Origin of the sequence: Collinsella aerofaciens (assembly GCF_028209885.1) — a bacterium.
GTDB classification, from domain to species: domain Bacteria; phylum Actinomycetota; class Coriobacteriia; order Coriobacteriales; family Coriobacteriaceae; genus Collinsella; species Collinsella aerofaciens_BA.
In genome coordinates, this window is the sequence record NZ_JAQLEM010000003.1 from 1 (window position 1) to 57,671 (window position 57,671).

39 protein-coding genes and 1 pseudogene (1 of these 40 running past the window's edge) are annotated in these 57,671 nt (G+C 60.0%); 12 read left to right on the forward strand and 28 right to left on the reverse strand.

Translation table 11 applies throughout. The features are described 5' to 3' along the window. Positions 1-108: 108 nt before the first annotated feature. The 4 genes from queA to PMX21_RS01110 form a co-directional block, all read right to left on the reverse strand. Entirely contained in the window at positions 109-1,320 is a 1,212-nt protein-coding gene (gene queA, locus PMX21_RS01095) for a tRNA preQ1(34) S-adenosylmethionine ribosyltransferase-isomerase QueA (protein ID WP_271757340.1), read from the reverse strand. Positions 1,321-1,453: 133 nt separating this feature from the next. Continuing rightward, positions 1,454-2,464 (reverse strand): ornithine carbamoyltransferase, encoded by a 1,011-nt coding sequence (gene argF / locus PMX21_RS01100; protein WP_055285784.1) that lies wholly within the window; start codon positions 2,462-2,464, stop codon positions 1,454-1,456. A gap of 32 nt (positions 2,465-2,496) precedes the next feature. Continuing rightward, entirely contained in the window at positions 2,497-3,741 is a 1,245-nt protein-coding gene (locus tag PMX21_RS01105) for an arginine deiminase (protein ID WP_035137319.1), read from the reverse strand. Positions 3,742-3,769: 28 nt separating this feature from the next. After that, on the reverse strand, positions 3,770-5,212 hold the full coding sequence (locus tag PMX21_RS01110) for a YfcC family protein (protein ID WP_035137320.1): 1,443 nt from the start codon (positions 5,210-5,212) through the stop codon (positions 3,770-3,772). Positions 5,213-5,465: 253 nt separating this feature from the next. Between PMX21_RS01110 and PMX21_RS01115 the strand changes: the two genes are divergently transcribed. Beyond that, positions 5,466-6,716: an arginine deiminase gene (locus PMX21_RS01115; protein WP_035137321.1), complete on the forward strand. Its 1,251-nt coding sequence runs from the start codon at positions 5,466-5,468 to the stop codon at positions 6,714-6,716. 2 nt (positions 6,717-6,718) lie between these two features. Next, positions 6,719-7,375, forward strand: a complete 657-nt coding sequence (locus PMX21_RS01120) for an XRE family transcriptional regulator (RefSeq protein WP_052044062.1) — start codon at positions 6,719-6,721, stop codon at positions 7,373-7,375. Between the two features lie 60 nt (positions 7,376-7,435). Here the strand turns inward: PMX21_RS01120 and PMX21_RS01125 are convergent, their stop codons facing one another. Further along, on the reverse strand, positions 7,436-8,011 hold the full coding sequence (locus PMX21_RS01125) for an epoxyqueuosine reductase QueH (protein ID WP_271748825.1): 576 nt from the start codon (positions 8,009-8,011) through the stop codon (positions 7,436-7,438). 10 nt (positions 8,012-8,021) lie between these two features. Further along, positions 8,022-8,588: a DUF3267 domain-containing protein gene (locus PMX21_RS01130; protein WP_271748824.1), complete on the reverse strand. Its 567-nt coding sequence runs from the start codon at positions 8,586-8,588 to the stop codon at positions 8,022-8,024. Between the two features lie 132 nt (positions 8,589-8,720). Here PMX21_RS01130 and PMX21_RS01135 point away from each other — a divergent pair, with 132 nt between their 5' ends. Next, complete coding sequence (locus PMX21_RS01135; RefSeq protein WP_271757344.1) at positions 8,721-10,871, forward strand: class I tRNA ligase family protein; 2,151 nt, start codon at positions 8,721-8,723, stop codon at positions 10,869-10,871. Positions 10,872-10,930: 59 nt separating this feature from the next. After that, positions 10,931-12,034, forward strand: a complete 1,104-nt coding sequence (locus PMX21_RS01140; RefSeq protein ID WP_271757347.1) for an RsmB/NOP family class I SAM-dependent RNA methyltransferase — start codon at positions 10,931-10,933, stop codon at positions 12,032-12,034. A gap of 24 nt (positions 12,035-12,058) precedes the next feature. On the opposite strand, the gene PMX21_RS01145 is transcribed toward PMX21_RS01140, so the two are convergent. Next, positions 12,059-12,229, reverse strand: coding sequence for a hypothetical protein (locus PMX21_RS01145; protein WP_271757350.1), 171 nt, complete (start codon positions 12,227-12,229; stop codon positions 12,059-12,061). A 191-nt stretch (positions 12,230-12,420) separates the two neighbouring features. Between PMX21_RS01145 and PMX21_RS01150 the strand changes: the two genes are divergently transcribed. Next, positions 12,421-13,512 (forward strand): beta/alpha barrel domain-containing protein, encoded by a 1,092-nt coding sequence (locus tag PMX21_RS01150; protein ID WP_089572116.1) that lies wholly within the window; start codon positions 12,421-12,423, stop codon positions 13,510-13,512. Between the two features lie 81 nt (positions 13,513-13,593). Here the strand turns inward: PMX21_RS01150 and PMX21_RS01155 are convergent, their stop codons facing one another. Next, positions 13,594-14,484 carry a DegV family protein gene (locus tag PMX21_RS01155; protein ID WP_040359278.1) on the reverse strand — a complete coding sequence of 297 codons (891 nt, stop codon included), beginning with the start codon at positions 14,482-14,484 and terminating at the stop codon, positions 13,594-13,596. A 320-nt stretch (positions 14,485-14,804) separates the two neighbouring features. Here PMX21_RS01155 and PMX21_RS01160 point away from each other — a divergent pair, with 320 nt between their 5' ends. The 3 genes from PMX21_RS01160 to PMX21_RS01170 all read left to right on the forward strand — a co-directional run bounded on the left by PMX21_RS01160 (position 14,805) and on the right by PMX21_RS01170 (position 17,822). Continuing rightward, a complete protein-coding gene (locus PMX21_RS01160; RefSeq protein WP_271757353.1) occupies positions 14,805-16,721 on the forward strand; it encodes a fructose-1,6-bisphosphatase in 1,917 nt (638 codons plus the stop codon). Between the two features lie 78 nt (positions 16,722-16,799). Further along, positions 16,800-17,195 carry a GtrA family protein gene (locus PMX21_RS01165; RefSeq protein ID WP_022095122.1) on the forward strand — a complete coding sequence of 132 codons (396 nt, stop codon included), beginning with the start codon at positions 16,800-16,802 and terminating at the stop codon, positions 17,193-17,195. Positions 17,196-17,414: 219 nt separating this feature from the next. After that, positions 17,415-17,822 (forward strand): GtrA family protein, encoded by a 408-nt coding sequence (locus PMX21_RS01170; RefSeq protein ID WP_271757355.1) that lies wholly within the window; start codon positions 17,415-17,417, stop codon positions 17,820-17,822. 159 nt (positions 17,823-17,981) lie between these two features. On the opposite strand, the gene PMX21_RS01175 is transcribed toward PMX21_RS01170, so the two are convergent. The 7 genes from PMX21_RS01175 to PMX21_RS01205 all read right to left on the reverse strand — a co-directional run bounded on the left by PMX21_RS01175 (position 17,982) and on the right by PMX21_RS01205 (position 28,488). Then, the gene (locus PMX21_RS01175) at positions 17,982-18,884 is read right to left on the reverse strand and encodes a DUF4430 domain-containing protein (protein WP_271757357.1); all 903 of its coding nucleotides are present in this window, start codon (positions 18,882-18,884) and stop codon (positions 17,982-17,984) included. Positions 18,885-18,893: 9 nt separating this feature from the next. Next, positions 18,894-22,724: a DUF4430 domain-containing protein gene (locus tag PMX21_RS01180; protein ID WP_271757360.1), complete on the reverse strand. Its 3,831-nt coding sequence runs from the start codon at positions 22,722-22,724 to the stop codon at positions 18,894-18,896. Between the two features lie 350 nt (positions 22,725-23,074). Continuing rightward, positions 23,075-24,838 (reverse strand): ABC1 kinase family protein, encoded by a 1,764-nt coding sequence (locus PMX21_RS01185; RefSeq protein ID WP_271757363.1) that lies wholly within the window; start codon positions 24,836-24,838, stop codon positions 23,075-23,077. Positions 24,839-24,846: 8 nt separating this feature from the next. Beyond that, on the reverse strand, positions 24,847-25,263 hold the full coding sequence (locus PMX21_RS01190; protein WP_117583986.1) for a hypothetical protein: 417 nt from the start codon (positions 25,261-25,263) through the stop codon (positions 24,847-24,849). Between the two features lie 99 nt (positions 25,264-25,362). After that, on the reverse strand, positions 25,363-26,886 hold the full coding sequence (locus tag PMX21_RS01195; RefSeq protein WP_271757366.1) for a C69 family dipeptidase: 1,524 nt from the start codon (positions 26,884-26,886) through the stop codon (positions 25,363-25,365). A gap of 112 nt (positions 26,887-26,998) precedes the next feature. Further along, positions 26,999-27,853 carry a bifunctional 5,10-methylenetetrahydrofolate dehydrogenase/5,10-methenyltetrahydrofolate cyclohydrolase gene (locus PMX21_RS01200; protein ID WP_271757369.1) on the reverse strand — a complete coding sequence of 285 codons (855 nt, stop codon included), beginning with the start codon at positions 27,851-27,853 and terminating at the stop codon, positions 26,999-27,001. Positions 27,854-27,855: 2 nt separating this feature from the next. Then, positions 27,856-28,488 carry a cyclodeaminase/cyclohydrolase family protein gene (locus PMX21_RS01205; protein ID WP_117746351.1) on the reverse strand — a complete coding sequence of 211 codons (633 nt, stop codon included), beginning with the start codon at positions 28,486-28,488 and terminating at the stop codon, positions 27,856-27,858. A gap of 460 nt (positions 28,489-28,948) precedes the next feature. Here PMX21_RS01205 and PMX21_RS01210 point away from each other — a divergent pair, with 460 nt between their 5' ends. Both PMX21_RS01210 and PMX21_RS01215 read left to right on the forward strand, forming a co-directional pair. After that, complete coding sequence (locus PMX21_RS01210) at positions 28,949-29,542, forward strand: hypothetical protein (RefSeq protein WP_271757373.1); 594 nt, start codon at positions 28,949-28,951, stop codon at positions 29,540-29,542. Positions 29,543-29,847: 305 nt separating this feature from the next. Next, the gene (locus PMX21_RS01215) at positions 29,848-32,343 is read left to right on the forward strand and encodes a phosphatidylinositol-specific phospholipase C (RefSeq protein ID WP_271757377.1); all 2,496 of its coding nucleotides are present in this window, start codon (positions 29,848-29,850) and stop codon (positions 32,341-32,343) included. A gap of 95 nt (positions 32,344-32,438) precedes the next feature. Here PMX21_RS01215 and PMX21_RS01220 read toward each other — a convergent pair whose 3' ends face one another. Next, a complete protein-coding gene (locus tag PMX21_RS01220) occupies positions 32,439-32,708 on the reverse strand; it encodes a hypothetical protein (protein WP_138340451.1) in 270 nt (89 codons plus the stop codon). Positions 32,709-32,993: 285 nt separating this feature from the next. Here PMX21_RS01220 and PMX21_RS01225 point away from each other — a divergent pair. Further along, positions 32,994-33,925: pseudogene (locus PMX21_RS01225) on the forward strand (PDDEXK nuclease domain-containing protein). A gap of 425 nt (positions 33,926-34,350) precedes the next feature. On the opposite strand, the gene PMX21_RS01230 reads toward PMX21_RS01225, so the two are convergent. Then, complete coding sequence (locus PMX21_RS01230) at positions 34,351-35,688, reverse strand: TFIIB-type zinc ribbon-containing protein (RefSeq protein ID WP_195621077.1); 1,338 nt, start codon at positions 35,686-35,688, stop codon at positions 34,351-34,353. Between the two features lie 218 nt (positions 35,689-35,906). Between PMX21_RS01230 and PMX21_RS01235 the strand changes: the two genes are divergently transcribed. Then, the gene (locus PMX21_RS01235; protein ID WP_195621076.1) at positions 35,907-37,088 is read left to right on the forward strand and encodes a cation diffusion facilitator family transporter; all 1,182 of its coding nucleotides are present in this window, start codon (positions 35,907-35,909) and stop codon (positions 37,086-37,088) included. A 12-nt stretch (positions 37,089-37,100) separates the two neighbouring features. On the opposite strand, the gene PMX21_RS01240 is transcribed toward PMX21_RS01235, so the two are convergent. From PMX21_RS01240 to PMX21_RS01290, 11 genes are all read right to left on the reverse strand, one after another. Next, positions 37,101-38,090, reverse strand: coding sequence for a hypothetical protein (locus PMX21_RS01240; protein ID WP_271757380.1), 990 nt, complete (start codon positions 38,088-38,090; stop codon positions 37,101-37,103). 180 nt (positions 38,091-38,270) lie between these two features. Next, on the reverse strand, positions 38,271-39,938 hold the full coding sequence (locus PMX21_RS01245) for a formate--tetrahydrofolate ligase (protein ID WP_271757383.1): 1,668 nt from the start codon (positions 39,936-39,938) through the stop codon (positions 38,271-38,273). 144 nt (positions 39,939-40,082) lie between these two features. Beyond that, positions 40,083-41,150: a Holliday junction branch migration DNA helicase RuvB gene (gene ruvB / locus PMX21_RS01250; protein WP_022095140.1), complete on the reverse strand. Its 1,068-nt coding sequence runs from the start codon at positions 41,148-41,150 to the stop codon at positions 40,083-40,085. After that, positions 41,150-41,770, reverse strand: coding sequence for a Holliday junction branch migration protein RuvA (gene ruvA / locus PMX21_RS01255; protein WP_195444838.1), 621 nt, complete (start codon positions 41,768-41,770; stop codon positions 41,150-41,152). Before ruvA ends, ruvB begins: the two co-directional genes overlap by 1 nt. Next, positions 41,770-42,291: a crossover junction endodeoxyribonuclease RuvC gene (ruvC, locus tag PMX21_RS01260; protein ID WP_035137351.1), complete on the reverse strand. Its 522-nt coding sequence runs from the start codon at positions 42,289-42,291 to the stop codon at positions 41,770-41,772. Before ruvC ends, ruvA begins: the two co-directional genes overlap by 1 nt. A 137-nt stretch (positions 42,292-42,428) precedes the next feature. Next, positions 42,429-44,414: an NAD(+) synthetase gene (locus PMX21_RS01265; protein WP_271757386.1), complete on the reverse strand. Its 1,986-nt coding sequence runs from the start codon at positions 44,412-44,414 to the stop codon at positions 42,429-42,431. Between the two features lie 117 nt (positions 44,415-44,531). Next, a complete protein-coding gene (locus PMX21_RS01270) occupies positions 44,532-44,894 on the reverse strand; it encodes a desulfoferrodoxin family protein (protein WP_271757389.1) in 363 nt (120 codons plus the stop codon). A gap of 165 nt (positions 44,895-45,059) precedes the next feature. After that, positions 45,060-48,524, reverse strand: a complete 3,465-nt coding sequence (locus PMX21_RS01275) for a DEAD/DEAH box helicase (RefSeq protein ID WP_271757393.1) — start codon at positions 48,522-48,524, stop codon at positions 45,060-45,062. A gap of 163 nt (positions 48,525-48,687) precedes the next feature. Continuing rightward, complete coding sequence (dnaE, locus tag PMX21_RS01280; protein WP_271757395.1) at positions 48,688-52,491, reverse strand: DNA polymerase III subunit alpha; 3,804 nt, start codon at positions 52,489-52,491, stop codon at positions 48,688-48,690. Between the two features lie 176 nt (positions 52,492-52,667). Continuing rightward, positions 52,668-56,300, reverse strand: coding sequence for a UvrD-helicase domain-containing protein (locus tag PMX21_RS01285; RefSeq protein WP_271757398.1), 3,633 nt, complete (start codon positions 56,298-56,300; stop codon positions 52,668-52,670). Positions 56,301-56,303: 3 nt separating this feature from the next. Beyond that, positions 56,304-57,671, reverse strand: partial view of a PD-(D/E)XK nuclease family protein gene (locus tag PMX21_RS01290; RefSeq protein ID WP_271757400.1) — the 3' portion only. 1,722 nt of this gene lie beyond the right edge of the window; only the last 1,368 of its 3,090 coding nucleotides appear in the window; its start codon lies beyond the right edge, outside the window; it ends in the stop codon at positions 56,304-56,306.

Below are 57,671 nucleotides of genomic sequence, written 5' to 3' on the forward strand. Positions count from 1 at the left end.
ACGAAAGGGCGCTGACCTTTTGGTCGCGCCCTTGAAGTTGAACGTCAGATTGTCCAAATGCGGCCCGCGCAGCGTCGACTGGTTACGGCGTTTGTAAAACGCCGTAACCTACTGAATGAGCATGGCGTCGCCAAAGCTGAAGAAGCGGTAGCGCTCCTCGATGGCGGCGGCGTAGGCATCCATGATCTGGTCGCGGGTGGCAAGCGCGCTTACGAGCATCATGAGCGTGGAGCGAGGCACATGGAAGTTCGTGATCAGCGCGTCGACCACATGATAGGTCGAGCCGGGCATGAGGTAGAGCTGCGTTGTCGCGTTCTCGCGCACCACGATGTCACCGCGGCCAAGTGTATCGGCCCCGTCCTCGCGGCCCTCAAAATAGCGCGCCGTCACGGCCGGATCGGACACCGGCGCGTCCGCGTCAAAGGCGCTCTCGAGCGAGCGCACTGCGGTGGTACCGACAGCAATCACGCGATGCCCCTCGGCCTTAGCCTTATGCACGGCGTCGACAACCTCCTGCGACACGTGGTAGCGCTCGGTGTGCATCACGTGCTGCGTGGGGTCGTCCTCCTCCACCAGACGGAAGGTATCGATACCCACCTCGAGCTCGACGGCGGCAAACTTGGCACCCTTGGCCTCGATGGCAGCCATGAGCTCGGGAGTAAAATGCAGACCCGCCGTGGGAGCAGCGGCCGAATGCTCCTCCTTCATGGCGTAGACGGTCTGGTACTTCTCGGGATCGCCCTCGTAATCGGTAATGTAGGGCGGCAGCGGCACGTGGCCGGCAGCATGGATGGCCTCGTCGAGCGTGCGCGGCTCGCCGGCGGCATTGCAACCGGCCGGCTCAAAGCGTACCAGGCGGCCGCCGCGGCTATCGGTGACAAAGTCGACAACCTCGGCCGTCAGCACCATGGGAGCCCCCTCGGGCGCATGGGCGCCACCGGCGCGATACTCAATATGAGCACCGGGCTTCAGGCGCTTGCCCGGCTTGACCAAGCACTCCCAAACATGGCCCAGCGGATCCACGTCCTCGCGGCGCTTGAGCAGCAGAGTCTCGACCACGCCGCCCGAGCCGGCTTTGCGACCGATCAGGCGAGCCGGCATCACGCGCGTCTGATTGATGACGAGCACGTCGCCCGGCTCGATATAGTCGATGATGTCGCGGAAGATGCGGTGCTCAACGGTACCGCCGTGCTCCAGCGGCGTTCCCGCCTGGGAGCCCTTGCGATCCACCACCAGCAGGCGGCAGGAGTCGCGCGGCTCGGCAGGAGCCTGGGCAATGAGCTCTTCGGGCAGGTTATAGTCAAAATCATCGGTACGCATCTTTGCCTCTTTCACAAAGCGCGTCAGTCGAAAAAATCGACTGACGCGCACATCATTCTCCCCTGTATCCTATCAGCTTGTTGAGAGAAATATAGTATGGAAACAGATTTGCGACTGTTTTCTCAACGCCCTGCTACTTAAGCGTTGCGTACATCACCGCCTTAATCGTATGCATGCGATTCTCCGCTTCTTGGAAAACACGAGACTTATCGGACTCAAAAACCTCGTCCGTGACTTCCATTTCGGTAACTCCAAACTTCTCAGCAATTTCGGCACCAACAGTAGTATTAGTATCGTGGAAGCTCGGAAGGCAGTGGAGGAAAATCGCCTCGGGCTTTGCCATAGACATCACCTCAGCGGTCACACGATACGGCGACATGAGCTTAATGCGGCTTTCCCACAGCTCTGCGGGCTGACCCATGCCAACCCAAACATCCGTGTAAATTACATCGGCATCACGAGCGCCTTCCTCAATATCCTCTGTAATGGTAATCGTCGATCCATGCTCGGCCGCAATACGACTACATTCTGCAAGGAGTTCAGGATCATAGGATGTAGCCCCCTCCGAATTTCCCCCGATTGGGCCGCAAGAACAGTAGTTAATGCCGAGCTTAGCGCAAATGACCATGAGCGAATCAGCGACGTTTCCGGCCGCCTTACCAAAAAATGTAAGTTTCCTGCCCTTAATCTCTCCAAACTCTTCACGCATGGTCAGAATATCGGCAAGCACTTGAGTCGGGTGAAATTCAGTAGTCAGCCCATTCCAAACGGGAACCCCAGCTTTTGCAGCAAGCTCCTCAACCTTCGCCTGTTCAAAGCCGCGGTATTCAATTCCGTCATACATGCGGCCAAGGACGCGAGCCGTGTCCTCAATCGACTCCTTTTTACCCATCTGAGACGAGCCCGGATCCAAATAAGTTACACCCATGCCAAGGTCAAGTGCACCAACTTCGAAGGCGCAGCGAGTACGCGTGGAAGTCTTCTCAAATAGCAAAACAATATTCTTGCCTTCAAGGTATTTATGCGGAACACCGGCACGCTTCATGCTTTTGAAGTTAGCAGAAAGCTCAAGCAGATACTCAATCTCTTCCGTCGTGTAATCAAGCAGCTTCAGAAAACTGCGCCCAGCGATATTAACACCCATATTCGCCATCTCCCATCACAGTGGATTTGCAACTAAATATCTTCGCGCCAGAAGGGCATGCTCATGCAGCGCGGGCCACCACGACCGCGGGACAGTTCCTCGGAGGGAACGACCAAAAGTTCCAAACCGTTCTTGTAGAGCTCATCATTTGTGACAACATTGCGCTCGTAAACACAGACTTTACCAGGAGCAACGGCAAGAGTGTTCGACCCGTCGTTCCACTGCTCGCGAGATGCCTCAACCATATCGCCGGCACCGCACTCAATAAGCTGCACCTTCTCCACGCCAGTAGCCATTTCAAGAATATGTTCAAGCGTGTCATCAATCTCTTGAACAGCGACCATTCCCTCAGAGTCACCACGAGTCAGACGATAAACACGAAGGGTCTCAAAAATACCGGGATAAACTGTGAACTTATCGAAATCCACCATGGTGCAAACGGTGTCAAGATGCATGTAAGCATAGCCGTTGGGGATTTTAATAGCGTAAACGGTATCGATCTCAGAATTCCCAGATCCCCAGAACAAATTCTTTGCAAGCTCCTCAATCGCAGCCGCCTCAGTTCGCTGGCTAATTCCAATAGCCAAGGTATGAGCGTTAATGTTAAGCACATCACCGCCCTCGATATGCCAGGGATTCTTATGGTCGTACCAAATCGGAGTCCCTGCATAATCGGGATGGTATTTGAAAATCGCTTCGTAGAAGGGCACTTCACGATCTCGCTGTTTCCAATACATATGGTGAAGCAGAACGCCTTTGCCCACGGAAGCAAGAGGATCGCGAGAGAAATATGAACTCGGAAGAGGCTTCAACACCAAATCATCGGGCTTCGCATCCTCATTATCCATCATACTAAGCGTAGTCGAAACGCGAGGCAGCTCAAGGTCACGATAACGATACCCCCCCATAGCCTCAAGTACAAACTGATACGAATCTGAAATAGCGTCGAGCTTTTCACGAACAGCCTGCTCAAGCATAGGATTGACAATCCCGCTCTCAGCCATAAATGTATCGGTAAACTCAGCGCGAGCCGAGGGGCATGCATCCAGCGCTTCAGCAACGAGTTTCTCCATATAGAGAACCTCAACACCTTCGCTCCTCAGAAGATCCGCAAAGGCATCATGCTCCTTTTGAGCCACATCAAGATAGAAACAGTCGTGAATCCAGACATCCTCGAACTCTTCTGCCTTTACGTTCACAAGGTCACGACCGGGGCGGTGAAGCACAACTTTCTTGAGCTTACCAATCTCGCTGTGTACATTCAGTCCTTTAGACATTCCTGTTACTCCATTTCAGCCATGAAACCTACAGGGCAATAAGTCCCGAGATTGCTACGAATACGATATTGATGAGCGACACGACCAAGAAGAATTTCCAAACGGTCTTCCACCACTGGCCAAGCTTGATCTTGCACACGCCCAAACCCGCTACAAGAATGGCGCTAGTAGGACAGATCAAAGACATCGTCGCGCTACCCATGGAGAGAGCCCACACGGCGGCCTCGGGATTTAGGCCCATGAGTTCGGTCAAAGGTCCAAAAATGGGAGCGGTCAGTGCTGCAAGGCCAGATGAGCTGGGAACCAGAATCGCCAGGAGGTTCTCAACCGCATAAAGAAGCGTAGTAAAGAGAACCGCCGGGATGCCGCCCAGACCAGTGGCGAGCGCATTGAGGATGGTATCGATGATCATGCCGTCAGAGGCAATGACAAGGATGCCACGCGCAAGTCCAACGACAATTGCCGAGAAAGCAAAGTCAGCGATACCCGCAACAAATTCCTGAGCGATGACGTCCTGACTAAAGCCCGCAATAACACCAGCCAACAGGCCCATGGCCAAAAAGACCGCAGAAATCTCGTTCATATACCAGCCCTGGGTCACAAGTCCCCAGATGATAAGGCACATACCAGCGATAAATACCGCAAGCACGCCTTTTTGACGACCCGTAAATTCCGCGTCAAGGGCAGATTCATCGGCAGCGAACTCGACTTTCTTGGCGATATCATCCTCAAATGTGATCGATGACTCAGGGTTCTTCTTTACCCTTCGTGCATAGAGGACAACCCAAGTAATTGCAACGGCAGTCAAAACAACCCAGGCAATCATACGCAGCCACAGCTGGGGGTTGCCCTGAATACCAAGAATACCTTGCGCAATGAGAACATTAAACGGATTAATCGTTGAGGCGATGTAACCCGTGCGCGCTCCAACGAACACGACCATGAACGCCGTCATCGAGTCGAAGCCCATAGCCATCATAATTGGCATGAAGATCGCAAAGAACGGGAGAGTTTCTTCCGCCATGCCAAAGCTCGTTCCGCCCAATGCAAAGAGAACCATCGCAATAGGAATAATTAGAATGTCTTTGTTCTTAAAGCGGCGAACGACACGACCCATTCCGCTCGTGATAGCGCCCGTTTTAGTAATAACCTGAAACGAACCGCCCACAATCAAGATGAATGCAACGACCTCAATTGCCTCTTGTATACCGCGCGTTGGAGCCTGAAGAACATCGAAGACGCCTTGTCTGAGATCTACTTCATCCCCGGTTTCCTCGTCAATATATGTCTTTTCACTCTGCTCATACGTACCTGCGACAGTGACTTCACGACCGTTCACCTCCTGACGCTGATAGGACCCAGAGGGAACAATCCACGTGAGAACAGCGAAGATGACCATAAGTGCAAAGATGATCGCATATACGTGCGGGACCTTGAACTGCTTGATGCCTTTCGAACTTTCCGCTGCCATATCTCCTCCTTCATTCCTTTTCCCATCTATCCAGCTGGCACCATAAATGTATGAGGTTGCTCAGCGGTGGTCGGCCAACCATCGCCATCGTGTCGCTTTTCACCTATGAACGGCAGCTAAAGTGACGTTATTAATCAATCTGATATTTAAAATTGATGTTATTTATCAATTACATACGTCTTTTAACTTTTCCGCAACACAACAAGGAACCTGCCTTAGCCTTATATAAAAACCAGCAGGACAGGAGACAGACATGCAAGGCGTACACATAACAAATGAAATCGGTCATTTAAAAGCCGTACTTGTCCATCGACCAGGAACTGAAACACAAAACTACCCTGATGCCGACTTCAGCCAAGTTTTCTCCCTGCGAAAATGGAGTGGTCGTTTTGACCTCGACAAAGCAATATATGAGCACGATTCCATGGTTCAATTGCTTGAGAAGCATGGCGTAGAAACCATTGAAATTAGGGACCTTCTCGAAGACTCACTTGAAACTGAGCCCCAATCACTTAAATGTTTTATTGATGACTACCTCCGTTGCAGTGGGGCAACAGGCAGAGAGTTCCTCGAGACAATAACCCAGCTGTTTGAGAACGCTAAGAACACCCAGGAATTGGTGAATATAGTACTTAACGGCATTCGCTTTGGAGACACTGAGCTATGTTCAAACCAGTCGGAAACACTACGGGCGCTCGTGCACGAGCAATTTGACCCCGCCTCGCTCTTGGTCAATCCCCTCAACACGCTTTTTTTCACTCGTGATCCTGCTGTGGTAGTCGGAGACGGCATCATCCTAAATCATATGTATTGGCCTGAGCGTGATCGTGAGGTCGCCTTATACCGGCAGATATTCACCCACCACAAGATCATGGGAGAAACCCCGGTATGTGATTTGAACAGGAGTAGTTACCATATCGAAGGCGGAGACATTCTTGTTATCAGTGCTAAGACATTATTAGTTGGAATCTCTGACCGAACTGAACCCGCCGCCGTCGAGTCACTTGCCAAAGAGCTCCTGACCTCAAATAAATTCCAGACCACCGAGCTAATTGCGATTCGAGTCCCCTCTGACGGGCTGCGTATCCACCTCGATACGTTCATAAGTAGAATTGATCACGACGCGTTCCTCATCGATCGTGAGATATGCAATGCCGTTGATGCATACAGCATTCAACTAAAACGATCCGGAAAGGGCCTTACGATCACTCCTATCGATCGCACGATTCCGGAAATACTCTCTGCAGCCTGTTGCGAACCAATAAAAGTAATTGACTGCGGAGGCGGGAATCAAACCGCCTACGAAAGAGAGCGCCGGAACAACGCAACGTCTATCCTTGCGCTCTCGCCAGGAAAACTATGCGTATATGAAGAAAACGTTTGGACCAACGAAGCGCTTGAGAAAGCAGGAATGGAATTATTCCCGTTATCCATTGACGAGCTCACCAAAGGCTATGGTGGCACAAACTGTCTATGCCTCCCTCTGTGGCGAGAGGATCTATAGCCATGGGCTTCGGGGCAAATATTCGTAAACTCCGCACCATGGAGCACCTTGGTCAGGCGCAACTTGCAGAGATGTTGGGGGTATCTAAAGAGACCGTTTGTCGTTGGGAAAAAAGTCGGTATGCCCCCCGTGAGCGCCATATCGAAAAGTTACAAGCGCTCTTCGGTTGCACCCGCGATGAACTTGTTGGCGAGGAAAACGGTTTGGCCGTAAAGCTCGCAAATAAAAGAATCGTCACCGACGAAGACCCTGCTATCCACGAAATGGAGGGCGCATTTCCCGTCATCGATATCGAATCGCAAAAGCGCCGCATCACGCACAGCCAACAAAATGCTTGCGCGCCTGTAGACGTAGCCAAGCGTCACCCACATAGCGTTTTCGTTAAAATCAAAGGTGACGAAATGTCCCGCATTTACCCTCCCGGCAGCTTACTACTTGTCGATACCACCGCAAAGCCTTGGAACGGCTGTGCTGTATTGGCGCTCGCAGACGGTAAAACACCGGTAATTAGGCGATTTGCAGAAGGAAACGACATGATTGTGCTGTCGTCCCATTCATATGCAACAGCAAGTCCGGATCTGATGTTTAACAAACGGAGGATTAGAATCATAGGAGTCGTCGTTTGGTATCAAGCGAGCCACGATCACACGCTTAATTAAATCGACTTTCCCAAAAACGACCGTACCGCACAGACAGCTCAAAGCCCCAGCCCAAAAGAACTACTTTTTGGACGCTTTGCGCTCGTCGCGGATGCGGGCGCGGTCCATGGCCGCCTCGACAGCCGAGAAGCGGCAGCCACAGTAGTTCTGCCGATACATGCCCAGTTCGCGCGAACGACGCGTGGCCTCGGGGTAATACGGGCGAAAATCGCGAATCACCGGAGTGAGACCGCGGGCAGCAGCCAGACGCTCCAACACATCATTGCAGGTTTCGAACAACTGGTACGGCGAGACGGCGAGCGTCGTGCCCACAAACTCAAACCCGCGCTCCTGGGCCACACGGCACGCCTCGGCCAGACGCAGGGCATAGCATGCGCGACAGCGACGGGCTCGATCGGCGCCCAGCGGGGCCACGCCGGCCTCCCAGCGCCCCCGGTCCTCCCCCGCCTCGATAAGATCGATGTCGCCATCGGCACACCACCGGCGCAGCTCGTCCAAACGCCGCTGCCATTCATCGTGCGGCTGAATATTGGGGTTTGTCCAGCAGATTGTGGGCTCAAACCCTTCCTCGCGCAGCAGGCGGACCGGCTCAAGAGAGCACGGCGCACAGCACGCATGCAGCAACAACGGCTTCATCGACATCTCCTCACCCGAAAAAGCGCACGCCAAAGGACGTATCCTCGCAGGCGACAATGCGGCGGTCGCGCAAAATGGTCCGCACGTAATACCAGTCGCCCACACAGCCCGACAAATGCAAGCCGGCCGCCAGGTAGCACAGCAGCGGATAGCCCGAAAACGCAAACCCCAGGGCAAGCGCCGCCGTCACAACAACCGTCGGCGCCAGGCAAACCGCCATGTACCGCCGGCGCGAATACACAACGCCCTCTGCGCAGGCATAGATCATCGCCGTCTCGCGATTCGCCCCAAAGGTCACCTTCGCGCCCGCAGGCGCCAGCAGCTTAAAAAACACACCGTGCACCAGCTCGTGCACGGCGAACGACGCCATTGAGATCGCAGCCAAGCCGACTATCCAGCCCACGACAGCCATCCAGCCGCCCGCGTCAGCCGCATCCAAGTCTGCAGGCCCACCCAGCAACATAAACACCGGCACCAAGCACACGGCAAATGCGCCGAGCACGGTCATCCCCCACACAAAGCAGGCGTGCAGAAAATCCTCGTCTTCAAACGCATGTATGTTGGAAATCTCATTCATAGCATCTTAGGATAGCGCCCCTGCCACGTACCCGTCCGCATGTGCGATAATGTCGAACGATATGCACGAATTGACCACCGCGCCGCCGAGCCCCACGCCCGGCTGCGCTCTCACCATATGCGAAGGAGTCCCATGGCATCCAAATACTCCATGAACGACCGTCCCAGCTGGCCTCGCCGCGCCATCGTTACCGCCGGCGAGCCCTACGGCAACAAGGGCCTTCACTTTGGCCACGTTGGCGGCGTCTTTGTCCCTGCCGACTTCTTCGCCCGCTTCCTGCGCGACCGTCTGGGCCGCGAGAACGTCATCTTCACCTCGGGCACCGACTGCTACGGCTCGCCCATCATGGAGAGCTACCGCAAGCTCAAGGAGAACGAAGGCTACGATAAGTCCATCGGCGAGTATGTCGAGTCCAATCACTCCCGCCAGGCCGCGACCCTCAACAACTACAACATCAGCTGCGATATCTACGGCGGCTCGGGCCTTGAGCCGGCTGCGCAGATTCACAACGAGGTGACCGCCGAGATTATCGAGCGTCTGCACGAACAGGGCACCATCTCCAAGCGCTCCACGCTGCAGTTCTACGACGCCAAGGCCGGCACGTTCCTCAACGGCCGCCAGGTGATCGGCCGCTGTCCCATCCAGGGCTGCAAGTCCGAGAAAGCCTACGCCGACGAGTGCGACCTGGGTCACCAGTTTGAGCCCGAGGAGCTCATCGCGCCCAAGAGCCAGCTCACCGGCGAGGTGCCCGAGCTGCGCCCGGTCGACAACCTCTACTTCGACCTGCCGGCCTACCTCGACTTTATGAAGACCTACACCGCCAAGCTCGCCCAGAACCCGCAGGTTCGCTCCGTGGTCTCCAAGACCATGGATGAGTGGCTGCTGCCGGCTCAGCTCTACATTCAGAACAAATTCCGCGAGGCCTTCGACGCCGTCGAGGACCAGCTCCCCGAGCACACCGTGCTGGAGCCCGAGGGCAACAAGAGCAGCTTTACCGTCACCTTCCCCAGCTGGAAGGAGCGCGATGACGCCCACGCGGTGCTCGCCAACGGCGGCGTGCGCTTCCGCAGCGGCAAGGCACTCGTGCCCTTCCGCATCACCGGCAACATCGACTGGGGCGTTCCGGTGCCCGAGGTCGATGGCGTCTCCGACGTCACCTGCTGGTGCTGGCCCGAGAGCCTGTGGGCGCCCATCAGCTATACGCGTACCGTGCTCGCGCGCGATGCCAAGGCCGCCGGCGTGACCGAGGGCGTCGCCGCCCAGGATGCCGCCCTCATGGGCGAGCCCGCTGCCGACTCCACGCAGGTCCCCGCGCCCACCTACCAGCACAGCTCGCTCGACTGGCGCGACTGGTGGTGCTCAGACGACGCACAGATCTACCAGTTTATCGGTCAGGACAACATCTACTTCTACTGCATCGCGCAGACCGCCATGTGGGAGGCCCTGGGATGGGACCTCACGCAGAGCACCGTCAGCGCCTGCTACCACCTGCTCTACATGGGCAAAAAGGCCAGCTCGTCCTCGCAGACGCCGCCCCCGCCGGCAGACGACCTGCTCAACCACTACACCTGCGAGCAGATGCGTGCGCACTGGCTGTCGCTCGGCCTGTCCGAAAAGCCGGTGAGCTTTAGCCCCAAGGCATACGACACGCGTGTGACCGGCAAGGACAAGGACGGCAACGAGGTGCGCGCCTGCGACGACAAGCGCGTTATCGATCCGGCCCTTAAGGAGAGCGCCCTTTTGACCGGCGTATTCAACCGTCTGGCCCGCAGCTGCTTCTACGGCGTCGCCGTCAAGGAAGGCGACGAGAGCCCCTATCGCAACGGCTGCATCCCCGCCGGTGCCGCCTCTGCCGCCGTGGTCGAGGCTGCCGAGCAGGCAGCTCTTGCCTTTGAGCAGGCCATGTACAAGTTCGAGACGCACCGCGCGCTTGCCGTGTGCGACGACTACCTGCGCGCCGCCAACAAGCGCTGGAGCGACGCCTCCAAGGCCGCCAACAAGCTCGAGGGCGACGAAGCAAACGCAGCGATGACGCAGGCCCTGGTTGATGCCTTTACCGAGCTGCGCGTGGCGACCGTCCTGATGCACGGTATCGTCCCGGCCGGCTGCGAACTCATCTGCGAGTACTTCGACGTCGATCCGGTCGCCTTCTTTAGCTGGGATAACATCTTTGCCTCCACGGACGAGTTCGTAGAGAGCCTGGGCGAGAAGCCCGGCGACCACCGCGTGAAGCCGCTGCCCCCGCGCTTCGACTTCTTTAGCAAGCACGAGAGCCAGTACTAAAGCACGCCAGCAGCGGCGTGCCCGGAAAGTAGTCAATTTGGGACGGGAAGGAAAGACGGATGTCCAAGCCGCGTCGTCGTAAGCAGAAAAAGCAGGTCAAGCCCGAGCTCAAGCTCAGGCAATTTGCCGCCACCGAGCTTTCCGACCAGCTTGCCGCCCTTCCCTGCGCCGCCGACCTGCCGCGCTTTATGGTCGATACGGTCGCTGGCGCCTATGCCCTCACCGATGCCGAGCTCATGATCGAGGGCTTTGGCGCCGCAGCCGCACGCCCGGTCACGCTGCGCGCCAACACGCTCAAGGCAACCGCCGAGGACATCGCTGCGGCGCTCGATGCCGCCGGCATCGCGCACCAAACCGTTACCTGGTATCCGGACGCCTTTATCCTGCCCGAGGCCCAGGTTTCCGATCTGTGGGATCTCGACATCTACCGCGACGGCAAGATCTATCTGCAGAGCCTGTCGTCCATGATGCCGCCTTTGGTGTTGGATGCTCAGGCCGGCGAGGACATCCTGGACATGTGCGCAGCCCCTGGCGGCAAGACGACGCAGATCGCCGCCCTCACCCAGGGCCAGGCACACCTCACCGCCTGCGAGATGAGCATTCCCCGCGCCGAGAAGCTCGAAGCCAACCTCCACCGCCAAGGTGCCAAAAACGTGCCCGTCATGCGCATCGACGCACGCGAGCTCGACGAGTTCTTCCGCTTTGACCGCATCCTGCTCGACGCTCCCTGCACCGGCACGGGCACCGTCATCAGCGGCAACGAGAAAAGCCTGCGCGGCCTGACCGAGCAGCTGCTGAGCAAGTGTGCCCGCTCGCAGCGAGCACTTCTGGACCGCGCCATGGGAGCCCTTAAACCGGGCGGCACGCTCGTCTATTCGACCTGTTCAATCTTGCCGCAGGAAAACGAGGACGCCCTGCAAGAGGCCCTCGACAAGCATATGGACTGCGAGCTCATCCCCCTCGACGGCACGCCAAGCGAAAGTGAAGCACGCCGCGCCCAGGATGCCGGCGAGGAGCCGCATATCGAGAGCAACGCTCTCACCGAGGCCATCGCCGCGGGTCAGGTATCGGCCATCGCCAACGGCCTGCCCGGCACGCTCACCATTCCGCCTAGCCGCGACTTTGAGGGCTTCTACATTGCCCTGATCCGAAAACGCAGCTAGCGCACGGATTCAAAACTCAACAAGCTATCTCTGTGCGCGTTTGCCCTGCTGGTCACGATGTTGTTTAAGCGTCGCGCGCTCTTTGCGTTCGGCCCTTTTGCCCTTAATGGCCGTGACCACAAAGTAGATGACCGCGGCGGCTACGATTGCGCCCACGCATAGGCCAATCGAGCCCAACATTGCCGAAAATTCCATACCGCGTCACCTCTCTTTTAAACGGGACTTTCAAGATAGCACCTCGATACCCGCCACCACAGCTCCTTCACGTTCGCCGGCCCTTCGGTCTAACGGATGGCGCGGCGGGGAAAAATCAACTCGTCAAACGATTTAGCATTCGCAATTCCGGCTGCATAGCGCCGGCCGTTATCACATAGAATCGAGCCTCCATGGATACCCTCAACGATCTAAATGAGCGCGTCGACGCCTTCGTCGGCACCAGCTCCTTCGACACGCCTGCCGCGGCAAACGACCAAGCTCCCATCGATGTGCCCGCCGAGGTTCACGAGGACATCGTCGCCTCGGTCGATTTCTCCGAGGTCGAGCTCGCAGACGAGTTCACCGAGCCCCAGGTAGCCGTGACCCCCAACGGACTGCTCCCCATGGAGCCCCTGCCCATCGACGGACGTCTGCGCAAGGCTGCCCTTCGCATGCCCGACGAGATCGAGGAGGCCAGCGGCTTCACGCTCTTCGGCCGCCGCATCAAGTCGCTCATTTACACCACCGATGTCGCGGTTATCCGCAACTCCAACGCCGATGCCGTTTTTGCGGTCTACCCTTTCACGCCGCAGCCCGCCATTACGCAAGCGCTGCTGACCGTCGCCGAGTGCCCGGTCTTTGTAGGCGTGGGCGGCGGAACTACGACCGGTAAGCGCTCCGTGCAGATGGCAGCCGTCTCCGAGATGCAGGGCGCGGCGGGCTGCGTGGTCAACTCCCCCGCCACTGCCGAGATGGTCGAGCACATCACCAACATCGCCGACATCCCCGTCATCGCCACGGTCGTTCGCTGCGACGACGATGCTCACGCCAAGGTGCGCGCCGGAGCCAAGATTCTCAACATCGCCGCCGGCAAGAACACGCCCCAGGTCCTACGCGAGCTGCGCGAGCACTATCCCAACCTGCCGCTCATCGCACCGGGCGGCAAGACGCCCGAGAGCATCCGTGAAACCATCGCCGCCGGCGCCAACGCCATCATCTGGACGCCGCCTTCGGCCCAGCAGCTACAGACCGACATGATGCAGCGTTATCGCAAGATGAAGGAAGACGCCACACCTGTCATCTCGCGCGACGATGTGCCCATTATCGACCAGGTCGCCGCCGCCGAGGTCAGCCAAGTCGAGAATATGAATCCCGACGTGCCGATTCCCGACGAAGTCATCGAGCGCGTCGCTTCGATCCACGAGCGCGTCGAGGAGCATCGCGCCAATCGCGGCCTCAAGCCATCACTGCACGGCTTCTTCTTCCGCGGAAAGAAACGCTAGCCGCAACAGCAAGGCCCGCCCCACAAACGTGAGGCGGGCCGTTATCGTTTGAGCAATCATGCAGCGACGTGATGGAGCAAATTAATCCACGCGCTTGTCGCCCATAAAGAAGAGCGCCACCGTACCAGGTCCGGTATGCGAGCCAATCAGAGTACCGATGTCATTGATCTCAATCTTGCCTTTAAGCTGCGGAACCTGTTCCTCAATCAGCGCCGCAACTGCCTCGGCATCCTCGCGGCACGCCGAGTGCGACATGATGCACTTACCCGAATAATCCGCACCGTCCTGCACGTGTGCCATCATGGTCTTGGCCATCTCGGAAATCGCGCGCTTCTTAGTGCGAATCTTCTCACGTGGCGACAGCTTGCCGTCGCAATCGACCGTCATAAGCGGGCAAATCTTAAGCGCCGTGCCGATGATCGCACTCGCAGCCGAAATGCGACCGCCTCGTAGATAGCTCGACAGATCGGTCGAGAAGAACCAGTGGTGCAGGTTGAGTTTGTGCTCCTCGATCCAGGCAGCCGTCTCGTCGAGTGAAGCCCCGCTATCGCGCACGTCGGCGGCATATTCCAGCAACAGGCCAAAGCCCGAAGACGCCGCCAGCGAATCGATGACGCGCACCTTGCCGCCCTGGGGATAGCGATCCGCGAGCATCTGCGCCGCAACGCAGGCCGATCCATACGTGCCCGAAATACCCGACGACAACGCCAGGTGCAGCACGTCTTTACCCTCGGCAACAAACGGCTCCCAAAACTCCTTGTACTCACCCACGCTCACCTGAGACGTCTTGGGCATGGCGCCCGCGGCAATCTGGGCAAAAAACTTGTCCGGCGTAATCGACTGATACAGATCGTCCGTATGGACAACATCGTCGATCTCGTAATGAAAACACACGACAGGGATATTGCGCGACGCAAAGAACTCACGGGTTCGGTCGGCGGCGGATTCACAGGTCAGGACAAAATCACTCATATGAGGCTCCTTACTCATTGCTGCGCAAATTATCGCACAGTGAGCCTACATACGGTACATATGTCCACTATTTACCAAATCGAACCAAAAATAGCGAACATCTTTACCACCATCGTCTCCACCGGCCCCACGCATAAATATCTGAGAAAACACCTTCTGTCGTCTCCACTCAACCGCCATATCCACCTCAACTAAATCGATTTACCAAACCGTTCAGCCGACAATTCAGCCGCCGGCGCAAAATCGAAACAAAAGCGGCGCATACTGATAAACGTTTGACGCTGTTTATCAGTTTTACCAGCCCCATCGGAAGGTGTTTCATGGTCGCATTCGATCGCAACCCGCAAGACTTCAAGTATCTGCGCCTGCTGTCGAGACAGTTCCCCACCGAACAATCCGCGTTTACCGAAATTATCAACCTCTCGGCCATCCTCAACCTACCCAAGGGCACCGAGCATTTTATGAGCGACGTGCATGGCGAGTACGAAGCCTTTATGCACATCCTCAACAACTGCTCGGGCGTCGTGCGCGAGCATGTCGACGAGATTTTTGGCGACACGCTCTCCTTTGACGAAAAGGGCGAGCTGTGCACGCTCATCTACTACCCGCGCGAGAAGATCGACCTGGTCCGCAGCCAGCGCGAGGACTCGCCAACTTGGTACAAGACGATGCTTGACCAGCTCATCATGGTCGCTCGCTCGCTTTCAAGCCGCTACACGCGCTCCAAGGTGCGTAAGGCCATCCCGCGCGACTACGCCTATATCATCGACGAGTTGTTGCACACGCACCCGGACGAGAACAACTATCGCGTGCGCTATCACGAGCGCATCGTGGAGTCCATCCTGGAGACCGCCAGCGCCGACGACTTTATCGAGTCGCTCGCCTCGCTCATCAAGCGCCTGGCCGTCGACCACCTGCACCTGGTGGGCGACATCTTCGACCGCGGCGGCGGCGCGGCCAAGATTATGGACCGTCTGCTCACCTACCATTCACTCGACATCCAGTGGGGCAACCACGACCTACTGTGGATGGGCGCTGCGGCCGGTGAGCCCGCCTGCATCGCCACGGTGTTGCGCAACAACCTACGCTACGACAACTACGAGATCCTGGAGAACGACTACGACATCTCGCTGCGTGAGCTTGTCGCCTTTGCCGATGCCACCTACACCGCCGGTGAGTCCATCACCCCGCTGATCAAGGCCATCAACGTGCTGCTCTTTAAGCTCGAGGGCCAGATTATCCAGCGCCACCCCGAGTTCGATATGACCGACCGCCTGTTACTCGACAAGATCGACCACGACACCGGCACGGTCACGCTCGCCGACGGCAGCGTGTGGCCGCTCACGACCAACGACTTCCCCACCGTCGACCCGGCGGACCCCTACACGCTCACGTCTCAGGAGCAGCACATCATCGACAAGCTCGTGTCCGAGTTTGTCACCGCCGATCACCTGCATCGCCATATCGATTTCCTCTACACCCACGGCTCGATGTACAAGGTCGCCAACGGCAACCTGCTCTTCCACGGCTGCGTTCCACTCAACGAAGACGGCACCTTCAGCAGCATGAACTGCCTGGGCACCTGGCACGCTGGCCGCGATTATCTCGATTTTTGCGACCACATCGCCCGCCGCGCGTGGCGCGTGGGCGACCGCGATGCCCTCGACTGGATGTGGTACCTGTGGATTGGCTTCAATTCACCCGCCAGCGGACGCCTGGTGCGTACCTTTGAGCGCGCCTATATCGCCGATAAGAGCACCTGGGTCGAGCCGATGGACCCGTACTTTACGCTTACCAAGTCGCCCTCGGTCTGCGATGATATCATGCGCGAGTTTGGCGTCGCGGCCATGGCATGCTCGCCGACCGGCCACATCATCAACGGCCACACGCCCGTTAAAACCACCAAGGGTGAGCAGCCCATCCGCGCCGAGGGCAAGCTACTGGTCATCGATGGCGGCTTCTGCCGCGCTTACCATCCCAAGACGGGCATCGCCGGCTATACGCTCATCTCGAGCTCGCGCGGCTGCCGCCTCAAGTCGCACCGGGCCTTTACGACGGTTGCCGAGGCACTCACGCGCAACGTGGACATCGAGAGCGAGACCAACCGTTTTGACCAAGCAGACCGTCGCCGCATGGTGAGCGACACCGATACTGGCGCCAAGATTCGCAGCCAGATCCAGGACCTGCGCCAGCTGCTCGATGCATATAGAAACGGTGCTATCGAGGAGCGCGCCTAGCACCACCCGCGGGGATTGGCTAAACTTGCTAAGTTTGTCATCCCCGCGGCGCTTCGGCGCCAGCTTAAGGCAGGTACCATGCAAAAGCTCCTTGCGCAGATTATGAAATTTGGCGTCGTCGGTGTCATTGCCACGGTTATCGACTTTGGCATTATGAATCTGCTCCACTACGGTCTGGGCCTCAACATCCTAATCGCCAACACCAGCGGCTTTATCATCTCACTCATCTTTAACTACCTCGCAAGCATGAAATACGTGTTTGCGCACAAGGAAGGCATGAGCCGCCGCCGCGAGTTCATCATCTTTGTCGTGCTGTCCGTGATCGGTTTGGTGCTCAACGATGGCATCGTGCTGGCGCTCAACGCCGGCCTGGGACTCGAGGCCAATATCGCCAAGATCTGTGCCACCGCGCTTGTCATGGTCTACAACTTTGTGACCCGAAAAATCTTCCTGGAGGGCGACGAGACAAAATAGCTCGAAACCCCTGTAGCATTACGGCGCCCACGGACGACGCGCACTCAGCGCAGTATCGTCCGTGGGTGTCGCTCGTTTACGGGCAAATTTTCAACGTTTGCGGATTAGCTCTTGAAAATTTGGCGAGTTCATATAGTTCTTGGCAAAGACCTTACGTTTCCCTTGTAAAAGCTCTAAAGTATCCTCTGCTCGATTCATCAACGCATTGGATGTGATTACGTGCGCAAGGCGCTGGCACAACCTCATACCAAGCAGTTCCTCAAGTTTGCCGTCGTGGGTCTTATCTCCTTTGGCATCGACTGGGGCATGCTCATTGCGCTCGTCGAGCTGTTCCACCTCGACTTTTTGATGAGCACCACGGTTTCGTTTATCACATCCGTCGTGGTCAACTACTGGCTCAGCATGAAGTACGTGTTCGACCACCGCGAAGGCATGAGCCGCAAGCGCGAGTTCACGATCTTCACCATCCTGTCGGTGATCGGCCTGGGCCTCAACGACCTGTACATGTTTGTGGGCGTCACGTTTTTGAGCATCGGCTACGAGGCCATGAAGGCCATCGCCACATTCCTCGTCACCTGGTACAACTACTTCAGCCGCCGCTTCTTCCTCGAGGGCGCACGGTCGTAGTCGATTCACTATTTGCTTGAATGTATAACCGGTTGGAATTCCCGTTCCAACCGGTTTTTTGTTTGCCGAGAGACCCGGCGATCCAGTCCCATTCGCATGAAAAACGGGCGGCTCGGATGTTGGTCCGAACCGCCCGTCTGGCGCGCTATGTCGAGGCCTCTAGTCTGTAACGTAATACCAGACTACGTTGTCGCCGTTTGAGAGAACGTAGTTACTACAGGCCGTCATGGGCGTTGTGCCGTTGACGGAATACATCCAGCCGCTCGTGCCGCCGTACTGTTTCTCGGCCAAACCACCAATCGCAGAAACATACGTGCCGTACGATGAGCCGTGTGCGTTGACAGAGAGGCCCAGCGCGCACAGGGCATCGTAGACGGTAGCACCTTCGTTAAAGGTAAAGGTGCCACCAGAGGACACAGGATTGTCCACAGCGCTCGATGTGACCGAAACCGTCACCGTAACGTAGTTGGACTCCTGTGAGCCGCTCTGGCCGCCCGAGGAGGCGTTTCCACCATTAGAGGATGAGGCTCCATCAGACGACTGGCCACCGCCCGAAGAAGCACCGCCAGACGCATTGGAAGTATCACTGGCTCCCGTATTTTGGGCAGCGGATTTATCGCCAGACTTCTTGCCGCCCCGGTCCTCGGACTTCTTGCTATCCGAGTTTTTGTCCGATTCCTTGTTTGAAGACTCGGAATCGTCCTTGTCGTCGTTCGAACCCTTGGACTCGTCTTTTGCATCATTCGATGACTTGAAGCCCTCGGAACTGGCCTCGCCCGAAGCCGTAGTCGAGCCAGACGCCTTGGTGTCCTTGGTGACGACGCTCTCCCCCGTCACGGTCTGGACGATCCAATCAATGGACCAGGCGCCGCTTGTGGAAGGATGGACGAAACCCAGCGAGACGACGATCAGCGCAATGCACGCGGCGGTCAGGACGCCAGTAAGCGCCTTCCGTCGAGGGGCGGACGCCGCCGAAGCGGCGCCCTGTTGCTTTGCATCGTCGAGCTGAATGAACGAGGAATCTGGTTGCTTGGGGTCAGCGTCCTTGGATTTATTGGACACAGCCCTCACCTACCGACGTTTGGTGAACACGAACACGCCGACGATGGCGAGTCCGATGACGCCGGCGGCGATGCCAACGATGGCGAGCGGATTGGTGCCAGTCTCCTGCTCGGCAGCACTAGAGGACTTCTTAGCGGTGGTCGTGGAAGCAGCACCCGTATCGGACTTGGAATCGGACTTCTTGTCGGACTTGTTGTCCTTCTTGTCAGACTTCTTCTCATCCTTCTTGTCGGACTTGTTGTCCTTGGTCTCGGTCTTGGTCGACACCGTCGTCTTGGTCGTCGGCTTATGACCCGGGGCGACAGCGCCGCCCTTCGAGCCGGAGCCGGAACCCGTGCCAGTGCCAGCGCCAGTGCCGGAACCAGTACCGGTACCAGAACCGCCGCCGCCATTCGAACCAGCGCCGCCATTACCGCCAGGGTTAACGGCATTCTTGGTCCACTTGGCATACAGCGTCAGATCGGCCGTCACCGGCGTGCTAAAGTCATACGCCTGCGTGCAAGCCTCATCGGTATACCAACCGCCGAAAGTGTAGCCATCGCGCGTCGGATCGGCCGGCTTGACCAGCTTGCCATCGGCCGTGGCAACAAACTTAGTGTCGCAAGCAGACCCGCCGTTGGAATTAAAGGCAACCGTCCAAGACTCAACGGCCCCAAGCTTGAACAGCGTGCCCGAGTCATTGATGTAGTACAGGTTGCCAGATGCATCGGCAATGACCGGAGAGTCACAGTACTGGTAATGGCCAGCCGCATCATAAATCTGCGTCGCCTCTGCATCGCCGAGCGTATAGCGATACACGCCACCACCAGCAGAGTAGTTGACGTAATCCTTGCTATCCGCGCTATTAACGGTGAAGTACACATAGGTCTTGCCGCCCTGAACACTCACCAGCGGAGTAGCAGCAATACCGTTGAGGCCAGCCGGCAGCGCCTTGCCGTCGGCAGCAGCGACCATCGTGGTCTTACCCGTCTTCAGGTTATAGAGAACCAGAGCAGAGCCCGTAGCCGTCTGTCCGCCGACAATCAGATTGTCACCAGACACCGCAGGGGCGCTCAGATTATTCGTAAGGCCCAGATCAACCGTCTTCTGTTCACTCAGCACGCCCTTCGCCGAAAGCGAAATCACATGGAGCTTTCCGTCGTGCGTCATCTGATAGAAGGTCGAACCATTGGACGGATCGGCAATGCAATCGGCATTTGCGACAGCGCCGAGCTTCATGGTCGAAACGACATCGCCCGTCGTCTTATCAATGCACTTAAGCGTACCCGCGCTCGTAGGAACGATGGCATACTTATCCGTCAAAGCCGCACCAGTCCAGTAATAGCCCTCGGCAGGGTCGATGTTCTGCCAAGAAACTTCGCCCGTGGCAATCTTAATGCGCGCAAAGGAGCCGTTGCCGTAGGTCGCGTTGTAATTCTCGTCATACGAAATATCGACCGAGCCTACGTAGACGTACTCGCCGTCCGAAACGACGGTGCAGGAGCTCTGCGTCAAGTCCGTCAAACCAGGCGTCAGCCACTTGCAGATCAGCTTGTCTGCAGTAATCGCCTGGACCGCACCGCCGTTGAGCGGAACGATGATAAGGCCATTGGTATAGATCGGACGAGAGGTATAGCTCACCTTGGAGGCAAGCGGCGCAGAGGCAACCTTTTTGCCCGTGGACGAATCGATCTTAATGAGCTCGTTCTCGGTCGCGATGTACACAAAGCCGTTAGCAATGACAGGCTCGCTGCAGTTGGCATACTGCTGACCAGACTCGGCCTTCCAATCGAAGGCCCACTTAAGACCGGCGGCCTGCGCAGGCGTCTTGGCATCCGTTACGGTCGAACCGTTGCCACTGTTGCCGTAGCCGGCCCACTCGGCATCCCAATCAGGAGTCGTCGCGCTCGGATCCACGACAATCTTGTCGGGATCGGGCATGGGCGAATTATCGGTGGTATAGGCAAGCGTGACCTTATCGCCGCTCTTGAGCGTAATCTGATTGGCGCAGAGTAAGGAGGGCTCTCCGTTGATATACAGATGCCAATATTTATTGGTCGCAGCATCCCAACCATACGGCTTGTGATCGAACGGCGAAGTAATGGAATTCAGGAACCAGTACTCACCACTCTGGGAGCCGTTGTACGCAACGCCCTTGGCCTTCAGAACTGCCTCAATAAGGTTCTGGGCAGTAGAGCCTTCGGGCAGAGAAACGTTGCTTGCCGAGCCCCAGCGAGCATTGTTGCCGTTGACATCGGGACCGATAACATCGACAGACCCAAGAACCTGGCCAGGAAGGGCATCGGCGTCAGCACCATACATAAAGGTGACGGCATCGCCCTCATGGAGCTCGTAGGCACCGGCGCCAACGTCGGCGAACTTGCCATTTACGTAGAAGCGCCAATAGCTATTGGTCGCAGCATCCCAGCCATAGGACTTACCATCGAACGGCGAATAAATGCCGTTGAGGAACCAGCCCCAAGACGATTCGCTAGCATCGAGCTTAAGGCCGGTCTGCTCAAGGAGATCCTTGGCAGTAGAGCCCGCCTTGAGACTCGTCTGACCCGTCGAAGCCCAAACCTGCTGCTTGCCGTCCTTGTCCTTGCCAAGCACCTGAACGGAAGCATGGACAGAATCGGACGGCAACTGGTCGCCCCAGCCACCGTAGAACCACGTGACGGTATCGCCGGCATGGATGGTGACATTGTCCGCCGTATAGTCACTCGACTTGCCGTTGATAAACAGCTGCCAATAGGTCGAATAATCTTGGGGCGTACCCAGCTCAACACCGTTGTACTTAAGGCTCAGAATGAAGGAGCCAGCAGCAACGGCGTCGATGTCATTCGCCTCAAGCGCGACCTTCGTAAGGTCAAGTGCGCTCGAACCGGACGTCACCACATACTGCGCACTATCGACCCAAGTCTGAGTCTTGCCCTGGGCATCGCGACCAATGACGGTCACATTCGCAGCAAGCTGGTCCTTAACGACGGGGGATGCGCTACCACCCGTAAAGGCAAACTCAATCTTCTGCCCCGGGGCGAGCTTAACGCTGCTCGCGCCAACCGAGGAAGACACGCCGTCGACGAACAGCTGCCAGAAGGCATTAGTCGTCGGATCGTAGGCAAGCGTGCGGCCATCGCTCGGAGACGTGATGCTCTTGAGGTAGAAGCCGTATGCCGTGTTCGGTTCGTAATCCGCTTTAAAGCCCGTCTTCTGCTGCAGCTTAACGAAGGCATCCGCAGCCGTCGCGCCCTCGTCGAGCTTGAGCTGCGTAGGTGCCACCCAGGTCTGAGCCTTGCCGTCGGCGTCGGTGCCGATAATCGAGAACGAGACCTCGACTTGCTTCTTGGCGACATCGCCGGTTTCTGTCGGGTTCTCTGTCTGGACGGCAGTCGCGGCGGCAGATCCTGCTTGGCCAGTGGATGCCGTCGAAGACTGCACGCTCGTGGCAGGGCTCTCCCCCGTCGCCGAGCCTTCGTCGCCAGTTGCTGCCTCTGTTGTGGCGGCACTAGCTGCAGGCGCGCTCCCGGAATCCGAAACCTCGGCGCCGCTCTGCTCAGCGGCACCGCCCGCAAGCGCTGCGTCCTCGCCCGGCGTCGTAGCCTGAGCCACAGCATCGGCAATGCCCTCGGCGCCCTCGGCCCACAGCTGAGCCGGCGTGGTGCCAAAGGCCATCGCGAAGGCCAGGAATGCCACTAGGCCGCGCTTGGCTACACCGCGTGCAATCGCGCCACGGCGATGCATCGAGGCGCGCTCGCGCTCGTCCTCAAACATATCCATTTGTCCCCCATTGTCTGTACTTGGAGCGATGCCTTGAGGCTGCCCCACGTCATCGCGCATGTTGCGTTCGAGTTCCCCCATCGGGGTCCCCCTTCCCTCCAGAGCCCTATGCACACCGGCGGCATACGCCGCAGCCGCATGCAAGATGGGAGGCGATCCGACTTAACCTTAACGGCTCAGGCGCGCCGTCCGATCTGCGACGCGAACATCCCGAGCCAAGAGGAATTACGGTTACTGGTACAGCCGGGGACTTGCACCCCGATTCTCCCAAACGCGCAGGAAAACCGCGCGTTCGTGCGTCTCCGCACCACCATCTAGGCCATCGATTATTACCGTCAAAATGGTATCACGCAAAAGGGCCCCGCACACAGGCGAAGACCAAGGTAAAAGCTATTGTTTGCGATAGGAAATTGCGGTGACGGTCGCAGCCTCTAGTGTTTGCCGCCGTGGCTGTTGAGCCAGATATTGCGGCCCAGCATAAGCGCCAGCACCAGCGCGCTCACGTAGCCCATAAAGCCAATGACCGGGATACCAAACACAACCGGCTCGATGCGTGCGTAGTACACCACCGACGAACCGATAAACAGGCCGGCGATAACGATAGCCATCGACATGCGGTCGATAATTCCGCCCAGCTGTCGCAGTGCCTTATCGCTGCTCATGATCTGCGTGTTCACCTTAAGCTGGCCGCGCGTAAGCATGCGCGAAGCCAGCCCCAGGTACTCAGCCGCCTCGAGTGAGCCCTTCGCCGCGCGATAGCTGCTCGCGGCAAGATCGCGCCCCATGTCGCGCACGCGCGCATAGGTGCTTTTCTCGTTTTTAATGTGGGTTTGGATGATCTGGATCATGTTGACGTTGGGCATGTACTCGGTCAGCAAACCCTCGAGCGTCACCATGCCGCGCGCGAACATCGTCACCACGCTCGGCAGCTCAACATCGTTTTTGCGCGCCAGGTTTAGCAGCGAGGTCAAAAACTCGCCGATATCCAGGTCTTTAAGGTCGAGGCCCGCAAAGTCAGCCACGATAAAGTCAAGATCGGACAAAAAGGCCGAATGATCGAGCTCAGCCGAGTCGCCACGCGTCACGGCGAAGCGCATGAGCGAATCCTTGAGCTTGGGCACGTCACCCTCGGCCACGGCGAAAATCATGTCCTTTACGATACTGCGATCGTGACTCGACATGCGTCCGACCATGCCCAAGTCGATAAAGTAAACGATACCGTCTTTGAGGATGATGTTTCCCGCATGCGGGTCGGCATGGAAAAAGCCGTCGTCGAGCACCTGCGTCGAGTAGTCCTCGACAATCGCGGCACCGATCTTTTCCAAGTCATAGCCCTCGGCCACCAAGCGTTCAGGATCGGCGATCGAAATGCCGTCGACGTAGTCCATAACCACCACGTGCTCGGTGCACAGGTCCAGATAGGATTTAGGGCACGTCACGCCATGAACGCTCTTATGGAACTCGTAGAAGTCGTTGAGGTTTTTGGCCTCGGCCAAAAAGTTGGTCTCCTCGCGAAACGAGGTCCACAACTCCTCGACTACGCCGTGCAGGTCAACGAATTGATCGGTGTTGACGAACTTGGAAACGATACGCACCACCGAGCGGATGATATCGATGTCCTGTGCCATAACCTGCTGCGCACCGGGGCGCTGCACCTTGACAGCCACGTCCTCGCCCGTCACCAGACGAGCGCGGTGCACCTGCGCGAGCGACGCGCTACCAAGCGGGTTGGGGTCGATCGCATCGAACATCTCCCCCAGGCGCAGGCCGTATTCTTCTTCCAGACAGCTGAGTACGACCTCGTACGGCACCGGCTCCACGTCGGAGCGCAGACGACGCAGCTCGTCGCAAAAGCGCTGCGGCAGAATCTCGGACCGGTTGGCCAAAATCTGCCCCATCTTGACGAACATGGGGCCGAGCTCCTCGAGCAGGCGGCGCAAGCGAACCGGCGTGAGGTTATCCCACACACGGTACTTTTTGACCAAGCGAACAATCTGCCCGATGCGTTCGCGACGACCCGCCGGCGTGAGCTGGTATTCCTCGTCCGGCGCCATCGCGTCGGGCTCTTCGGGCACCATATCGACAGCGCGCGGCTTTTTGCGAGCGCCCGAGACGGCGGCATCGACCTCATCGACAACCGCCGCCTCGTCACCCAAAGGATCTAGATTGTTGTAATCGGTGGTGGAATCTGCCATCTGCGCTGCTACTCGGCCTCTTCGGTATCCTTCGCATCGTCGGGCTCAACGGACTCGACGGGCACCGAGGTCACGTTGTCCTCGACCGAATCGACGATGTCGCGCACATGGGCCAGGAAGGCCGTGCGCTCGGGGGCGGTCATGACGCGGACCCGGGCAAGGATGAGCTCGTCAAGCACGCGCTGGGCCGCGGTCTCGCCCTGCATGCCCAAGCGCTCGGTCAGATCGGAGATGGTACCGCCGGCCTGCTCGAACATGTCGGACACACTGCGGGCGATATCGGGGGTGGCGGTGTCCTTGCGGACCTGCTCGCCCTTGGTGTTAAGGTCGTCGAGGACCTTCTTGCCGCCTTCGACAGCAACGGCGGCAGCGCCAAAGCCCACGTTAATGGCGCCGTTAACAAGCTGATCGAGTTTCATAACCATGGTTATCTCCAATCACAAACAACTGCATTGGCGTTCTTGTACCCAAGATTGAGCGAAAGCGACAAAGCGTTTTAGCGCTATTCGATCGACGGGAAATCCCTACCTCACGTTGTCATTCATCGCGAAAGAGTTCTTCATGGCGCAGCTCGTGGTGTAAAGCACCTTGCCCAGCAGGGCATCGGTCTCCACGCGAACACGCTCGGCAAAGGCCTCGTTGGCGCGTGCAAGCTCGGCAGGCACCTCGACCTCGGGCAGAGCGGCTACGGCAGCGTCGACGTCATGGATCTGCTTGTGGCCCATGCCACCGATCTTCTCCTGATAATCCTCGACCGCGCGGCCGCACTCATGAAAGCGGACGTCAGCCAGCGCGCCGATCAGGCGGTTGGCCCAGTAGAAGTTTTCGGACGTCACGCGAGCCTGCGTGTCGGCATAGTACTCGGGCATAGTCTCGACGTTGGCGTACAGCGGAACCAGCGCGTTAAACGAGTTGGAACCAAAGGCCATCCACTGCACGGCGCGGTAGGCCGGCTGCGCATAGGGGCGCAGCTGCAACACGGCAAGCTGGCTGTTGCGGTTGATGCCGATGGGGCGATAGGCACCACGCGTAGCGGGCGTGCCCTTGCTGCCGTAGCAGTCGTACTCCGTGCCCTGGTAGTGGCTCGAGAGCACGTACTTGATGTCCTCGATGGTCACCTTGCGCTCGGGCACGCGGCTCCAGGGGATATCGTCGCTCTCGGGCGTGTAGTCGGCGTCGGGGCCATCCCACACGTCGCTGGGGTTGAGGCAGCGCTGCATGTACCAGGCGCGCGGCGTGTTGTAGACATGGTCGCTGTCGCTGTGCGAGCCAAAGGCCTCGCGCGGGTTAAAGACGGCAGCCGGGCCGTCGCTCTCGACGCCCAGCGTCAGGTCCAGATGCCACTCGGCCATCCAGGCGCGCAGGTCGGCGGAGCACATATGGTCGGCCTGGGCGCCCTCGGCGTCATCCAGGTCAAAGCTGTCGATGCCCAGCTGGTTGGGCATGGTCACATAGGCGTCGTCAGGCACGCGCTTGGCGATCCAGTGGTGACCGCCGATGGTCTCGAGCCACCAGATCTCGTCCACGTCGCTAAAGGCGATGCCGTTGTTCTCGTAAGTGCCGTAGCGCTCGAGCAGGTCGCCCAAGATACGCACGCCGTCGCGGGCGGACTTGGCATACGGCAGCACCAGGGTCACCATGTCCTCCTCGCCCAGGCCACCGGGCTGCGCCGGCACATAGCCGTCCTCACCCTCGTTGCCCTTGGCGGGCACGTAGTCCACGAGCGGATCGGCGCCGCGGACGCGCTCGTTGGTGGTAAGCGTCTCGGTTGCGGACATGCCAACATTGAGCTCGTTGAATCCGGCCTCGGCCCAAATACCGTGACCGGGAACGACGTCGGGGACGCTCGTGTAGCGCATGGGATTGTCGGGCAACTCAACGGTCAGGTGGCTCAGGACGCTCGTGTAGACGCGCGGTTGCTCGTCGGGATGCACCACGCGCATGCGCTTGGGCTCAAACACCCCGTTGGACGAGTCCTCGTTACGCGCGACAAGCGTCGACCCGTCGTAGCTTGCGTTTTTACCGACCAGAATCGTTGTGCACGGCATGCGCATCCTCCTTGAGCGAAGAAATCAAACGGCAACAGTGTATCGCTTCGGCGCAAAAAGGGCGAAACCGCAACCCTTCAGGACCCCTCGGGACCCCTGTGTGCAAAAATGCCTATTTCGATGCGCGCTCGGCCGCTTCGATCACGTATTTGGCGAGAATCGCCGTTGTCACGGCGCCCACGCCGCCCGGCACGGGGGTGATGGCACCAACAACCGGCTCCACAGCATCAAAATCGACGTCCCCGACCAGCTTGCCAGCGTCCTCATCCCAGTTAATGCCAACATCAATGATCGTCTGGCCCTCGCGAACGGCATCCGCGCCAATCGTGCTCGCGCGTCCAACGGCCGCAACAACGATATCGGCAGAACGGCACTCGGCAGCAAGATCGCGTGTATGCGTATGGCACGTCGTCACCGTGGCATTGCGAGCCGTAAGCATGGCGGCAACGGGACGACCAATCACCAGCGAGCGCCCGACCACAGCAACCTTGGCCCCATCCAGCTCAACGCCGTAATGATCCAGCAAAGCAAGCACGGCTTCGGCTGTGCAGGGGGCAAAACCCTCGCCGCGCCCCGAAAGCGTGGTAAGCAGCGAAGACGGCGTCATGGAGTCAACGTCCTTGGCGGGATCGAGCACTGCGGTGACGGCGTTCTCGTCAAGGCCGGCGGGCAGCGGGCGGAACATCAGACAGCCATGAACAGCCGAATCGGTATTGATGTCCTCGACGGCCGTCAACAGCTCGTCCTGCGAAACATCGGCAGGAAGCAAAACGCGGCGAGCCTCAATGCCAACCTTCTCGCAGCGCTTGAGGGCACCGCGCTCGTAGGACAGGTCGTCCTCGCGCTCGCCCACACGAACGATGGCGAGCGTCGGTACAACACCGCGCTCGCGCAGGGCTGCACAGCGAGCAGCAAGTTCCTCGGTCAAAGCGCGAGCAACGGGAGCACCCTTCAGCAGTTCAGCCATGGCTATCCTCTCTTCCTTGCAGCGTCGGAGGCGCGGCGCGCCAGCGCATCGGCGCGCGGCAACCATGTGTCGAGCAACTCATCACACGCCGTCTCGAGCTCCTCAGCACGAACGCGATCTTTCATAGACGTGGTGTTCGCAAAGAGCGTCAAGCTCGCGCCCTGCATAGCGGCACGGCAGAACACGGCGCCGCACGCCACATCGGACAGCAGCTGACGCGAACCCTTGTCGGCCATGTCCTCGAGCAGCGCCAGCGCGCGCCCGCAGGCATCCATAATGCGATACGGCGGCATAGCGGCCACATGCAGCGCATCCTGAATCGCGGTCGCTCGAGCCGGATCGTCACGCGGAATACCGTACGCCGTGGACACCTGCCCGTAGGCACGAACGTCCTCGGCGACCAGACCCACAAGTTCCTGCGCCAACTCATCCGCCTGGGCAAACGCGCGCGTCAGATCGTCTGCGCGATCGGCAAGCGCAGGGTTTGTCGCCCCATAGCGAGCAACCATCCCGCAAAGCGAGGCGCCCAGTGCACCTACAAAGGCGCTCGCGCTACCGCCGCCGGGAACCGGCTCGCGTGCGGCAAGCGCCTCGGCAAACTCTCGACATGTTTTATCCATCATCTCTTGGCTCATACGCACGCACCTTCAAGTCATATACATCGGTCGGGTGGCAACCGCCGACCGACCGCATCAATCACATAATGGTGCTAAGTCTAGCCCATAAGTACATGAGCGTCAGCGCACCTGGCCATCGCGGATTTCTATGACGAACGATAGGCGTCGGCACCGCAAACATGGGACACATGGCCCACCTTTCGAGACTTCCGGACGTCAAAAACTGAGGCATATCTATAAACAAGGAACCTGTTGGGGCAACGCCCACGCACGCGCGCCCCATTAAATCAACGGGCACCTCACCCCGGGGAGGGCCGACAGCATCGGCCCTCCCCTCTTTTGCGACCGCACATATTGCCACTTGTCGGCGCAATTCCAGCCCCCAGAATGGGACACATGGCCCACCCTAGCGAGTCGTCCACGCGTACAGTAAAGGCAGGTAATCCGTGGGCGGTTACAGATCGAGGAGGACACGACCATGAAAAAGAAGGCCTTTGCGATTCTCACCCTCTGCATAAGCCTCTTTGCCGCAGTTGCCCTGGTGGGCTGCGGTGGCAGCGGCGGCGCTACCGGAAGTGGCGGTGGCGGTGGAGCAGAAAAGCCAGCCGTGGATATGAGGACCGACTTCATTTGGTTTAAGGTCGAGGTCCCCGAGGGCGTCGAGATCACCGACGTCGCAGGCGACACCGCCGACAGGGCCCAGTTTAAGTTCACCGAGAGCGAGCATGCCAGCGATCGCTTCATCCCCGTCTTCGACTCTGACAAGAACGCCGATGAACTGTTCGACTACGAGGCAAAGTGGAAGGCCAACTCCGGATGGACCGAGAGCGATCCCGTTAAGTACAACGGCAAGACCTGGCGCAACGCCTACTTTACGCACTCGGGCGGCGTGACGACCGAGTACTTCACCGACGTTGACGGTGGCAGCGTGTATGTGCGCATCGACAACGTCGAGGAGCACAAGGACGCCGTCGAGACCATGATGAAGTCACTGGAGTTTGCCGACGACATCGCCAAGGCAAAGACCGAGGCCATGGACGTCAAGCTCGAGGATATCGAGATCAAGCGCTAAACGACTGGCGAGCGCAGCGGGAAACACAGGCGCAGTGCTAACAAGCGGCGGTACCCCAGCGCTTCGTACCCAGGGAGGGCCGGTAAACCGACCCTCCCTTTCTTATGCCGGTAGCCAACGAACGCGAGGATGCCGGACGCCGGAACCGCTCCAAATGTAGCAACAGTACGAAAACGACAAACACCCCAACACGTCCGCCCGCCGATTTATTGCGCCGCGCAGACAATTAAACCAGCATCTTTAAACATCTGAGCAGTATAGTGACCAAAACTATCGCATAACCGCACTCTACGAATGGAGAAGTTATGACCGAACACCACGCCATCAGCCGCCGAGCATTTACGTTGGGCCTTGGACTCGCGGCGTTGTCGCCACTTGCAAGCCTGCCCGAAACCGCGGCATTGGGCATTTGCCCACGAGCGGCATTTGCAGACGACGCTGCCACAGCGTCGGTCAGCCTCGACAATTTCGTCATTCGCCTTCGCCCCGCGGGCTATTTTCGCACCGCGAGCGTCAACGAAGACGGCAACGTCATCGGCAACGTCTGCCATCTGTTTAATGACGGCACGTCCAGCAAGCTCATCCTTGAGAACGTAACGACCAAGAATGACGATACAAACTGGTATGCTATCCGCACCTTACTCAATTTCGAAGAGCATAAAAAGACGGGCTACAGCATTTGGTCGGTCGATGGCGACTCGGACAAAGACGGAAAGGTCATCCACGTATGGAGCGGCGAGTATGACAACAAGCCCAGCCGCGCTTTTGCGTTCGAGCGGCAATCAAACGGAACCTATATCATCCGAGACCGCACGGTCGAGAAAGAAACCGAGAAAAAAGACATTAAGTACCTGGCAATAGAATCGAACGGCGAAGACCAGGACAACAATAAGATTTGCCATAAGAATAAGAGTAAGAGCATTCCGTGGGAGCTCGAGCTTGTCGGTTACGACATGAAAAAGAACGATGCCACGGTTAGCAGCCTCGACTGGATCACGTATAGCAGCTACGTCGACGGACCATGTTGGATGAAATACGTCGACGACAACAAGTTCCTCGACGAGCTGAGCATCCCGGGTACGCACGATTCGGGCACCTGCAGCGTGGACAACGACACTGAGCCCCAATCCTCGCAAGTAAAATGCCAGCAGGATTACATTCCCACGCAGCTGCTCGAAGGCATTCGCTATTTTGATATCCGTCTCGGAAAGGGCGACAACCCTGGCATCGACCATGGGATGTACTACCTGCTCAAAAAAGACGCGTACTTTTTGCATCTTTCCGATGTCATAGGCTACTTCAAAACGTTTTTGAACGAAAACCCGACAGAAGCGCTCATCATGCTTGTATCACGAGGCAACGACGAGGCTACCGACGAAAGTGTTACGACGGCTTTCGCCAAGGTTTTGGACGACAACCCCAAACTGTTCTATACGTCGAGCCGCGTTCCCACACTGGGCGAGGTGCGCGGAAAGATCGTCCTGCTACGTCGATTTGGACTCGACGGCGACAGCGTAAGCGGCCACACGTGGGGACTCGACCTCACCGAATGGGATAACAAAATCGCAGCGCACACCGACAGCAGTTCCATGTGCCTCGTCCAAGACGCGCAGGGCTTTGAAGCCGCGGGGGAAACAGGCGACAAAGAGCCCTATTGCACCAAGGTATACGCCCAGGACAAGTACAAACTCACGGGAACCGACAAGCTCAGCTGGGTCGATAATGCGCTGAAGGAAACGACCGGGCGCACGCGCAACGAGGTAGATGTCGAGGACGATAACGGGGCCAAGGAGAAAGTCCTGGAGCGTTGCTGGTCTATCAACTACACCAGCTGCACGGGCTTGTCGCACGGAGGCAATCCTTTTACCTCGGCACGAGTAGTCAACGAGCATCTGTATAAGAGCCCGTACATCAATCCCAGCGGCATCGAGGATACAAAGTCAGATTACCTCAAGCACATTGGCATCATCGCATCCGACTTTGTTGATGCGGCGCTGGCCCGGAGCATCTACCAGCGCAATTACGATACGGAGCACAAGCAGACGGCTTCGTACTATCTCCCGTACTATCTCCCGACCCGCATGCGCATGACGTACGGCGACTCGCTGAGCGATGCCTCATTCCAGGATGGCAAGACCGTTGGCGAGGGCCGTTTCCGCCTCGTTAACAGCAGCAACGTACTCAACGTGGCCGCTTCTGGCAGCGCGTTTGCCATCGAATACGTGGATGTCGACGCCCTGGGCAACGAGACCGCTACAGGACTGCAGGGCTTCGTGCCCATCGATATCGATCCGCTCGCGCTGACGCCCCATTTTGAGGGACTCGAAGGCCTTAAGGCCGGCGAAGACGTGCGCGCCAAGATTGCGGCATCACTCGAGGGCAAGCTCGAAACCGACGCCTGCACCGCCCAGCTCGAGTTTGTGCACGACGCGGACGGCGCTCCGGGCACGGCAATGGCCGAGGGCGAGGCATTTGCCGCGGGGACGTATTGGGTGCGTGCGAAAGGTCTGTTGGGCGACGCGGCGCAGAACTACACGCTCGCCAGCGACGGAGCCGCAAACTTTACCGTAGCGGCCTCGGACAGTGCAGGCGGCACCGGCAGCGGCACGGGTTCCAGCGCAGGCAGCGCTGATAAGAATGGTAAGGGCAACAAGGGCAAGGGCTCGGGCGGAAAACTCGCCGACACGGGCGACGGCTCCGGCATTGCCGCCGGGCTCGCCGCTGCCGCCATGGCGACAACGGTCGCCGGCGCGGCGATGCTTGCCAATGACCGCGAAAACGTTGGGGACGACAGCGAATAGGCAAGCCCGCCTTTTAGACACATCGACTCAATTGGGGGGGCGCAGAATACCGTTCTGCGCCCCGATTTTTACCTTAGCCCGAACACCGTTATCGGCTACATCACCATGTTCAGCGCATTCACGAACTCCTGAGCTTGGGAGCGGCTGCTCAGACTAAAGACACAGGCAGTCAACAGCCTGTTACGTAGGAAAACGTCGCGGCCCTTGATCCTGCTGACCCCCGTAATATCCTTAAGATAAACAATCTCGGTGTGCTTGCCACCAAAAGTGCCCTTCTTGAGCACCTCGATGCGGTTAGGGTAGATCTTGACGTCTTTAAACCTACCCGAACCTTTGTCCTGGAACAGCAGCGTGTTGTTGTCCATACGCATCACTCCCGTGGGGTTCGCTAAAACTGTCTCTATGGCCACATTTTAGTCACCGCAAGGCTCCCATGCGAAGGTGCCAGACAGCAAAGCAATTCGTGTCCGCGCGAGGCTTTAAACTAAATGCGATAAAGATGCATTCCACAAGAGGAAAGTGGGGCGACAGTGATGGGCGAACTGGTAAACCGTGGAGAATCGGCAATCGTGCCCGAAGGTTTTTACAAGCAGGTCTCCTCGATTCTCAACGCCGCTCGCGACAAGGCCTATACCGCCGTTAACTTTGCGATGGTTGAGGCATATTGGGAGATCGGCAAGAGTATTGTAGATGAACAGGGCGGAGAGGAGCGCGCAGCATATGGAGAGGCATTGATTGCAGGCCTCTCCAGAAGGCTTACCGCGGATTTCGGAAGAGGCTTTGGCATCGCAAACCTTCGCAATATGCGTCAGTTCTTTCTTGCGTTTCCAATTCGCGACGCACTGCGTAGCGAATTGAGCTGGACTCATTACCGCAGGTTGATGCGCATTTCCGACCCTGATGCTCGCACCTGGTACATGAACGAATGCGCCGATTCTCGTTGGAGCACGCGTCAGCTCGAACGCCAGATCAACACCATGTTCCGCGAGCGCCTACTTGCCAGCAAGGACAAGGAGGCCGTCACCCAGGAAATCCAAAAGAGCGCCCCGGCTCGTCGCCCCGAGGATATCATCCGCGACCCATATGTACTGGAGTTTTTAGGTTTCTCGGACGATACTGCGTTTCGCGAGAGCGATCTAGAGCAGGCGCTCATCACGCATCTTCAGAAGTTCCTGCTGGAGCTTGGCCGTGGTTTCGCTTTCGAGGCGCGCCAAAAGCGCATCACCTTTGATGGGCGCCATTTCTATATTGACCTTGTTTTTTCAACTATCTGATGCGCTGCTTCGTGCTCATCGACCTTAAGACGGACGACCTTACGCATCAGGACCTGGGCCAGATGCAAATGTATGTGAACCACTACACGCGCGAGCTCATGAACGAAGGCGACAATCCGCCCATAGGCATCGTGCTCTGCGCGGACAAAAGCGATTCGATTGTCGAGTACACGCTGCCCGAAGACAACGACCAAGTGTTTGCCGCCAAATACCTGCCGTATCTTCCAAGCAAGGAAGAGCTGGCGCGCGAACTAAGCGCCGAGTACCGCGCCATCAACGAAGCGACTAATGGCGAAACGCAAGGGTAGCAGCACGTTGCGACCGAAGCCACCGCAGCCGTCGCAGGCGCACTCGCGGTTGCGACGCACGCTACGAAACAATACCGGTCATGGACGCCGGCAACGACATTCTAGCCGTGGCTGGCGAGCGTGACCTGACAGGCAAAGACGCGGCCTTCGTCTGATGTGGGTCCATTGGCTGCCACAGAAAAGGGCCGGTTGCAGCCGGCCCTTTAGACGATAATACCTGCGTTGCCCGCGCTTCCGAAGTGTGACTAGCTGAGGAGCGGGTTCCGCGGCACAACCTGATTTTACCCAGTGAGGAGGCTCTTTTGCAGCCGCTCCACTGTTTATTTACATCTGGCACCCTCAAACAATCAGACGGCAGCCCGCACTCCTGAGAGCTGCCCCGCACCCCCGGCCATCACCTTACGGCAACAACCGGTGCTACTCCCCTACTTCCCAAATAGCGCACCCAGCAGACCGCGGCGTTTGGGCTTCTCCTCTCGGTAGGAACCCTCGACGGCGGCTGCAACCTGGCGCGGTTGCTCGCCGCCTCCACGGCGCACGATCTGGTACAGGAAGGGCGATTTAACGTATTTGACCTCGACGGGCGTGGCGTGCACGGTGCTCTCGCCGGACAGATGCAGGCTCGGGCTGAGCGACGCCACGATATGCGTTTCGCGCTTGTCGCTAAACACCACCGCGGCCGCGCGGCCCGTCTGGCCGTTTACGGCAATGCGCACCTGCTCGCCATCGCGGCCGTCTGTCGCCGGACGATCGACAAAGTAGACCGGCACCATCACCAGGCCGTCCTTATGTTTGCGGGCCTTGCGCGCCCACATGCGAATGCTCTTTTTATTGAGCCCCAGTACAGCCTCGGCGTCGTTGCCCGCAACGTCGAGCGCCAACTTATCAATGACCACCTGGTCCTTGGTAGACGCATCGACTGAGACAACGCGAAAGTCACCTTCCTGCATGGCGGGATCGAACGGACCGACCTTGGCAAAGTCCCACGGCTCCAAAATGCCCATGAGGCGAACGTCCAGGTAGTTTGCCCTGGGGTATGCCCAGTCGAGCACCTCGTAGTACACCAAGGCCTCCTTGCTCAGGCCCTTGCCCGGGAAGCTCGCCATCATGCGCAAGTCCGCCAGCGCCATGGGGAAATAGAAGAGCATCATGTCGTTTTGGATCGCGTCTTCCACGTCGTGCCCGGCAAAGGCATCCGGATACTGGCGCACCAGCTGCAGCGCGTTGGCACGTGCCTGCTGCGGCGAGATTTCGCAGGGAATACCCTGCTCGGGCACATACTCCGCACCAACGCCCATGGTCAGGCGCTTGCTAAACGTCCCCGGCTTGAGCAGGTCCGCAATGCCGATCTTATTGCCGCAGGACGGGCACTCAAACACACGCTGCGTTGACTCGCCCTCAAAGGACGCTCCGCAGAAGGGGCAAGGAATGCTCACATGCGTGGCCTCTTGGAACTCCTGCGCCGTGCCGCGATCCTCCCACAGCAGATGTTCCAGGACCGACTGATTGCGCCAGTGCGCATTGAAGAAATACCAGTCCGGGTCCTGCGGGCGCTCGAGTTGCGACACATGCGTGAGTTTGAGCAGTCCATCCACCACCGTCAACGGCGTATGGCGAATACCCAAAGCGCTCTTGGGCTCTCCGGCGTCCGCCTGCCACGGAACCACCGTGCCGCAATAGGCGCACTCAAAGCTGCGCTTAGCCTGGTGCGAGTACATAGGGCCGCCGCAGTTTTGACATTTAACGGCAAACATCTCGTCCATGGAAACGTCCTCCTTTGCACAGGGGCTGTCGACATTAAGTATGTCGAGCAAGCAGGCACATGCCCATACCCATGTGGCCCAAAATGGACCACCCGGGCAGACGAGAAGGCTCGCTCGTTAGCACCGGCAGACTATTGCTGCATTTTCTGAGCATCGGCGCACGGCGCCCCCGTGCGAGCTACACTATCCCCTTAAACATGATTGTGAGGACGACCGCTATGCTATTTGTAAATCGGCTGGTACATACGCTTGTTCCCGGCAGCGAGAGCGAGCCGGTCGATGCATCTTGCCGCACCAACGCGGGCTTTTCCGCAAGCCTCGTCTGCATTGGCCTCAACATCACCCTGTGCCTGGCCAAGGGCATCGCGGGTCTGCTCGCCGGCTCCGTCTCCCTCATCGCCGACGCTTTCAACAACCTCTCCGATGCCTCGAGCAACATTGTGAGCCTGCTCGGTTTCCGCCTTGCCAGCCGCCCGGCAGACGAAGGCCACCCCTATGGTCACGGCCGCTACGAGTACCTAGCCGGCCTGTTCGTCGCCGTCCTGGTTTGCGCCGTCGGCATCAACCTGATTCTCGAGTCGGTCACCAAGATCATCAAGCCCTCGCCCACCGCTTACACGTTTATTTCCCTTGCGGCACTGGCTACGTCCATGCTCGTTAAGCTCTGGATGGCAGCGTTCAACCGCACGCTGGGCGATCGCATCGACTCGGAGACGCTCATCGCCACGGCGCAGGACTCCAAAAACGACGTCATCACCTCGGGCTCGGTCTTGGTGGCGGCGCTTATTTCGCAGACGACCGGCTTTGATCTCGATGGCTGGGCAGGCCTGGGTGTGGGCATCTTCATCTGCATCAGCGGTCTGGGCCTGGTGCGCGACGCCATCAGCCCGTTGCTGGGGCAAGCGCCCGACCCCAAGCTCGTCCAGGCAATCCGCGACAAGATCATGTCCTATCCGCAGGTCTTGGGCACACACGACCTCATGGTGCACGACTACGGCCCCGGTCGTCAGTTTGCCAGCGCCCACGTGGAGATGCCCGGCGAGGGCGACGCGTTTGAGCACCACGAGATTCTGGACACCATCGAGCACGACATCAAGCGCCAGATGGGCATTGGTATCACGCTGCACTGCGACCCCATCGCGACAACCGGCGATGACTTGCGCGGCTGGGTCAAGCGCGGCGTCATGCAGATCGATCCCGCGCTCTCCATCCACGATCTGCACGAGCACGACGGGTTCGTTTCGTTTGACCTGGTGCGTCCCGACGGCTTTGACATATCCGACGAGGAGCTGCTGGAGCTCGTCACGCGCATCGTGCACGAGCGCCGACCCGATGCCTCATGCGTCGTTACGTTTGACTCGGGCTTTAGCTCGCCCGACCGTCCGGCCGAGCAGCTGTAGCCCACTTAACAGCTAGTTTCCCTGCGCGCCCGAGATGCCGTTTTGTAGGGCGTTCCAGGCATCCGTCGCCATGTCGCCCAAGTTCTGCGCGGTATCGCCCAGATTTTGTGCCGTATCGCCCAGCTCTTGCGCCTTGTCTCCCAACTCCTGCGCCTTGTTGCTCAAGTCCTCCAGCGTATTGGAGCTCGAGCTGTCGGTACCGCTTTGGCCGTCGGACGAGTTGCCCGAACTGTTCTTGTGCGTGAGTTGAATTTCGAGGTTGCCGTTGTCGTTATAGTAGGCAGAAGTAACGACCCAGTTGGCATCGACGACGGGCGTTGAGCCATCATCAGTCAGGACCACGGCATTCGAAAGATCGGCGCCGCGCGACTTGAGGATCTTCTTGGCGTTGGACCAGTACTGCCCCGGGATATCACTCAGATCGACGGTGCTAGACGAGGCGGACTCGGTTTGCTCGGCAGTGGTATCGGCCGTTGAACTCCCTCGCTTGTTGAGCATGCCCGACACGATGGCAAACACAACCGACAGCGCAAAGAAGATCGCCAGCACGATGAGGATCTTCTTAATCACGCTCGACGAACGCGACGGCGCCTCTTCCTCGTCCTCGCCATATTGCGGAATCGACTTGGGGTACTCGCGATACGGCTCGCGCGACTCGTAGCGAGGCTGCGCCGTGCGAGGCATATACGTCGTCTGCTGAGGCTGCGGAATGGGATTCTGCGGCAGGTCATCATAGGGATTCGGCGTCGAGACGGCATAAGAATCCTGCGGCGCGTAATCAAACGGGTCTGCCGCCGCGTTGCCATAGGGGCTTTGCAAAGATGCAGCGTAAGGGTCCTGCGCCGCGTCGCCATAGCCCATAACTCGTGTGGGCTCGGCAGAAGGCTGCGTCGCGGCGGGGTCGACATAACCGGGGTTGGGAACAACGCGGGTCGCATCGGCGCTATCGCCAGCCTGCGCGGAACCGTAGCCGCCCATCACGGTTGTCTTGTCCTGATCCATGCAACGATTCCTTTCCGTCGCCTGTAAGCATCAAGTTATCCATGCATTCTACCAGCGCAAAAGCCTATGATGGGCAGAGTCCGTCGGTATCTACAAGACATGCGCGGGCCTAAGGATCAAAAAGCCCCGCCGGGCCTTGGTAGGCGCGACGGGGCGGGCAAGCGGCTATGAGCAGCGAGCTTAGAACAGGCCGGTGATGTTGCCGTCGTTGTCGACGTCGATGTTCTCGGCCGCAGGGACCTTGGGCAGGCCCGGCATGGTCAGAACACTGCCAGTCAGTGCGACCACAAAGTGGGCGCCGGCGGAAACCTTGAGCTCACGCACCGTGATGCGGAAGTTCTCGGGAGCGCCCAGGGCCTTGGCGTTGTCGCTAAAGCTGTACTGCGTCTTGGCGACGCACACCGGCAGGTTGCCAAAGCCATTCTCGCGCAGCTCGGCGAGCTGGCGCTTGGCGGCCGGCGTAAAGTCAACGCCGTCGGCGCGGTAGACCTTGGTGGCAACGGCCTCGAGGGCATCAGCGACATCAGCGCCGTCCTCATAGGCAAACTTGAGCTCGCCCGGCTGCTCAATCAGACGCATGACCTCATCGGCAAGCTCGAGCGCGCCCTCGCCGCCCTTGGCCCAGACCTCGGAAAGCTTAACGTTGACGCCGAGCTTCTGGCACTCGGACTCAATGAGCGCAAGCTCGGCCTCGGTGTCCGTCGGGAAGCGGTTGATGGCGACCACGCAGGGCAGACCATATACGTTCTGGATGTTGTCGACGTGACGCAGCAGGTTGGGCATGCCAGCCTTGAGTGCCTCGAGGTTCTCCTCGTTGAGATCGGCCTTGGCGACGCCACCGTTGTACTTCAGCGCGCGGGCAGTGGCGACGACCACGACGGCGCTGGGGCGAACGCCCGTCATGCGGCACTTGATGTCGAGGAACTTCTCGGCACCCAGATCGGCACCAAAGCCGGCCTCGGTAATGGCAACATCGCCAAAGCGCATCGCCATACGCGTGGCCATGATAGAGTTACAGCCGTGGGCAATGTTGGCGAAGGGACCGCCGTGGACAAACGCGGGCGTGCCCTCGAGCGTTTGCACCAGGTTGGGCTTGAGCGCGTCCTTAAGCAACGCGGCCATGGCACCCTGGGCCTTGAGGTCGCGGGCACGGACGGGCTCGCCGGCATAGCTGTAGCCGACAACGATCTCGCCCAAGCGCTCCTTAAGATCGTTGATGCTCGTGGACAGGCACAGGATTGCCATGACCTCGGAGGCAACGGTGATATCGAAGCCGTCCTCGCGCGGCACGCCCTGGGCCTTACCGCCAATGCCGTCGATGACGTGGCGCAGCTGACGGTCGTTCATATCGACGACGCGCTTCCAAGTGATGCGCTTAACGTCAATACCGAGCTGATTGCCCTGCTGGATGTGGTTATCAAGCATGGCGGCCAGCAGGTTATTGGCGGCACCGATAGCGTGGAAGTCGCCGGTAAAGTGCAGGTTGATATCCTCCATGGGGATGACCTGAGCCCAGCCGCCGCCGGCAGCACCGCCCTTAACGCCAAAGACGGGGCCGAGCGAAGGCTCGCGCAGGGCCACGGCACTCTTGACGCCGCGACGACGCAGGCCATCGGCCAGACCGATGGTCGTGGTGGTCTTGCCCTCGCCCGCAGGCGTGGGGTTGATGGCGGTCACGAGGACAAGCTTGGCCTGGTGATCAGTCGGCTCGTTGAGCAGTGAATAGTCGACCTTAGCCTTGTCGAAGCCGTACGGAATCAGGTGCTTAACGTCGACGCCGGCGTTCTTGGCCACCTCGGTAATAGGCAGTGGCGTGACAGAACGTGCGATTTCGATGTCAGTAGGCATGGGCGGTCCTTTCGTTACCGAATGAGAAAAAGACCAATTCAGCATAGCACGGGCGCGCAATAGTAAAACGCCCATAACCGATGAACGGCGATATGTTTACCCGATGCCCAGCGATAGTCCAACAGCCCGCCAAAACAAAGCGCCCTAAACGGTAGGTTCAATCCCCAGGTGCTCAAAGGTGCGAAGGGTTGCCTGACGGCCCTGCGGCGTACGAATCATCAACCCGCACTGCAGCAAATAGGGCTCATAGACATCCTCGAGCGTGCCCGGGTCCTCGCCCACCGCGCTGGCAAGGGTCGTAAGTCCCACGGCACGACCGGAGAACGTCTTGGCAAGCGTCTCCAAGATACGAATATCCATCCAGTCCAGACCGAGCTCGTCGATCTCGAAGAACTCGAGCGCCTGACGGCAGATATCGAGCTCAATGGGACCGTTGCCGCGCACCTGTGCATAGTCGCGCACGCGCTTGAGCAGGCGGTTGGCAAGACGTGGCGTACCGCGCGAACGCGAGCCGATCTCGAGTGCACTGGGATGATCGATCGTCACGCCCAGGATAGTCGCCGAGCGCGTCACAATCTGCGCGAGCTCCTCGACCGTGTAGTAATCCAGGCGATATGAAATGCCAAAGCGGTCGCGCAACGGGCCTGTCAACATGCCTGAGCGGGTCGTTGCCGCTACCAGCGTAAATTTGGGAATATCCAGGCGAATCGAGCGCGCCGCCGGACCCTTGCCAATCACGATATCGAGGGCAAAGTCCTCCATCGCGGGGTACAGGACCTCCTCGACCGAACGGTTGAGGCGGTGGATCTCGTCGATAAACAGCACATCACCCGGCTGCAAGTTAGTAAGGATGGCCGCCAGGTCGCCCGTGCGCGCGATGGCAGGGCCACTCGTGGTCTTGATCTGAGCGCCCAGCTCGTTGGCGATAACGGTGGCCAGCGTGGTCTTGCCCAGGCCCGGAGGACCCGAGAAAATCACGTGGTCGAGCGTCTCACCACGGCTCTGCGCCGCTTCGATCAACACGCGCAGGCTCTGCTTGATGTGCTCCTGGCCACAGTAATCGTCCAGGCGCTGGGGGCGCAAAGTGCGGTCGACATCGAGGTCCTCGGCCGTCAGCTCCGAGCCCACCATGCGCTCGCCGTGCGCCATGGATGCCGCCGGCGAGTTGCCGGGCGTCGCCCACAGGTCCTGAGAGTCATCGGCTTCCCACATCACGCATCCATTCCAAGTCGCTTAAGCGCCGCGCCGAGCAAATCCTCGACACGCATATTCTCCCCATCATACCCGCTCAGGGCAACATCGGTCTCCTGCGGGCTAAAGCCCATGGAAAGGAGTGCCGCACGGGCATCGTCGATCGCCGAGGGAGCGGCAGCGGGCACGGGCATCGCAACCTGTCCGGGAATCACGTCGACCGGCACAAAGCCCTTATCCTTGGCAAAGGTGCTCTTGAGTTCCAGGATCAGGCGCTGAGCTGTCTTTTTGCCCACACCGGGTACCTTGGCCATGCCCTTGTCGTCCTCGGCCATCACCAGCGAATACAGCTGCCCCACGGTATAGGTGGAAAGCACGGCAAGCGCCAGGCGCGGGCCAACGCCCGAAACGGACACGAGCCGGTCGAACATCGTGCGCTCATCCTTTGAGGAAAAACCGAAAAGTGTCATGGCGTCCTCGCGCACCTGCATACGCGTGTAGAGACGGACCTCGCCGCCGGGCGTCGGCAACGTGGCCGCAGTGCTGCCCGAGATGCCGAGTTCAAAGCCAACGCCCGACACATCGACGACAGCAGAGCTCATCGTGGACTCGACAAGCGTTCCGTGGAGCTGGGAAATCATCAGTATCCGGTTCCTCTCTGTTGATAGAACTCGCCACCGGTGAGGGCGCGGGTGCGGCTGAGGTTTACGTGGCAGATGGCGCAGGCCAGGGCATCGGCGGCATGGTCGGGATGCGGGTCGTGGTCGAGCTGTGTTAGCGTGCGTACCATATAGGCGACCTGCCGCTTGTCCGCGGCGCCGGTGCCCACCACAGCCTGTTTGATCTGCATGGGCGTGTACTCGCCAATCTCGAGCGCGCATTCCGAAAGCGCCACGAGTGCAGCACCGCGGGCATGAGCCGTAGGGATGGCCGAGCGAACGTTGGCGCCAAAGTAAATGCTCTCGATAGCAGCGGTATCGGGGCGGTAGCGCTCCACGACACCCTTGAGGTCGCGGGCGATATGCGACAGGCGCACCGCGAGCGGACTTCCGGCACTGGTCTCGATGCAGCCATAGGCACGGCAGCGAACCTCGCCACGCCGCTCCTCGATAATCCCCCAACCCGTATGGGCCAAACCGGGGTCAATGCCCAAGATAACCAAGCCAACCTCCCCTCGTCTTTTTCAAAGCACAAGGCAAGGCCCCGCGCACTATTCACGAACGTCTGTTCTAGAATAACACAACGGGGCCAAGATACTTTGTTGAAGTGTCGGGGTTGAAAGCGAATCCAATCCCAGAGTTAGTTTTGAGAGAAAAAGGGGAACTGCCTTGGATCCACCGGCGGATGCGGCATCGGGCCACCCTGGGGACTACCTTGCGAGCCGCCCTGACCGCCCATCATCTTATCGATGGCGTCCTGAACCTCGCCCTCGAACTTTTTCATACCCTCATGCAGACGACGTTGGCCATCCTCAGAGCGCAGCTCCTCCATCTGCTCGGGCGAAATACCCAGTAGCTCGCCCAGCACGCCCATCATCTCGTTTCGCACGCGCTCGCTCGTATCCTCGTCAGCAAAACGGCGCACCTCGGCGCGCGCCAGCGAATCGACCGTCATACGCTCCTTGCCGTTAAGCCCCAGGTCAGACCACGCAAGCATGTACGGCCAGGCGCGCTCAGCAAACGAACGGGCCGAGACGATCGGAGCCGTCGGCAGCATGCGACGAGCAGCCTCACCCTGGCGCACAAGCATCAGCAGCAGCGAGCAGGCCTCGGGCTTGCCGGCGGCCATCGGGATGTCGTCGAAGGGACGGTTGCGGTCGACGTGTGACTCGAGCGTGCCATCGACCTCGCCCGGCTCAAGTCCGCCGAGCAGCTGCGCCGCACGATCGAGCATGTCGACCGGGCCGTCGAGCGTCGAGAGCGCCCGCGCCAGCACGCGCTCCATGCAATCCTCCACCGCGTTGAGCGTCACGAGCTCCTGCGGCACCACGGCGGACGTGCGGTTACGCACACGCGCCACAAACTCGAGCGTCGACAGGTATACGTCACCAAAGGGCGCATAATCGCCCTGGTAGCCACCGCAAAGCGCGGGCGCCGCCAGCGCGTACTCAGTTTTGGACAGTGGGCTCAACGCCATCGCACCCAGCTCGAGCGCCGTATCCTCCAGCATGAGGCCCAGCGTACGCGAGCGCAGGCGCTCGGCGTCGCCCGCCGACACATCGCGGTCGAGCACACGCGCGGCATCCGGCGCATCACGCTCAACCGTGCGAATATGCAGGCGTTCGGCAATGGCGCGAACGGCGGCACAGCGGGCAGCCTCGGCCTCCTCCTGCGCCGGCGTAAAGATATGGTTGCGCCCCAGCACCAGGCCAATTACGTTACGCGGACCCAGAGCGTCAACGGCCAGCGCCGCCAGCAGGGATGACGGCAGGTCACCCTCGAGTGCCACCACAGCACGCGACGCACCGTGGGCCCGAGCGTTGTCGCGCACGGCGAGCACCAGCGCCTGCCACAACCACTCCTCGGAACGGAACTCGGGCAGTTCGTGATCTTCCAGGGCATCGAGCATCACGCCGCGCTGAATCTCCTGAACCAGCAGGCTCTCCTCAAAACACGGCGCCTGGGCCACCACGCGACCGCAGTCGTCGAGCACAAACGAACCGCCGGTATACACCGACTCGTCATAGGCACCGACCGGCGCCATGCAGGCAAACCACACGCTGCGCTTGGATGCGATCTTGCGGTAGGCGCCGCTGCGAACGGCGGCAATGGCGGCAGTCTCGCGGTCGGTCATGTCAAACGCGTTGAATTGGAAATACGCGATGAGGTCGACGCCGGTCGGCAACATCTCGAGCTCGCGGTCCAAGTCAAAAATCACGGCGATGCGCACGCCGTCCACGTCGAACACCGGCGGCGCCCAACGCGTGTCGTTGTTCTCGCCACGCTGCAGGGCAATGCTCGAACGCGCCGGCACCACATGACCGTCCTTGAGCATCATGTAGTCGAGCAGCGGCTGGCCCTCAAACGAAACCGCCGCGGGCACGATGCAGATCATGTCAAGCTCCTGGATACGCTCGGCGACACCAGTCAAACCGGCAAGCACGTCGTGCTCAAAGTCGGCAGCGCCCACCAGGCCACCGGGCATGGCGCCCATAAAGAGCGGAGCCGGAACGCACAGCACGCGCGCCCCGCGCTCGTGGGCCAGACGAGCCTGGTCCTCGATGCGGCCGCAAATGCCCTCAATATCACCCAGGCGCATATCGATCTGTGCAAGCGCGAGCTTCATGGCCCAGCCCTTTCCGTCGTAAACCATCGAAATCGTAGTAAAAGCGCCGGCCGCATAATGCAGCCGGCGCTTGCATGTGCATATGCTAGCTATGATACCCCGAGCGGGGGCGCGCTCCTAGAATGTCGCGGACCACAGCCCGTGCAGGTTGCAGTAGGCATAGACGGTACCGGTCTTGGAGCCGCCCGCGAAAAACGTCGCGGGTTTCATGCCGGGCTCAAGGTAATGGACCTCTAAGCGGCCCTCGGCCTCAAGCGCGATCCACTCAATGTAGTGCTCGGGCAGGCTGGGGTGCTCGACCGAGCCAACGCGTGCGCGAATCACGTGACCGTCGCGCTCGGTCTCGACAACAGGCACGTGTTTCTCGTGCGCCGCGTCCTCAGTGTTTGCAGTCAGTTCCGTGCAACCGGCAGGGGTCGCAACGTCGTCGCCAAGGGCGGCAATGAGCTTACCGTCGAGGTCCTTAAAGAATTTCGCCATGATGTTCTCCTTTGCTGATGTGCCAATGTTCTTGATGGTTCTTATGCCCAAAGGCAGACAAACCATCCACGGCATTGCAAATGAACACATAACGGATTAGGCAAGCGGTCGAGCCAAAATGCGTCGACCGTCCTGCCCACCCCAGCAGCCCCACCCCGCGCGCAGTTAGCGCCCGTCGCCGCCGAGCAGTGCCAAAACATCCTCGCGGGTAAACAGCGCCGAGGAGATGCCATCGCCGCCGAGCACGCTGTTGACCAGGTCGCGTTTGGACTCCTGCATCTGCATAATGCGTTCCTCGATCGTGTCCTTGGCGATGAGCTTGTACACGGTCACGGTATGTTGCTGGCCAATACGGTGCGCGCGGTCGGTCGCCTGATCCTGCGCGGCCACGTTCCACCACGGGTCGTAGTGAATGACCACGTCGGCCGCCGTCAGGTTGAGGCCCACGCCGCCCGCCTTGAGCGAGATCAGAAACACCGGCACCTCGCCCGCCTGGAACTGCGCGACCATCTTGGCACGGCTCTCCTTGGACGAAGCGCCCGTGAGCTTAAGAAAGCCGATGTCCTCCTTGGCCAGGCGCTTGCCAATGATATCGAGCATGCCCGTGAACTGGCTGAACAACAGAATGTGGTGCCCGCCGTCGAGCGCACCGTGCACGAGCTCCATGCAAGCGTCGAGCTTGGCGCTCCCTGCCTTGTAGCCCTCGTAGTGTAGATGCGGGTCGCAGCAGATCTGGCGCAGCTTGGTGAGCTCGGCGAGCACCTTGAGTTTGTCTTTCTTAAACTCGGATGCCTCGCGGTGCTGCACCTGCTGGGCGATGCGGTCTTGGTTGGCCAGGTAGAGCTTGCGCTGTTCGCCGGTGAGCTGCGCCATGACGGTGTCTTCGATCTTCTCGGGCAGGTCAGCAACCACGTCTTCCTTGACACGGCGCAGCACAAACGGCGACACGAGCGCTTGCAAGCGAGCGGCGCTGTCACCCTCGGCGTGCTCGACCGGGCTTTCGAAGCGCTTGGCAAACGACTCGCGCGTGCCAAGCAGGCCCGGCATCAAAAAGTCGAAGATGCTCCAGAGCTCGGACAGGCGGTTTTCGATGGGCGTTCCCGTCAAGGCAAAGCGCACGCCGGCCGGCAAACGCTTGGCAGCGCGGGCCACCTGCGTGAGCGGGTTTTTAATGTACTGGGCCTCGTCGAGCACAACGCGGGCAAAGTCCTGCTCGGCATACTCGTCGATATCGCGGCGCATGAGGTCATACGATGTCACGACCACGTTATGCTCGTCGGCGCCGGCTATCTGCACGCGGCGCTGCGCTTTGGCGCCCACAATGGCACACACATCGAGCGAAGGCGCAAAGCGCTCCAGCTCGGCGGTCCAGTTATACACGAGCGACGCAGGACACACCACAAGCGTGGGCTTGGCATCCCCCGCCTCCACGCGCGCCAGGATATGTGCGATCATCTGCAGTGTTTTGCCCAGGCCCATATCGTCGGCCAAGATCCCGCCGAGGCCCAGGTGCTCGAGCGAGCCGAGCCACTGGTAGCCGTCGACCTGATAGCCGCGCAATGTGGCTTTGAGCGAGACCGGCACCGTAAAGTCCATCTTGCCGAGCGTATCCAAGCGCTCGACGGTGCGACGGAACGCAGCGTCGCGATCGGCTTCGAGCGCGGACGTGCGTGCAAGCATGCTATCGACAAACAGGGTGCTCGACGCGGGAAGCGACACGCCGTCGAGCAGATCGACGGCATCGACGCCCAGGTCCTCGGCAAGACCAAACGCGGCGCGGGCGCCCTCGTCCAGGCGTACGATGTCGCCCGACGTGAGGCGTGCAAACGTCTGGTGGCGCTTGTACGAGTCAAGATAGATGGCAAGATCTGCCGCCGAAAGACCGCTCGCGCCCAGTTCAACATCGAGCAGGTTGCTCTTGACGGTCGCGCGCACCGAAAGCTTGGGCGCAGGGCGCACCGAGATCTGGCGCAGGCGGTCGCTGAGCATGACCTCGCCCAGCTCGGACAGGGCAGACAGGCCCTCGGTCAGCAAGTGGAACAGGCTCTCGTCGTCGCGCTCCTCAAACGCCAGGCCGCCCTCGTAAAAGTCGAAATACATGGCAGCCGTGTCCATAACGCGAAACTCCGCGACCACGTCGCGCGGCGGCACACCAGGGCGCTGTTCTTCGAAGGGGCTTCCCGGAGCACCCAGGCTAAAGAGATCTGCCGACCAGTCGCCGTAGGCAACCGTAATCTTGCAGGTTACGAGACCGTCGTCGACACCGATTGCCATGGCAAAGCTCGGCTCGGGCGCCACGGTGTCAAGCACGGCGGGAGCGGTGAGGTCAGTGTATTCGCGCAGCACGGGCAGTGCCATGCGACAGAATTCGCCCACCTGCTCGGCGGCGATATGGACCGGCGTGCGACAGGGCAGCAGACGCGACAGAAACGGTGCGGCATGCTGGGCAAACGCCGCATCGGCGCGGCGCGCGCGGTGCGTGTCGACCAGATAGGCAACGTCGCCCGAGACAAAGCAGTACATATCGGCGGGCAGGCGCAAGTCGTAGCTGCCACCGGCCGCCGGCGCGATCTTGGCGGCAAGGAGCGGCGGTTGTTTTGCCGAGACCTCGTCCTCCCCCACCGGCGACAACTCAACCGCCACCTCGTAGGAACGATGCGTCGTCGTTCCCCGCGACCAGGCGGGCTCAAAGGAAATGGTCCGGCCACGCAGCAAGTCCAGCATGTATACGATGTCATGCTCGGACAGCGGCAGCTGGCGCTCGGCGACAAAGCCGCTGCGTGCAAAATCGTACGACGCCGAACGCGAACTCGTGATGTCGCTCAGATACACAACCGTTGCCACAACAAGGTCGAGCAGACGCACCGAAACCTCGTCGAAGGCCTCGGGCGCATGGAGGAACGTGAGCTTTTTGCCGTACGAGAACGTGCCGCCGCGCACGTAGGCGGCGGCCATGCCGTCGATGTCCTTGACCACGTAGGACACCGAGCCGCAGCGGATGCGAAGCTCGAGCGCCCAGCTAAAGCGGTCGGCAAACAGCGGATTGTAGTACGGCACCAGCGAGGGCTCCAATACCGCCTTGGGGGCATCGGGGTCGACAGTGCCGGCGAGCTTGCGGCGCATGCCCGCCAACTCATCCATGCGCGCGTCCGAAAGATCGGAGAGCGCCTTCATGAGGCTCGGGCTCGTGGGGACGGGCGCCGGGAAGGGAAAGTTAGGGTTGACCGCCGGTGCGGCAGACGCAGGACGCGCGGCTTGCTTAGGCGCCGCCGTAAACGTGCGAACCGGTGTGCGCAGGCCCTCGACGGGCTCGGCGCCGCTTGCGTCCAGATACGCCAGCGCTGTGGCGATGGCGTGCTTGCACATGCCAGGGTAGCGATAGGCAGCGGGGCAATCGCAGTCGTAGTCGATCACCTCGTGCTCGTCCATGTCGAGCGCCACGTGCGTCTTGTACAGGTCGCCGCGCGAGCCACGCACCGAGCCCTCAACCGTCACATTTTTGGAGAAGCGCGAGCCGCTGTCCTCAATCGACAGCACGGCGCCGTTGAGCATGAGAGAACGCCCCTTCATAAAGGTGCCGCTCAGCGCCGCCTCTTTCCGGAGCGCCTGCACAAACGTCCCCTGTGCCATCACTTCCTCCAATCCACGCAGGGTAGCTAATTTGGGACGGGGCTTTTTTAGCTACTCCCATATGTCGGTTGAGATGCATTCCGACCCTAGCTCATTCGCCGTCAGTCAAAGGGTAGCTAAAATAGCCCCGTCCCAAATTAGCTACCCCTCAGCAACGCCGTCCCTAGATAACCGTCACGCGGCCCTGATTACCCACGATGGCCTTTGCCTCTGCCAGCAGTGGAATCGAGCGTGCGTTGACCTTGGCCGGCACCTCGGCACGGAGCACGCGCCCGTCCACCTGCTCGATAAAGATCTCCACGCGGTCGCCGCCCGGGTTGGTGGTGAGCACCGTGGCAAGACGCGCCATATTGCCCTGGCTAAAGCGGCTGTTGGGGACCATGACCTCAAACACCTTGGGCTTGTTGTTCTCCTCGTTAAGCTCAAGCGGCACGATCTCCTGCGCGATGATCTGGTCGCCGCGGTCCGAGCGCTCGAGCTTGCCCTTAATGCGCACAAATGCGTCGGACAGCTGCGCGCCGGTCTCGGGATCGACCTCGCCGTACAGATACCCCTCGGCCTCTTTATAGGTCTTGGGGAACACGACAACGGTGGCCTCGCCTTCCATGTCCTCGAGCTGCACGATGCCCATGGGGTCGCCGTTTTTGGTCACACGCTTGGACACGCTCGAGACCATGCCGGCCCACCACAGCGCCTTACCCTCGGGAATCTCCTGGTTGATGGTACCGCCCGTGGGGTTTTGCACCTCGTAGCCGGTGTCGATCTGCGAGAACGAGAAGTCGCGCGCTTTGCTAAGTGCATACTCAAACGGGCGCAGCGGGTGGTCCGAGACATAGATGCCCAGAACCTCCTTCTCCTGACTCAGCTTAAGGTGGCGGTCCCACTCCTGGCCGTCCGGATCGGGCACGCTGACCTCGAAGCCCGAGCCCTCAACGTCGCCAAACATATCGAAGAACGACGTCTGGCCGCTCGCGCGATCCTTCTGGCGCTTCACAGCGGCATCGATGATGTTCTCGGGGTTGTTCTTGTCCACAAAGTGCATCATCTGGCGGCGCGGATACCCCGTGGAGTCGAAGGCACCTGCCTTGATCAGCGATTCGATCACGCGACGGTTGGCCTGGCTCGAGTCCACGCGCTCGACAAAGTCGTGCAGCGTCTTAAACGGACCGCCCGCCTCGCGCTCGGCGATAATCGCCTGCGCCACGCCGGTACCCACGCCGCGGATGCCGGCCAGACCAAAGCGCACGCCCTCCTTGGTAGCCGTGAACTCGGTACCGGACTCGTTGACATCTGGCGAAAGCACGGGGATGCCGTCGTGACGGCATGCCGAGACGTAGTGCACGATCTTGTCGGTCTTGCCCGTATAGGACGTCAGAACGGCCGCCATGTACTCGTGCGGATAGTGCGCCTTGAGCCACGCCGTCTGCATAACCAGAATGGCGTAGCCGGCAGAGTGCGACTTGTTGAAGGCGTAGGACGCGAACTCGAGAACATCGTCCCAAATCTTCTGGGCGACCTCGCGCGTGTAGTTGTTCTTGATAGCGCCGTTCATCCAGTGGTCGTAGGTGGTCTCGTCCGAGCCATCCTCCCAGTGGAGCACCGTCGACGTGAGCAGCTTGATCTTTTTCTTAGCCACGGGCTTACGGATACGCGAGTCCGATTCGCCCTTGGAGAAGCCGCACATCTCGACGGAGATGAGCATAACCTGCTCCTGGTAGACCATAGTGCCGTAGGTTTCGCCCAGGATGTCGTCCAGACGGTCGTCGTAGGATACGGCCGGCTCCTTGCCGTTCATACGGTTGATGTAGGACGAAACCATGCCGGCGCCCAGCGGGCCCGGGCGGTACAGAGCGATCAATGCTACGACGTGCTTGTACTCGGTGGGCTTCATGTTCTTGATCGTGGCCGTCATGCCGGCGGACTCGACCTGGAAGACGCCGGCGGTGTGACCGGAACCCATGAGCTTAAAGATCTCGGGGTCGTCAAAGGGAATCTCTTCCTCTTTGATGTCGATGCCGAAGTTCTTTTTGATGTTAGCCTTGGCCTTAGAGATAACCGTCAGCGTGCGCAGACCCAGGAAGTCCATCTTGAGCAAGCCCATGTCGGCAACGGTATGACCCTCGTACTGGGTAATCTCGACGCCGCCCTTGGTATCGAGCTTGGTGGGTACGTGCTCGTTGACGGGATCGCGGCAGATCAGAACGGCGCACGCGTGCACGCCCTCGCCACGGGTGAGGCCCTCGATCGAGAGCGCCGTGTCGATGATGCGGCGAGCGTCGTCATCCTTTTTATAGGCCTCGGCAAAGTCGGGGTTAAACAGATCCTCTTTGCCGGGTTGCTTTTCGAGCACCTGCTTGAGCTTGACCTTGGGGTCGCTCGAGACCATCTTGGACAGGCGCTGGCCCATGTAGACCGGATAGTCCAGCACGCGCGCGGCGTCGTTGATGGCCTGCTTGGCCTTAATGGTCGAGTAGGTGATGACGTGGGTGACCTTCTCGGGGCCGTAGAGCTGGCGAACGTGCTCCACGACCTCGAGGCGCCGCTCATCGTCGAAGTCCATATCGATATCGGGCATCTCGGTACGCTGCGGGGACAGGAACCTCTCGAACATCAGGCCGTTCTCGAGCGGGTCGAACGCGGTGATGTTCATGGCGTAGGCGACGATAGCGCCGGCGGCCGAGCCACGGCCGGGGCCGACGCCGATGCCGTTGTCCTTAGCCCATTGGACGTACTCGGCAACGATCAAAAAGTAGGCGGCAAAGCCCTTGTCGCAGATGACCTTGTATTCGTACTCAAAGCGCTCTTTGATGTTAACGCCACCGATCTCGCGCGTAGCCCAGTCGTCGCCATAGTGCTGGCGCAGGCCCTTCTCGCACTCGCGGCGGAACTGGCTCTCGTGCGTCTCGCCGGGATCGAGCAGCGGGAAGCGCGGCAGGATGATAGAGTCCCAGTCGAGCTCGACGTAGCACTTGTCAGCGATCTCGAGCGTGTTGTCGCAGGCCTCGGGGCAATACGGGAACATCGCCCGCATCTCCTCCTCGGTCTTCATGTAAAACTCCGAGCCGGTCATGCGCATGCGGTTGGGGTCGTCGACCTTGGCATTCATGCCAATGCACATGATGACGTCCTGCACGGGCGCATCCTCGCGGCGCAGGTAGTGGAAGTCGTTGGTGGCGATGACCTTGACGCCCACCTGTTTTGCAATGTCGATGAGCGTGCGGTCCATCTGCTCGTCGGTCAGGCCGTTGTCGGTGGTGATGCCGTGTTCCTGGATCTCGATGTAAAAGTCGCCGGGGTCGAAGGTGTCGCGGAAGGTCTCGGCCCACTTGATGGCGCCCTCCATGTCACCGCGGTCGATGTATTTAGGGATGATGCCCGCGATGCAGGCGCTGGTGCAGATCATGCCCTTGGCGTGGCGGCGCAGGTTGTCGAGCGTCACGCGCGGCTTGTAGTAAAAGCCCTGCACGGCGGCCTCGGAGACCGTCTGCATCAGGTTGACGTAGCCCTCTTGATCCTTGGCCAGAAGGATCATGTGGTAGAGCTCGGGCTTGTGGTCGCGGGCAAGGGTCTCGTCCGGCGTAAAGTAGACCTCGCAGCCAAAGATGGGTTTGATGACCAGGGGCGGCTTGAGCTCGTCGATGTTGCCCTTCTCGTCCCACATGGCCATGTCTTTGACGTACTGGGCATGCTCGCGCGGGTTTGCCTCGGGGTCGGGCTCCACCAGCTCGTCGCGGCGGTCCTTTTCCAAGAAGGCCTTGTCGTGGCTCCAGGTTTTGTACTCGGGCGTGTTGTGATTGACGGCGTCGCAGGCCAGCGCCAGGTCGGGCACGCCATACATGTAGCCGTGGTCGGTAATGGCCACGGCGGGCATGCCCAGCTCTACGGCGCGGTTGACCATATCCTGGATACGGGTTGCGCCGTCGAGCATGGAGAAAACAGTGTGATTGTGCAGATGGACGAATGCCATGTGATGAGCTCCGATGCGGGTTCGTGTTCTGACTGAACGATTTTACCGCACGGCGCGGACGGCACCCGAACCTAGCCAAACCCACACGGCTCCTCTTGCAGTTGCGGTGGAATAGTTCCCGCTTGGGCCACCTGGACCGCAATACAGGAACTATTCCACCGCAAGTTATCTGAGGGCTAGAGATTGTAGGTGACTACTTGGGGCTCGGCGGGTTCGACGAAGATGGCTGGATTCGCCTGCTCCACGCGAACGAACTTGACCGTCACCGCCTCAACGCCCGCCTTGTGCAACACGTCGGCGTAGACGCGCGCCTGCAGGGCGTGCTTCTCGAGCAGCTGTTCCGGCGTCTCATCCTGCGTGCCACCCGTCTTGTAATCAATGACCAGGGCGCGTGACGGATCGGCCGGGTCGGTGGCCAGTGCATCGATGGCGCCCTCGGCATAGGCACCGTAGCGAGCGATGTCCTCGTCCTCGCAGCCCAGCGAAAAGAACGGCACCTCGGCGCGAACGCACGGCCACGCGAGCAGGTCGGCACGAACAGCCGACTTGAGCCAGCGGTCCAGAGCAACGTCGAAGCGTTCGCGCTGCTCCGGCGTCAGGCGCCACAAGCGTGCCAGCGCATCGGCACGCGCGGCGGGCAACGCATCGGCACCCATCTCGATGAGCCACTGGCAGGCGGCGTGGAAGGCCGAGCCCAGCGCCATGGGATTGCCGGCGGGCTCGACAGCGGCCACGTCTGCATCCGTCATCTCCGAGCCATCCGACTCTGCATCATCGCCGGACTCGTCCATGGGAACACGAGCCTCGGCGGCACGGTCTTCCGTCTCGGCATGGAGTGCCGCGGCGATTGACGAGTAGCTATACGAGTCACGCATCGGATACGGACAGATGCCCATGCGCGCGCCCACTGCCTGGGGATACACAAGCTCAAACGAATCGGGCTTGGGGTCGGCAGGACCGGGGACGATTGTACTGGCCGAATCGTCGGCAGCATCTGTATCGGCATCGCCACGAACAAGCCTGCCCTCGGCATCCAGCGAAGCGTTGGCCTCAAACGCCTGCTCGCCAAAGGTAAAGCCCGCGAGCGAAATAAGCTCGTAGTCGCCCGGCTGGGAGTTGTCGAACACCAGGCGGTCGGCATCGAGCTGCGGCATGTCCAGAGCGTCGGTCGGCAAAATACGGCGGAGCACGTCGTAGGTCAGATCGGTCTCGACGTCGAAGGTCGGCGCCGTCACCTTGCCACGGCTCACGCCAGCATCCATCGCCAGAATGACCAGCTCACGCGCTCGCGTCATGGCGACATAGAGCAGACGAGCCCGCTCCTCGAGCGAAAGCTGCAGGTCGTCGTTGCGCAGGCGGGCAAATGCCTCGGCGGGAGAGCCCGTCGCACAGACGTCCTCCATGAGCTCCGGCGGCAGCCACAGCGACGTGCCCTTGCCCTTAAACGCATGCTCAAACTGCTTTTTGACGTCATCGCCCTTCACGAAGGCCCCATCGGCAAGCTTAACGCCATCAAAACGAGCCGGCAGCGCCACGACCTGCGCTCCTCCCTCGACGCGACCCATCCGTGCCGCACCCGAGGACTTACGCACGCCAAAGCACTCGGCGACCGCCACGACCGGATATTCCAGACCCTTAGAGGCGTGAACCGTCATGATGCGCACCGCGCCGTCGCCCTCCTCGTTGAGGGCACCCGGGGCTTCCTTGCCCGCCAAGAAGCGGTCGAAGGCCAGCGCGATGGAACGCGGCGAGTTGCCGAACTCGGCCTCCGCCTCGGCCACGGCGTCGAGCGCCTTGAGCACGTTGGCGGCAATGGCCTTGCCCTCGGGACCGCGCTGTGCCAGACGCACAAACCAGCCGGAGGCGTTGACCACGTCGCGCGCGATGGCGGCGAACGAATCGCGGCCCACGCGACGAAGCGCATACCGCAGCACCTCGCGGGCGCGCGTCACGAGCGGCAGATCTTGCAGACCCGGCACGTCGAAATCACTCATGATGCCCGCGTCGATATTCCGGCGCGAGGTCTCCCCCGTCTCGCTATCGAGCTTGGTCGCCAGCGCCAGGAACTCCTGAGCGCCGAGCGCAAACATCGGCGAGGCGAGCAGCGGCATAAGGCCCTGCGCCGTATCGGCCGGATTGGCGAGCGCACATACCAGGGCGCGCACCGTCTGCACCTCGGCTGCTTGGGCAAAGACCGAGCCGCCCGCGATGACGCAGTCGAGCCCCTGGTCGCGGAAGGCCTGGGCGTAGACGTCGGCGTTGGTCATGCGGCCAAGTAGCAGCACCATGCCGCCCTGAGGCTGGCCGGCATCGGCAAGCGCGCGGAAGCGCTCGGCGATCGCACGGGCCTTGGCCTGTGTGCGCTCCTGCGTACTGCCGCCGGCAACAAAGAGCGCCTGACGACGCGAGGCGTCTGCCACCAGCGTATCCTTGCGGCCGTCGCTCGCCTCAAGATCCAAAAAGCCCTGCATCAGGCCGCCGTCATCGCCGTCGAAAACGCGTGCCACATAACGCAGCACCTCGTCATGGCTGCGGAAGTTGCGCACAAGTTTGACGAGTTCGCCAGCAGGTGCGTCGGCCACTACAGTCGCCTCGGGCGCGGCAGACGAGCCCACCTTGCGCTCCTGGCGACGGAACACCTCGACCTCGGCGCCGCGGAAGCGATAGATGGACTGTTGTGCATCGCCCACGGTGCACAGCGCGCGCTCCCCCGCACCCGTCAGGTAACGAATCAGATCGACCTGCATCTGGTCGGTATCCTGAAACTCATCGATCATGACCATCTTAAAGCGGCCCTCGTACGCAGCACGGATGGCAGGGTAATCGCGCAGGGCCTCGTAGGCCATACGCAGCAGGTCGTTATTATCGAGGGCGGACTGGGCAGCCTTCAGTGCGCGATACTCGGCCTCGACGGAACGGGCCAGGCCCACCAGCGCATCGAGCGCCGGGCCACCGCAGGCAAGCACGATATTGATAAACGCATCGGCGGCCTCGGCCTTGAGCAGCTCGACCTGCTCCTTGGGGAATGCCTTGCTCGCGCGCGGCATGGTGCACGACATCATGAGTCGCGCCGCATCGGCCATGGTCTTGCCGCTCGCCTCGAACGCGTCGATGGCATCGAGCGCCGCCTGCGCCTTCTCGGTCGCGGCCTTGCTTGCGCCCAGCGCCGCGCGATAGGCATCGGCGAGTGCCGAGGTATCGGCCTGGCCGCGCGCCACGCGCACGTCGTCCATACCGCCCGGCAACTGGCTCGACAGCTCCAGCAGGTCGCGCACCAGACCCTTGATGGTCGTACCGCCGCCAAAGGAACCGCCCTCGCCCGCCATGGGATACCAGGCATAGAGGGCCTTGAGCGATGCCGCGAGCTCGGGGGCGGCATCGGGTGCCGTCGCGCGACCCAGCACATGCTCAACAGCCTGGTCCATGAGCTCGTCGGTATCGGTGAGCACCGTGAACTCGGGGTCGATGCCCAGCTCCAGCGCGTGCGCGCGCAGGATACGCGAGCACATGCCGTGAATGGTCGAAATCCACGCGTCGTCGACGGTCAGTGCTTCCTCGTCCATGCCCTCGTCGATAAGCGCACGGCGCACGCGGTCGCGAATCTCGGCCGCGGCATCTTTGGTAAAGGTAATGGCGAGCACCTGGTCCAGATGCTCAACGAACGGACCGGATTCGGGCGAGAGCGCATAGACGATGCGGCGCGTGAGGGTAAAGGTCTTACCCGAACCGGCGCCCGCCGAGACAAACAGCGGGCGGTCGAGCGTTTTGACAATCTGCAGCTGTTGCGGCATCAAAGTCGAAAGATCCATGGTCTACACGTCCCTCCTTACAAACGTTCCTTCGTGGTTATACGAGCAGCGCGCATGCGCGGCCTGAGCCGACGCCGGGTCGACGGCGGCAACGTTGCCCGCCTCGAGCTCGCGCAGGCGCTCGGCGATGCCGGCCTCCACGCGATCGAGCAGGGCATCGAAGTCCATGCTGCCGCCCTCGCCCGGGAAGCCCTTCTTGAGGCCCGGGATGCGACCGTCACCGCGCTCTTCCTCGAGCAACTCGGCGCTCGCCGCACCGCGCAGCGCGGGCTTGCCGCCCTTGGTCGAAAAATAGAGCGCTGCACGGGTATCCAAGCCCAGTGCCCGACGCATGGCCTGCGCGTAGATGAGCGTTTGGGTATGGGGCGGCAGCCAGCGCGGGTCTTCGATGGGAGCCTCGCCCGTCTCCTCGTCACGCACCGTGGGGTCGGCAAGCTTAAACTCCTCGACACCCGAACGATGCTTGTAGTCGATTACCACGGCGCGATTCTCGGCATCCACATCTACGCGGTCGATGCGCCCGCCGAGCGGCCAACCGGCATACTCGACCTGGAGCTCGTTGAACGCAAACTCCAGGTAGCGCGGGGCAAAGGGGGCAAGTGCCTCGGACTCGTAGGCAAGCACGCCCTCCAGCTGCGGCAAGATCTCGGCCACCTGGCGCTCCTCCACCGCAGAGAGCGGCACCAGCGGGCCCTCCGTGCCGCGCTTGCCGGCGTGCTCGGCCAACGTCTCGTCAAAGACCTCGTGCAGCAGCTCCTGTGCACGCGGCAGATTCTCGGGCGTCACGCGCTCCATGCCTTCTTGGGGCAGACGGGCATGCAGATGCTCCAGCACGTCGTGGACAAAGTTGCCCTTCTCCATATTGCCAAAGCCGGCGTCGATCGACTGGGGCTTGACGCGATACGAGACGAACCAGCATAGCGGGCAGGTCGAATAGGCCTCGATCTGCGAGGCAGACGTCAGGCGCGGCACCAGCGGCGCATCCTCGCCCTCGCCATCGCGACGGCGCAGGACCAGATACGGAATGGCTTCATCGCTCAGATGCTGAGGAGCTTCGCAGGTCACGCGCTCGCGCCTAAGACCTTCGCCTGCCGCGGGATCAAAGTCGGCGATGATATCGCCCTCGCCCACGCGCGTGGGCTTGGCAGCGCCAGCGGCCTCGGCATGTGCCCGCAGCTCTGTCCATACGGCTGCCGGGTAGCATTCGCGTGCCTGACGATCGTGCGTCACGCGGGCGAGCGCGACCGGACCGCTCGCCGCCTGCATCGCACGGCCAAAGCGCACGCGCAGCAGGGCAGCGGGCTCCAAAGACACGCCGTCGCGGCGCAGCTCGGCTGTCAACGTGGCAAGCGGGCCCTCTTCGTGCGAAAG

Bases quoted from the DNA above. Each gene is read 5' to 3' on its own strand.
- PMX21_RS01165 (WP_022095122.1), top strand. From the start codon at position 16,800: ATGCAAAAGCTCCTTGCGCAGATTATGAAATTTGGCGTCGTCGGTGTC.
- PMX21_RS01235 (WP_195621076.1), top strand. From the start codon at position 35,907: ATGCTATTTGTAAATCGGCTGGTACATACGCTTGTTCCCGGCAGCGAG.
- PMX21_RS01210 (WP_271757373.1), top strand. From the start codon at position 28,949: ATGAAAAAGAAGGCCTTTGCGATTCTCACCCTCTGCATAAGCCTCTTT.
- PMX21_RS01240 (WP_271757380.1), bottom strand. From the start codon at position 38,090: ATGGATCAGGACAAGACAACCGTGATGGGCGGCTACGGTTCCGCGCAG.
- PMX21_RS01150 (WP_089572116.1), top strand. From the start codon at position 12,421: ATGGATACCCTCAACGATCTAAATGAGCGCGTCGACGCCTTCGTCGGC.
- PMX21_RS01110 (WP_035137320.1), bottom strand. From the start codon at position 5,212: ATGGCAGCGGAAAGTTCGAAAGGCATCAAGCAGTTCAAGGTCCCGCAC.
- argF (WP_055285784.1), bottom strand. From the start codon at position 2,464: ATGGGTGTTAATATCGCTGGGCGCAGTTTTCTGAAGCTGCTTGATTAC.
- PMX21_RS01220 (WP_138340451.1), bottom strand. From the start codon at position 32,708: ATGGACAACAACACGCTGCTGTTCCAGGACAAAGGTTCGGGTAGGTTT.
- PMX21_RS01135 (WP_271757344.1), top strand. From the start codon at position 8,721: ATGGCATCCAAATACTCCATGAACGACCGTCCCAGCTGGCCTCGCCGC.
- PMX21_RS01180 (WP_271757360.1), bottom strand. From the start codon at position 22,724: ATGGGGGAACTCGAACGCAACATGCGCGATGACGTGGGGCAGCCTCAA.
- PMX21_RS01270 (WP_271757389.1), bottom strand. From the start codon at position 44,894: ATGGCGAAATTCTTTAAGGACCTCGACGGTAAGCTCATTGCCGCCCTT.
- PMX21_RS01160 (WP_271757353.1), top strand. From the start codon at position 14,805: ATGGTCGCATTCGATCGCAACCCGCAAGACTTCAAGTATCTGCGCCTG.
- ruvB (WP_022095140.1), bottom strand. From the start codon at position 41,150: ATGTGGGAAGCCGATGACTCTCAGGACCTGTGGGCGACGCCCGGCAAC.
- PMX21_RS01265 (WP_271757386.1), bottom strand. From the start codon at position 44,414: ATGAAGCTCGCGCTTGCACAGATCGATATGCGCCTGGGTGATATTGAG.
- PMX21_RS01125 (WP_271748825.1), bottom strand. From the start codon at position 8,011: ATGAAGCCGTTGTTGCTGCATGCGTGCTGTGCGCCGTGCTCTCTTGAG.
- PMX21_RS01145 (WP_271757350.1), bottom strand. From the start codon at position 12,229: ATGGAATTTTCGGCAATGTTGGGCTCGATTGGCCTATGCGTGGGCGCA.
- PMX21_RS01275 (WP_271757393.1), bottom strand. From the start codon at position 48,524: ATGGCACAGGGGACGTTTGTGCAGGCGCTCCGGAAAGAGGCGGCGCTG.
- PMX21_RS01195 (WP_271757366.1), bottom strand. From the start codon at position 26,886: ATGCCGTGCACAACGATTCTGGTCGGTAAAAACGCAAGCTACGACGGG.
- PMX21_RS01105 (WP_035137319.1), bottom strand. From the start codon at position 3,741: ATGTCTAAAGGACTGAATGTACACAGCGAGATTGGTAAGCTCAAGAAA.
- PMX21_RS01140 (WP_271757347.1), top strand. From the start codon at position 10,931: ATGTCCAAGCCGCGTCGTCGTAAGCAGAAAAAGCAGGTCAAGCCCGAG.
- dnaE (WP_271757395.1), bottom strand. From the start codon at position 52,491: ATGGCATTCGTCCATCTGCACAATCACACTGTTTTCTCCATGCTCGAC.
- PMX21_RS01120 (WP_052044062.1), top strand. From the start codon at position 6,719: ATGGGCTTCGGGGCAAATATTCGTAAACTCCGCACCATGGAGCACCTT.
- queA (WP_271757340.1), bottom strand. From the start codon at position 1,320: ATGCGTACCGATGATTTTGACTATAACCTGCCCGAAGAGCTCATTGCC.
- PMX21_RS01215 (WP_271757377.1), top strand. From the start codon at position 29,848: ATGACCGAACACCACGCCATCAGCCGCCGAGCATTTACGTTGGGCCTT.
- PMX21_RS01205 (WP_117746351.1), bottom strand. From the start codon at position 28,488: ATGAGCCAAGAGATGATGGATAAAACATGTCGAGAGTTTGCCGAGGCG.
- ruvA (WP_195444838.1), bottom strand. From the start codon at position 41,770: ATGATTTCCCAGCTCCACGGAACGCTTGTCGAGTCCACGATGAGCTCT.
- PMX21_RS01130 (WP_271748824.1), bottom strand. From the start codon at position 8,588: ATGAATGAGATTTCCAACATACATGCGTTTGAAGACGAGGATTTTCTG.
- PMX21_RS01190 (WP_117583986.1), bottom strand. From the start codon at position 25,263: ATGGTTATGAAACTCGATCAGCTTGTTAACGGCGCCATTAACGTGGGC.
- PMX21_RS01115 (WP_035137321.1), top strand. From the start codon at position 5,466: ATGCAAGGCGTACACATAACAAATGAAATCGGTCATTTAAAAGCCGTA.
- PMX21_RS01245 (WP_271757383.1), bottom strand. From the start codon at position 39,938: ATGCCTACTGACATCGAAATCGCACGTTCTGTCACGCCACTGCCTATT.
- PMX21_RS01185 (WP_271757363.1), bottom strand. From the start codon at position 24,838: ATGGCAGATTCCACCACCGATTACAACAATCTAGATCCTTTGGGTGAC.
- PMX21_RS01200 (WP_271757369.1), bottom strand. From the start codon at position 27,853: ATGGCTGAACTGCTGAAGGGTGCTCCCGTTGCTCGCGCTTTGACCGAG.
- PMX21_RS01155 (WP_040359278.1), bottom strand. From the start codon at position 14,484: ATGAGTGATTTTGTCCTGACCTGTGAATCCGCCGCCGACCGAACCCGT.
- PMX21_RS01230 (WP_195621077.1), bottom strand. From the start codon at position 35,688: ATGGACGAGATGTTTGCCGTTAAATGTCAAAACTGCGGCGGCCCTATG.
- PMX21_RS01285 (WP_271757398.1), bottom strand. From the start codon at position 56,300: ATGGATCTTTCGACTTTGATGCCGCAACAGCTGCAGATTGTCAAAACG.